Genomic DNA, 54971 nt, shown 5'->3' on the forward strand with positions numbered 1-54971 from the left:
GCGGACAGGCGCGGCACGGGGCCTCCTAGGCGGCCGTCGGATCGGCCACCACACAGCCGATGTTGTCGGGCCCGCCCGCCTCCCTGGCCAGGGCGATCAGGTCCCGTACGGCCTCTTCGGGCCCCGCCGCAGCCGCCAGGGCGTCCTGGAGCGCACCGGCCGGCAGCGCGCCGTACAGCCCGTCGGTGCACAGCAGGTACCGGTCGCCCGGTCGCGCGTCGACCACCTGGAGGTCGGGGGCGAAGGCCGCGCCGCCGTCCAGTGCGCGCACCAGAAGCGCACGCTGCGGATAGGCGGGCACCTCCTCGGGGGTGAGCCGCCCCTCGTCGACGAGCGACTGCACGAGGCTGTGGTCGTGGGTGATCCGCACCAGCCCGGAGTCCCGCAGGACGTAGGCGCGTGAGTCCCCGACGTGCAGCAGCCCGAAACGCGATCCGGAGCGGAGCAGCGCGGTGAGGGTGCAGCCCGCTTCACCGCCGCCCGGCTCGCCCGGTACGCGGTCAGCGCCGAGCCGCTGGACGGCGAGGTTGGCCCGCCGGGCCGCCGCCTCAAGGGAGTTGAGCAGTCCGGTGCCCTCCGGGTCCTGCTCGGGTACCAGGTCCTGGCCCTCCAGCGGCCTCAGGGCGTCGATCGCCGCGAGGCCGGCCGGGCCGCCGCCGGGGCCGTAGCCGTCCGCCACGGCCAGCAGCCGCGGCCCGGCGTACGCCGCGTCCTGGTTGACGGTCCTGACCAGACCGCCGTCGGTGCCGGCCGCGGCCCGCAGGGACAGCGGGGTGGGGGATGCGTTCATGGTGGTGTCCTTCCTGGACAACTGGTCGACGAGGAAGACGGCCAGGTCACGGCGGGCCGCGGTGTCGGCCTCGGCCTGCGCCCAGTAGGCGGCGACCGCGTCGGCAGCGGCGGGGTGCGGCAGTGCGCACACCTCCCGGATCCGGGCCAGCGGCATGCCGAGCCGGCGCAGCCAGGCGACCAGCCTGGCCGCATCCAACTGGGCCGGTGCGTAGCGGCGGTAGCCGTTGGCCGGGTCGACGCGGGCGGGCCGCAGCAGCCCCAGCTCGTCGTACAGGCGCAGCGCCTTGGGCGAGAGCCGGGACGCACGGGCGAACGCCCCGATCGTCAGCAGCTCCCGCGGCTCCGTGCACCCGCCGCCCGGCCCGCCCGTCCCGTCCACGCCCCGCCCCCGTCCGTCCTCCTCGTACCGGGCACCTCGCCCGGCCCGCCCGATGCTGCGGCTTCCCCCAAGGACAAGGTCAACCGCGCGCGGCGGTACGCCGGTTGCTCAGCGGGCGTCCGGCGCTTCCAGCCTGCTCAGCGCGGCCGTCGCCAGCGCCTGCACGCCCATGGTGAGCGTCGGGCGGACGACCGGCGCGAAGTGCGGCGAGTGGTTGGACGGAATGTCCTGCGCCAGCCGCCCGGCGGCCAGCGCGGTGCGGAACTCCTCGGGATCCCAGCCGCCGAGCCACCAGTAGTAGAGCGGCGCGTCCGCCGCGGTGGCCAGCAGCCCGGCGTCCTCGCTGCCCGATGCCGGGTCGTAGGCGAACAGCCGCTGCTCGCCGAAGAGTCCGGTGAGGGACTCGTTGACCTCCCGCAGGGTCAGCGGGTCGTTGTAGGTCACAGGGAAGGAGTCGAGGATCTTCGTCTCCGGTGCCAGGGCCGCACCCGACGCGTCCGCCTCGGCCCGCGCGATGCGGTCGATGGCGGCCAGCACCTGGGCCCGCACGGACTCGTCGAAGCTGCGGACGCTGAGCTTGACGACGGCGTGATCGGGGATGACGTTGGCGGAGTCGCCCGCCCGGAACGAGCCGACGGTGACCACCGCTTGGTCCTTGGGCGCCACCTCACGGGCCACGACGGACTGCACCCGCTGCACGAAGGACGCCGCCATCAGGATCGGGTCGACGGTGGTCTCAGGACGTGAGCCGTGGCCGCCGGTGCCGTGGAAGGTGATCTCCAGGTTGTCGGCAGCCGCCATGGCCGCGCCCGGACAGTAGGCGATAAGACCGGCGCCGAACGGGGCGACGTGCTGGGCCAGGACGACGTCGGGTACCGGCACCAGACGCTCGCTGTAGAGGCCCGCGTCGAGCATCGCGCGGGCGCCGCTGCCGACCTCCTCAGCGGGCTGGAACAGCACGACCAGGGTGCCCGACCAGTGGGCGCGCCCGGCGGCCAGCAGGTCGGCGGCGCCCAGCAGGCAGGTGACGTGCACGTCGTGCCCGCAGGCGTGCATCCGGCCGGGGACGGTGGAGGCGTAGTCGAGTCCGGTGCGCTCGGTGACCGGCAGCGCGTCCATGTCGGCGCGCAGCAGGACCACAGGGCCCGGTCCGTTGCGCAGCACCCCGGTGACGCCGGTGCCGGCGATGCCGGTGGTGACGTCGTAGCCCCAGTCGGTCAGCCGGCGGGCCGCGCCCTGTGCCGTACGGGTTTCCTCGAAGCCGAGTTCGGGGTGCCGGTGCAGGTCTTCGTAGAGCGCCACGAGACCGGCGATGCGGGTGTCGAGCGGGGCCAGCACGGCATCGCGCGCGGCATCCGGGGCGGGCGCTGAAGGGGAGGAGGCATCGGAGCCGGGGCGGGATCCGGGGCCCCGGACGGTGTCCGTTACGGGGGTGCCGGGGCGGGTGTGGTCACTGTCACGGTCGCTCATACGCGCATTCGACCACGGGACACGGCCCGCGCACCGCCCTTCGGACCGGATCACCACGGCACGGACGCGGTCCGCCCCTGGCCGGTACCTGGCCTGCATCTGGCCGGACTTCGCGGGTACCGCACGGCGTCTTCGTGACACCGGAGCCGGCTGCTGCGACCGTGGACCGACGTTCACGTCGATGACCGGAGGCGGACGTTGGCCACTTCATCCCCCCGACCGACCGGCGAACCCGCCGACATCGCCACGCACCTGATGGACCAGGCGATGGGCCACCTCTTCTCCGCTGCCCTGCGCACCGCGGCCCTCCACCGCGTCGCCGACCACCTCGCCCGGGGCCCGCGCACCCCCGAGCAGCTCGCCGAAGCCACCGGCACCCACCCGCCGCACCTGCGGCGGCTGCTGCGCTACCTCGCCGCCCGCGGCATCTTCCGCGAAGACGCGTCGGGCGCCTACCAGTTGACGCCGACCGCCCGGCTGCTGCGCACCGACATCCCCGAATCGCTGCACTCCGCCGTCCTGATGGCGACCGACGGCCTGTTCACACAGACCACGGCCGGTCTGGAGGAGGCCGTCCGGCAGGGCGGCACCCCCTTCGAGCGGCTCGTCGGCCGGCCGCTCTTCACCCACCTGGCATCCGATCAGGCCGCCCGCACGCAGTACGACGACGGCGTCTCCGCGCTGTCCTTGCCGGTCGACGAGGCCGTCGCGGAGAGCTACCCGTTCCCGTCGACCGGCACCGTCGTCGACATCGGCGGCGGGCGCGGCGGGCTGCTGCGCGCCGTCCTCGCCCGCCGCCCCGAGCTGACCGGCGTCCTCTTCGACCAGGCGCCGCCGCTCGCCCGGCACCTCCTGGACGGCGACGAGCTGAAGGGCCGCTGGCGCACCGAGGAGGGCGACTTCCTGACGGCGGTACCCACCGGCGGCGACGTCTACGTCCTCAAGCACGTGCTGCACGGCCTGCCGGACGACACCTGCCGGCACCTGCTGCGCACCTGCCGGTCGGCGATGGCGGCCGGCACCCGGCTGCTGATCGTCGACTGCGTGCTGCCCCCGGGCAACGCCCCGCACTTCGGCAAGACGATGGACGTCGCGATGCTGACGGTGACCGACGGGCGGGAGCGCAGCGCCGAGGAGTTCGCCACGCTCCTGGCGGCCGGCGGCTTCCGCCTCACCCGGGTCCTGCCGACCGCCGCCTTCCCCTCGATCGTGGAAGCCGTCGCCGAGTAGCCCCGCACGCCCGCCCGTCACTCGTGCGCACGCGACACGCCCGGCCGCACCCCCTCGCTCGATGGCGGCCCCGCCCGGCCCGCGCTGTACTGGAGAAGGCCCCGAGCGCCCCGCACGGGGCCGGGACCGCAAGGAGCCTCCATGACCCGCGCGCCCCGCCCGGCGGACCCGTCAGGCACGCCACTCCCGCCGCCCGTGCAGCGTGCGCTGTACCGGGCCAACGGCGGTGACGCGGACGGCTTCGCCGACTGCTTCGCCCACGACGGCACGGTCAACGACTGGGGCCGCGAGTTCCGCGGCCGTACCGAGATCCGCGGCTGGAGCGAAGCCGAGTTCACCGGAAAGCAGGTCACCCTGGAGGTCACAGGCGCCCGCACCGAAGGACCGACCACGACCGTCAGCGCCCGGGTGGGCGGCAACGGCTTCAACGGTCCTTCCGACTTCGCCTTCACCGTCGACGGCGACCGCATCACGCTGATGCGGATCACCGGCTGACGGGCGGCCACCGTGCCGGTCCGTATGCGGGCGCGCCGCCCCGACGAGGCCCACCGCGCCGCCACGCCCCTGGAGCTCTTCTTCGACCTGTGCTTCGTCGTGGGCATCGCCCAGGTGGGCCGTCAACTGGTGCACGCGCTGGCCGAAGGCCACCCCTGGCACGGCATCATCGGCTACCTCATGCTCTTCTTCGCCATCTGGTGGGCGTGGCTCAACTTCACCTGGTTCTCCTCGGCCTACGACACCGATGACACGCTCTACCGGGTCGTGACGCTGGTCCAGATCGCCGGGGTGCTGATCCTCGCGGCCGGTGTGCCGCGGGCGTTCAACGACAACCAGTTCACGGTGGTCTGGTTCGGTTACGTGGTCATGCGGTTCGCCATGGTCAGCCAGTGGCTGCGGGCCGCGCACGGCTGCCGCGGCGCGGAACGCCGCACCGCACTGCGCTACGCGGTCGGTGTGAGCCTGTGCCAGGTCGGCTGGCTGGCCCTGCTGTTCCTGCCGGAGACCGGAAGGCCGTGGGTGTTCCTGGTCATGGCGCTCCTGGAGATGTCCGTTCCGGCCTTCGCCGAGCGGGACCGGCCGACCGCCTGGCACCCGCACCACATCGCCGAGCGCTACGGCCTGTTCACCATCATCGTGCTGGGCGAGACGATCTCCGCCGCCACCGTCGCCGTGCAGTCGGCGCTGGACGAGAACGACGAGCTGGGCTCCCTGCTGCCGATCGCGGCGGGCGGCCTGCTGCTGGTCTTCGCCGCGTACTGGATCTACTTCGCGGTCCCCATCCACCTGCATCTGCGCTCCAGCCGCCAGGCGTTCACGTGGGGCTACGGCCACTACCTGGTGTACGGGTCGGCCGCCGCGGTCGGCGCGGGCATCGAGGTGGCGGTGGAGGAGTCGGTGGGCAAGGCCCACCTGTCGACCCTGGCGGCGTCCGCGTGCGTCACGGTGCCCGCCGCCCTGTTCCTGGTCACGGTCTGGCTGATCCACTCCCGCCACCAGAAGCGCGGCATCGCCCAGCAACTGGTCCTGCCGCTCGCCGCGGTCCTCATCCTGGCCTGCACCTTCGCCGGACACCTCGCGGTCCTCGCGGCGGGCCTGGTCGGTTCGGCCGCGGTCGCCGTCGGCGTGACCCTCACGACCCGTCAGGGCACAGCCCTGACGGAATAGCGCCGTCCGCACCCGGCACGGGCCGCCCGCCGCCATCCGGCCGGATCCGCGCTGCGCCGTTGCGGTGAACACGACGCCGAATTCGGGTCCTTCGCGGCACTCATTCCGCTTCGCCCGGAAGCGTGAAGAAAACGCCGTACCCGCCCCGGATGGCCCCCACCCTGCTCCCGCATCTGACACCCCGGCACCGGCCTCCGCACACACCCCCCGAAATCCGTTCGCCACGGCCCGCGGCCGACCGCCTGCCACCGTCAACTTTGGCCGTCCGTACCGGAATTTGCCGCGATATTCAGCCATGTTCGGCGGCCGTGAGCGCCCCGCTTGCCCCCATGCCGCACCGGGAACGAATGACGAAAATCCGCCGCGAAAGGGCTGGTTTCCCCGGGGATTCGACCGCTTGTTCCGGCCGTCCCCGCGGGGGTCGGCGCGGCACAGGGGCCTCCTCACGGTAGGGTGCAGATTGCCCTTTTTATGCCCACGGGCCGTCCACCCGTCCGTACCTGAGGAGACGCCAGCCATGGCCCCGCGCCACGCTCAGCCCCGCGAGCGCAAGAGCCTGTCCGGCCGCGGCAAGGCCGTGAGCTCTCTCGCACTGACCACGCTGGTGGGCACCGCCCTGTGGGCCTGGCCCGCATCGGGCGATGACCACGACGCGCAGCAGGCCAAGAACGGCACCACGAAGACGGTGTCGGGACCGGAGAAGCCGGCGCCCAACAAGCCGGTGCCGAACGCCGCTGCCGCCGCCCACCCGATCCCCGGCCTGAGCGACGCCGTCCGCAAGCGGATACCGTCCGACTCCCGTCAGGTGCTGGTCGTGACGGGCAAGGGATCCGATTCCTACAACTCCCGCGTGGTCCTCTACACCCGCGCCAAGGGGTCGGACGACTGGCGTCCCGGCATCAAGTGGGCCGCGCACAACGCCGCACGCGGCTGGACCGACGACCACCACTACGGCGACCTCCGCTCGCCCGAGGGCGTCTTCACGCTCACCGACGCCGGTGGCCGGCTGGCCCCGCCCGATGGCACCAAGCTCCCCTACAGCCACGACGAGAACTTCGTCGCCAACGGCACCGGCGTCGAGGGCGAGCCGCTGGAAGGCGCCTTCGACTACGTCATCGCCATCAACTACAACCGGGTGACCGGCACTTCACCGCTGGACGCGCAGCGGCCCGAGGGCGAGGACAAGGGCGGCGGCGTCTGGCTGCACGTCGACCACGACGGGCCCACCCAGGGCTGCGTGAGCCTCAAGCCCGAGGTGATGAAGGAACTGCTGCGGACCCTGGACCCGGCCGATCACCCGGTGATCGTGATGGGCCCGTCCGGCAGCTGACCGTCCGCCGGCCGGGCGCCGCAGCCCGGCCGGTGCCGCCTCATCCGCCGCTCAGGGCCCGCGCCCGCGCCGCCCGTGGTACCCATGACGCATGGCCGACGCAGCGCACCGCCAGCACGCCCTGACCGACGTCCCCGGCCTCCGGGTCGGCCACGCCCAGCGGGTCGGCGGCGGACATCTCACCGGCACCACCGTGGTCCTCGCCCCCGAGGGCGGCGCCGTCGCCGCCGTCGACGTACGCGGTGGCGGGCCCGGTACCCGCGAGACGGACGCGCTGGATCCGCGCAATCTGGTCCAGCGGGTCGAAGCGGTCGTGCTGACCGGCGGCAGCGCCTTCGGTCTGGACGCCGCGTCAGGAGTCGCCGGGTGGCTGGAGGACCAGGGCCGCGGCTTCCGCGTCGGGCCCCACCCGGCGCAGGTGGTGCCGGTCGTCCCGGCCGCGGCCCTCTTCGACCTGGGGCGCGGCGGCGACTGGCGGGCCAGGCCGGACGCGGCGCTCGGCCGGGCGGCGGCCGAGGCGGCGGCCGGTGCCTCGGGCGCGCCGTTCGCACGCGGCAGCGTCGGCGCCGGTACGGGCGCGGTGGCCGGCGGGCTCAAGGGCGGCATCGGCAGCGCGAGCGTCGTCCTGCCGTCCGGTGTCACCGTCGCGGCGCTGGCCGCCGTCAACGCCGCCGGCTCTCCGGTCGATCCGCGCACCGGCGCCCTGTACGGCCGGTGGTACGAGGACCAGCCGGCGGACGGCCTGCCCGTCGTCCCCGCACCCGCTGTGCACGCGGCGGCACTCCGGCGGCTGGCCGAAGCCCAGGAAGTGACGCGGGTCCGCTCGGCCGCCTCGGCGGGGCCGCCGCTGAACACCACGCTCGCGGTGGTCGCCACCGACGCCTCGCTCACCCGCGCCCAGGCTCAGAAGCTGGCAGGCACCGCGCACGACGGCCTGGCCCGCGCGGTCCGCCCGGTGCATCTGCTCTCCGACGGCGACACCGTCTTCGCACTGTCCACCGCGGTCCGCCCGCTCGCGCCCGAAGCGGCCGGCGCCGATCCGGCGTTCGGGGTGCACGCGGAGGCCGGGGCGCTCAACGACATCCTGGCCGCCGGGGCGGACGCGCTGACCGCGGCCGTCGTCGACGCGGTCCTGGCGGCCGACGGCGTCGACGGCCCCGGCGGCCACTTCCCGTCCTACCGCGAGCTGTACGGCGCCGCGGACACCCGCCCGTAGGCCCGCCCGGCTCAGCTGCCGGTGGCGCCCAGCAGCGTGCCCGCCACATAGGTCACCGCCATCGCCAGCGCGCCGCCCCCGGCGTTGCGCAGCACCGCGCGGCCGACCGGCGCCGCGCCGAGCCCGGCACTGGCCCAGCCGCACACCACGAGGGCGGCCAGCACGGCGGCCACCGTCACCGGCAGCCGCAGCGCGGCGGGCGGCAGCACGATGGCGAGCAGCGGCAGCAGCGCCCCGGCCGTGAAGGCGAGGAAGCTGGCGCCTGCCGCGTGCCAGGGGTTGGTCAGCTCGTCGGGGTCGATGCCCAGTTCCACCTCGGCGTGCGCGCGCAGCGCATCGTGCTCGGTGAGCTGTTCGGCGACCTCACGGGCCAGCTCAGGTGTCAGCCCCTTGCCCTCCAGCAGGCCGGTCAGTTCGACGAGTTCGGCCTGCGGTTCGCCCGCCAGCTCGCGTTTCTCCTGCACCAGCGCGGCCTTCTCGGAGTCGCGCTGCGTGGAGACCGATACGTATTCGCCGGCCGCCATCGACATCGATCCGGCCAGCAGTCCGGCGAGACCCGCGGTCAGCAGCGCGCTGCGGGAGCCGGTGGCGCCCGCGACGCCGACGACGAGGCCCGCGGTGGACACCACGCCGTCGTTGGCCCCGAGCACCGCGGCCCGCAGCCAGTTGAGGCGCCCGCCGAGCCCGGCGCCGTGCGCCTCCTCGTGCCCGGCGCCGTCCGCCGCGGTCCTTCCGGCGTCATCGGCGCCGCGTCCGGTGTCGCCCTCGCGCCCGGGGAAGTGATCGCTCATCCCGGCACGGTCTCACCCGCCCCGCCGCCTCCGCGTTCGACTCCCCCGCAGTTGCCCCCAAAACGCCGGTGGTAGAACGGCCGTATGTTCGTACCGCCACCTCCCCCCACACTCGTCCAGCCGCAGAGCCACCCGCCCGAGCGCCGTCGGCTGTGGTGGCACCGGCTGATACTCGGCCTCTGGTACCGGCCGGTGGAGGTGCTGGACGAGGCCAGGGACCGCAGCGCGTGGAGCGCGGCTCTCCTGCTGTCCCTGATCAGCGGATGCATCGGGGTGCTGTCGGCGGACGCGTTCCACGGGCAGTGGGCGGCCGACCACGGCGCGGCGCTCCAGCTCGTCGGGCTGGCCGTGGGCTGTGTGCTGCTGGCCAGCTTCGCGCTGGGCGCGGTCACCCACGCCATCGCCCGTACTCTCGGCGGCAACGGCCGCTTCGCGCCGACCGCGAGCCTGTTCATCGTGCTGTTCTGGGTGACCGATCTGCCGCGCCTGGCCATCGCGAGCTGGCTGCCGTCCGACTCCACCTTCATCCAGGCCGCGACCTACACGACCTGGGGCTTCGGGTACGTCCTCGCGGTGCTGCTGATACGCGGCCAGCACCACCTGCCGACGCACAAGGCGGCAGCGGCCATATCGGTCCAGATGCTGGCGGCCCTGGCACTCCTCAGGCTCGGCCCGGTGAACTGAACGGCCCGGGGAACTGAACGGCCCCGGGCGCGGGCGCCGTTCGGATGCGCGTCGGCCCGCCGTTCGGGCACGCGTCGGCCCTTCTGACGGTCCGGTGCACCGCTCCGGCGCGGCAGGGTACGGTCCGGCCCGTTGGACAACCCGGTGACTTCCCCGCGGGGAAGAGCGTCCCCGAGCATGGCGGCACACCGTCCGCGACGTGAGGAGTACGCACGTGCCGCAGCCGCCCCAGCAGTCGCCGCCGCCCTCCCCTCTCCCGCGGCCCGCGCCCCGTACGGCCGGTCCTTCCGCCACCGCCGGTGCCCTCGACGGCATCCTCGTCGCCGACTTCAGCCGGGTGCTGGCGGGCCCGCTGACCGCGGCGACCCTCGCCGACCTGGGTGCCGAGGTGATCAAGGTGGAGCGGCCGGGGGCAGGCGACGACACCCGCGCCTGGGGGCCACCGTTCGCCCCGGACGGCACCGCCGCGTACTTCGACGCCGCCAACCGGTCCAAGCGCGGCCTCGCCCTGGCCCTGGGCGATGCGGACGACGCGGCGGCGGCCCGCGAACTGGCCCGCCGCGCCGACGTGCTGATCGAGAACTTCCGGCCGGGCGCGCTCGCCAAGTACGGCCTCGACCAGGCGGCCACCCGCGCCGCCAACCCCGGTCTCGTGCACTGCTCGATCACCGGTTTCGGCTCGGGCGACGGCGCGGGTCTCGCCGGGTACGACTTCGTGGTGCAGGCGGTCGGCGGCCTGATGAGCCTCACCGGGGAGGCCGGCGGGCCGCCGCTGAAGGCCGGTGTCGCGCTGGTGGACGTGCTCACCGCCAAGGACGCCACCACCGGCATCCTCGCCGCGCTGCGCCACCGCGACCGCACGGGCCGGGGCCAGCTGGTGGAGGTCAACCTCCTGTCGTCGCTGCTCGGCTCGCTCGTCAACCAGGCGTCGGGACATCTGGCGACCGGCCGCGACCCCGGCCCGATGGGCAACCGCCACCCCAGCATCGCGCCGTACGAGACGCTGGCCTGCCGGGGCGGGCTGCTGGCCGTCGCGGCCGGGAACGACGGGCAGTTCCGGGCGCTGGTCCGGGCACTGGGCGCACCCCAACTCGCGGAAGATGCCCGCTTCCTCCGCAATCAGGACCGGGTGCAGCACCGGACAGACCTCATCAAATCCCTGGAAGATCTCCTGGCGTCCGACACCCCGCAGGGCTGGGCCCCGCGGCTGGCCGAGGCCGGGGTGCCCTGCGGCCCCGTCAACACCCTCTCCGAAGCCCTGGAGTTGGCGGACCGGCTGGGGCTCGATCCGGTAACGCCGGTGGGTGAGGGGCGGATTCCGCAGGTCAGCAGCCCGCTGCGGCTCTCCGAGACACCCGTCACAGCCCCTTACGCGCCACCGCGTCTGGACGAACACGGCGCCCCGCTGCGAACCTGGCTGTCGGGGCCACCCGACAGCCCATTGCCACCGCGCGTGTGACCTCGGCCACAAGAACGTCCAACCTGCAACCAAAATCACCCGTTGGTGCTGTTTACCAGCACGGAAACACAACACCCTTGTATGGAGCAGCTCGTGACATCGCCGGACACCACCGCGACCGCTCGGTCCCGTACCTCGCACCAGCTGCTCCAGCCGCCCGAGCAGGAGAGCGCAGCAGCCCCTCGCCGCAACCGCAGGATGCGCCGCACCTTCGCCGTGACCGCACTGCTCGCCGCGGGCGCGCTCACGCTGTCCGCCTGCGGGGGTGACGCCGAAGCCGGTTCGGGCGACGGCAAGAACGGCCAGGCGGGCGCGGACGCCGCGGCGGCCAAGGACGCATCGGACGCCAAGATCAAGGTCTCGTCGAAGGACGGCGCCACGGACGCCAGCATCAACGACACCGGAGTGAAGGTCAGCGGCGGCAAGCTGACCGACGTGAAGCTCACGGTCGCCGACTCCGGCGCCCCCGTCGAGGGCGCCATATCGGGCGACGGCCTCTCCTGGAAGCCCGGGGCTCAGCTGGAGCGCGGCACCAAGTACAAGCTGGTGGCGAACGCGAAGGACGCCAAGGGCCGTTCCGCCACCGAGAACGCCAGCTTCACCACCGTCTCGTCCGCCAACAGCTTCATCGGCACCTACACCCCCGACAACGGCAAGACCGTCGGCGTCGGCATGCCGGTCTCGTTCAACTTCGACAAGGTCATCGCCAACAAGAAGGACGTCCAGTCCCACATCACGGTGACGTCCAGCAGCGGCCAGAAGGTCGTCGGGCACTGGTTCGGCGCGCAGCGCCTCGACTTCAGGCCCGAGGAGTACTGGAAGGCCGGCTCCAAGGTCACCATGAAGATCGACCTGGACGGCGTGCAGGGCGGCGACGGCATCACCGGCGTCCAGTCCAAGACGGTCAACTTCACCATCGGGCGCTCCCAGGTCTCGACCGTCGACATGGACACCCAGACGATGACGATCAAGCGGGACGGCAAGACCTTCAAGACCATCCCGATCTCCGGCGGCAGCGCCGATCACCCCACCTACAACGGCCAGATGGTGATCTCGGAGAAGTTCAAGCAGACCCGGATGGACGGCTCGACGGTCGGCTTCGGCGGCGAGTACGACATCAAGGACGTCCCGCACGCCATGCGCCTGTCGTCATCCGGCACCTTCATCCACGGCAACTACTGGGGCTCCCCCTCGATCTTCGGCAAGTCCGGCACCAGCCACGGCTGCGTCGGCCTCCAGGACTCCAAGGGCGGCGGCGGTGACACCCCCGGCAAGTGGTTCTTCGACAACTCACTGATCGGCGACGTCGTGATCGTCAAGGGCTCCCCCGACAAGACCGTCCAGCCGGACAACGGCCTCAACGGCTGGAACCTGTCCTGGTCCCAGTGGCAGTCGGGCAGCGCGGCCTGACCCCTGACACCACGAAAGCGGCCGGTCCCCTGGAGGGGCCGGCCGCTTTCCTGTATTCCCGCGTCCAGGGCCTACAGGACGTCCTGGAGCAGGAGGCAGAGCGCGACGGCCAGCGGATAGCAGCCGACGCCCGCCCACACCAGAACCCGGCGCGACGTACGCCGCCCGTACCAGACCAGCCCGAGCCCCGCGTGCATCAGCAGCGCGGCGATGAACGGCAGGTCCTTGCGCAGGTCATAGGCGAATGCCAAATAGAGCCACATCCAGGGGATGAGCACCCCGAAAGCGACGGGAAGATACGACCACCCGCGCACCTGGCGCTGCATGTATTCATCCGCAGGACTGCTCGGGTCGAGCGACGGAAGTTCATTGCTGCCGCCATCGAATATCCTCATCACCGCCGCAAAATAACACCGGGTAATGATCGAGTCAATAGCTACCCAAAGGGGCAAGAGTGAGTTTTTCGGTTGATCCGGACGATGTGAAATCTTTTGGCGAGCAAATGAAAAGGGCAGCCGCCGACGTGGAGGATGCGCGGGACTACGTCAAAAAGTCGTGCGAAATGCTCGCCTCCGACGTCGGCCCCATTTCGACCGTAGCCCAACTGTGGGGCGGCGGGCACGAAGACGTCGTAGGTCGCGTCCAGAACACCATGAAAGCGTTGCACAGAATCCTGACCACCTCGTCGGCGGAATTGATTAGCTCGGCGAAGCACTATGACGTAACTGATCATGACGAGTCGCGAAAAATGGATGCGTCGTACCCAGCATCCAAGCGATAGCCCAAAGGTCAGGCCGTGAACTTCCGGGCCATGACGCGACGAAGGAACAGAAATATGGGATTCTCCGACGTGACGAGCCCGACCAAACGTCTGGTCGCTCCACAGGTGGACGCTGACAAGGAAGAGCCGGACGGTGGCATCGTAAAAGACTTGTTGTCGTTCGGCGATGTACTGAGTCCGTCCTAGATCATCAGCAAAGGGTTGGAGATCGCCTTCGATTTCAACCCGGTCGACGAGGCGAAGAAGCTGATCGCGGGCGACTGGGTCGAATATGCACAGTGCGCCAAGGCATGGAAGGCGCTCGGTGATTTCTGTGAAGACCTCTCGCAGAACATCAAGACCGGAAACAAGGCGTTGGACTCCAGCTGGAACGGGAACGCCGCGGACGCCGCATACATCTACTTCGACACCCTGGCCAAGGATCTCGCCGAGATGAAGGAATCCTTCGTCGCGCTGCAGAAGAACTACGAGAAGACCTACCAAGAGGTCTGGAACGCGGCCGAAGCATGCGGCGACCTGCTCAGCGGCATTCTGGACACCGCGGCCATGGTCGGTTTGACGGCGCTGGCCGGCGCATCGACCAGCTTCACCCTCTTCGGTCCCGCCATCGCCGCGGGCGCTGTGGCAGGGGAGGTCATTGCCATGATCAATATGTGGTCCAAGCTCACCACGACCATCAGTGCGCTCCAGACCGCCATCAACGGATCCGTGGGAATCGTCAGCGGGATCACCGCATCCATTGAGAGCAAGACCATCGCCTTCCCCCTGCCGGGGAGTGCCTACAACAGCCCGGTGGCTTAGGCCGTACACAAAGTCCCGCCATCCGGGCAGCAGGGCCGGAATGACGGCACCATGAACAGGTGCCGGACATGCTTCAGAGGAGAACAGGAAAACCGGTGCGAGAAGGCGACAGCAAGCGCGAAGTGGGCGACGAGGAATTCATGAGCCTGGCCAAGGACGAGGCCAAGGCGAGAATGCTCCGGAAGATGATGCAGAACCTGGCGGAGGGAGACACCAAAGACCCTCTGACCCAGTTGGCCAGGGACGTCATGTCCGGGCGGAGCAGCATCCAAGACGCCGTCAGGGACGCCCCGCAGGACGAATCTCTCGTCCTGCGGTTCGAGAGCTTTCAGGGGAGCTGGGACACAATGTCGGAGAACGACAAGTGGACGGCGGAACGCGCAGCGAACGCGTATCTCGATGAACAGCGCCGGGAAATCGTGGCGGAACGGGACACAGCCGCCCGGACAGGCACGACACCGCCCCGGCACAGCGCGCGGGGCTGACACCCCGACAGGGCCGTCCGCACACCGCCATCAGACCGCGGCAGGCGCCTCGTTCGTCCGGTCGGCGGGGCGTTCGGACGGGGCGGGACTGCGGGTGTCCGGCTTGCGGAGGCCCTTGAGGAGGATGACCAGGGCGGTGCTGACGCCGGTGCCCGCCGCGATGGCCAGCAGATAGAGGAGCGGCTGTCCGATCAGCGGGACGACGAAGATGCCGCCGTGCGGGGCGCGGAGGGTGCAGCCGAAGGCCATCGAGAGGGCGCCGGTGACCGCGCCGCCCGCCATCGCCGACGGGATGACGCGGAGCGGGTCGGCCGCTGCGAAGGGGATGGCGCCCTCGGTGATGAAGGAAGCGCCGAGCACCCACGCCGCCTTGCCGTTCTCCCGTTCGGTCGTGGTGAACAGCCGCCCGCGGACGGTGGTGGCCAGCGCCATCGCCAGCGGCGGGACCATACCTGCCGCCATCACCGCGGCCATCACCTTCAGGCTGCCCTCGTTGGGGTTGGCCAGGCCGCCGACGGCGAAGGCGTAGGCGACCTTGTTGAGCGGGCCCCCGAGGTCGAAGCACATCATCAGGCCGAGCAGGACGCCGAGGATGACCGCGTTGGCGCCCGACAGGCCCGACAGCCAGTCGGTCAGGCCCTTTTGGAGCGCCGCGACCGGCTTGCCGATCACCAGGAACATCAGGAACCCGACGATCGCCGACGAGAGGAGCGGAATGACGACGACGGGCATGATGCCGCGCAGCGGTGCCGGGACGCGGATCCGCTGGATCGCCCGCACCACGCCGCCCGCGAGCAGGCCCGCGATCAGGCCGCCGAGGAAGCCCGCGTCGACGGTGAGCGCGAGGGCGCCGCCGACGAAGCCGGGCACCAGGCCGGGCCGGTCCGCCATGCCGTACGCGATGAACCCGGCCAGGACCGGGACGAGGAAGCCGAACGCGGTGCTGCCTATCTGAAAGAGCAGCGCGGCCCAGCTGGCGGACTCGGTCCACAGGAAGTGGTCGGCGACGGACGGCGCCTTGTTGACGGTGTAGCCGCCGATCGCGAAGGCGAGGGCCATGAGGAGACCACCGGCTGCGACGAAGGGGACCATGTAACTGACGCCGGTCATCAGCCATTTGCGGAGGCGGGTCGCGAAGCCGTCCGTGCCGTCGCCGTCCCTGTCCATCGGTGCGGCGGGCCGCACCGGGGCGCCGGGCCCGCCGTGGGCCGCCTTCTCCCGTGCCTCGGCGATGAGTTCGGCGGGGCGGTTGATGCCCGCCTTCACGCCGACGTCGACGGCCGGCTTCCCGGCGAACCGCTCCCGGTCCCGCACCTCGACGTCGTGCGCGAAGATCACCGCGTCGGCATCCGCCACGACCTGCGGATCCAGCTTCACGAAGCCCGCCGAGCCCTGGGTCTCGACGGTCAGCTCGACGCCAGCCGCCGCACCTGCCTTCGCCAGCGATTCGGCGGCCATGTAGGTGTGCGCGATGCCGGTGGGGCAGGAGGTGACGGCGACGATACGGAAGGGGGTGGGGGAGGCGGGGGCCGGGCCCTCGGCAGCGGTCTCGGCCTCGGCCTCGGGTTCAGGGGCGGACTCCGGTGCGGGCGCGGGCAGTTGCGTCCCCTCCCCCGTCCCCTCCCCCGGCTCCTCGCCACGGATCAGGGCGGCGGCGCGCTCCGGTTCCGCCGTCGCGCGCAGGGCGCCGGTGAAGGACGCGTCCATCAGGTGGCGGGCGAGGGACGAGAGGATCGACAGGTGATCGGCGTCGCCGCCGGCCGGCGCGGCGATCAGGAAGACCAGGTCGGCGGGGCCGTCCGCGGCACCGAAGTCGATGCCTGCCGCGCTGCGTCCGAACGCCAGCGTCGGCTCCGTGACATGCGCGCTGCGGCAGTGCGGAATACCGATGCCGCCGTCGAGGCCGGTGGGCATCTGCGCCTCGCGCGCGGCCACGTCCGCGAGGAAGCCTTCCAGGTCGGTGACGCGTCCGGCCGCGGCCATCCGTTCGGCCAGCGAACGAGCGGCGGCGTCCTTCGTATCGGCGGACAGGTCGAGGTCGACCAGTTCCGCAGTGATCAGCTCACTCATCGCGGGCTCCCTTGCGCGCGGTACCGCCGGGCGGCGGTGAGGACGGAGGAGGGGAAGAGGCTGCGGCGCGTCCGTACGGGGCCGGGCCCGGGGCGCGGGTGGCAGGTCACGGCACGGGCTCCGTGAGCCGGCGGTCCAGGGGGACGTCGCCGGTCGTGGTGACCGCCGCCGGATCGAGGTCCGACGGCGCCGGCATCAGGCTGCCAGGCAGCTGCACGGCAGCCGCGCCGTGGGCCACCGCCGCCGCCAGGGCCGCCACGCCCGTGCCGCCCGCCCCGAGGAACCCGGCCAGCGAGGCGTCGCCCGCCCCGACATTGCTGCGGACGGCGGCGACCGGCGCGCTGCCGAAGTACGCGCCTCCGTCGTCGACCAGCAGCTGGCCGTCCGCGCCGAGCGAGGCCAGCACGGCGCGGGCACCCCGGGAGCGGAGTTCGGCCGCGGCATCGGCGGCGTCGCCGACCGTGGCCAGCGGGCGTCCCACGGCCTGCGCCAGCTCCTCGGCGTTCGGCTTGACGACGTCGGGACGCTCGCGCAGCGCCGCCGTCAGCGACGGGCCCGAGGTGTCCAGCGCGATCCGGGTGCCGGCCCGGTGGGCGCGGGCGACCAGTTCGGCGTACCACTCGGGTGCCAGGCCGCGCGGCAGGCTGCCGCAGCAGGCGATCCAGTCGGCGCCGGCGGAGCGTTCGCCGACCGCGGCGAGCAGCGCGTCGGACTCGGCGGCGGACAGCTCGGGCCCCGCCGCGTTGATCTTCGTCAGGGTGCCGTCGGGCTCCGCGACGGAGATGTTGGAGCGGGTCTGCCCGGCCACCGGGACACCCGCCACCTCGATGCCGTCGGCCTCCAGGAGCGCGGCGAGCGCGGCACCGGCGGCGCCGCCGACCGGCAGCAGCGCGAGGGTGCGCCGCCCGGCGGCTGCGACCGCGCGCGAGACGTTCACGCCCTTGCCGCCCGGGTCGATCCGGTCGGCGGTGGCCCGGAGCACGGCCCCGCGGTCCAGCGCCGGGATCTCGTACGTGCGGTCCAGGCTGGGGTTGGGGGTGACGGTGAGGATCATGCGCGCACCACTTCCGTGCCCGCGCGTTCGATGGCGTGGGCGTCGTCGGGGCTGAGCCCGGTGTCGGTGATCAGCAGGTCCACGTCCGACAGCGCGCCGAAGCGGGCGAACTGCTGCTGCCCGAACTTGGCGGAGTCGGCGAGCAGGACGACCCGGCGGGCGGCGGCGATCAGCGCCCGCTTCACGGCGGCTTCCGCGAGGTCGGGGGTGGTCAGGCCGCCGTCGAGCGAGAAGCCGTTGGTCGCGAGGAACAGCACGTCGGCGTTGATCTCGCGGTAGGCGCGCAGTGCCCAGTCGTCGACCGCGGCGCGGGTCCGCTGCCGGATCCGGCCGCCGACGAGATGCAGGGTCAGCCCCGGGTGGTCGGCGAGCCGGGCGGCGACCGGCAGGCCGTGCGTGACCACGGTCAGTTCGGCGTCCAGCGGGATCTCGGCGGCGAGCCGTGCCGCGGTCGTGCCGGCGTCGATGATGACGCTTCCGGAGCCGCCACCGGGCAGCTCGGCGAGTGCGGCCCGCGCGATGCGCACCTTCTCGTCGGCGGCCACCGCGTCCCGCTCGGCGAGGTCGGGCTCGAAATCCAGCCGGCCGGCCGGAATGGCGCCGCCGTGCACCCTGCGGACCAGACCGGCCCGGTCCAGGGCCTTCAGGTCGCGCCGTACGGTCTCGGCGGTGACCTGGAAATGCTCCGCGAGGGACAGCACGTCGACCCGCCCGGCCTCCCGGGCGAGGCGCAGGATCTCTTGCTGGCGCTCAGCTGCGTACATCTGCGTGCGTGTCCGTTCCCTGCCCGACTCTGTGGTTTCAGCGGCAGGCTACGCCCGCCCTTCAGTGAAGTAAACAGGAACGGGCAATGGGCGGACTCAAGTGGACATCGCGGGGCCGTCGGCGGGGCGTCACGGGCGCGAGTCGGTACGGCGCTGGGGGCGCGAATCGGCACGGTGTCGGGGCGCGGATCGGCAAGGCGCCGCGCAGGCACGAAGAAGCGCACGAAGAAGCGCACGAAGAAGCCCCGACACCTCTCGGCACCGGGGCTTGGGGAACGGGGGAACGGGGACCGGATCGAGGCCGGGTCGGGGCCGGCTCTGGGACGCGGGCCTCTACGGGGACTGCGGCCCCGGGGACTGCACGCCCCCAGGGATCAGGCCGCCGCGTCGAATCCGGTGTCGCGCGCCATCCGCTTCAGCTCCAGCAGCGCGTGCTTCTCGATCTGACGGATCCGCTCGCGGGTCAGGCCGTGCTGCTTGCCGACCTCGGTCAGCGTGCGCTCGCGGCCGTCCTCGATGCCGTAACGGGCCTTGATGATCGAGGCGGTGCGGTGGTCGAGGCGGTCGATGAGGTCCTCCAGTTCCTCACTGCGCAACAGCGAGAGCACGGACTGCTCGGGCGAAGCCGCGGAGGTGTCCTCCAGGAGGTCACCGAACTGGGTGTCGCCGTCGTCGTCCACCGACATGTTCAGGCTGACCGGGTCGCGCGCCCAGTCCAGCACGTCGGTGACGCGCGCGGGGGTGGAGCCCAGCTCGGCGGCGACCTCCGCCGGCTCCGGGTCACGGCCGTTCTCGCGGTTGAACTCGCGCTGGACCCTGCGGATGCGCCCCAGCTCCTCGACGAGGTGCACGGGCAGCCGGATCGTGCGCGACTGGTCGGCGATGGAGCGCGTGATGGCCTGACGGATCCACCACGTCGCGTACGTCGAGAACTTGAAACCCTTGGCGTAGTCGAACTTCTCCACGGCACGCACCAGACCGGCGTTGCCCTCCTGGATCAGGTCCAGAAGCGGGAGCCCGGCACGCGGGTAGCGGCGGGCCACCGCGACGACGAGCCGCAGGTTGGACCGGATGAAGACGTCCTTGGCCTTCTCGCTCTCCGCGACCAGCGCCGCCAGCTCCTCGCGGTCCGCGCCCGCGGCATTGCCGTCGGCGACGACCCCGTCGAGGATCTGCCGGGCGTACACACCGGCCTCGATGGTCTGGGACAGCTCGACTTCCTTGGCGGCGTCGAGCAGGGGCGTACGCGCGATTTCATCGAGGTACATGCCGACCAGGTCGCGGTCGGCGATCTCCCCGCCTACAGCGCGAACACTGCTGGCCCCGTCAGCGCCACTCTTGGTGGTCTGACGGCGGGCGACGGCACGGGTTGCCATGCGTATGCTCCCTTTGCGATGAGTCGGTAATGAGTCGTTCGCGGGACGTGGACGCAGCGAGCCCGGCCGCGGCCGAGTACCTCCATCCGAAGGAAACAACGGCTGGAATCCGGACAGAATTCCCATGCCGTGCCTCTTTTTTCTGATCATGCAGTACCCTGCGCCCCCACCCAGGGAGGCCGAATGCTGCCGATAAGCAGGGAAGTGCAGGTCAGGGCCGGTGCCGAGGCGGACATCACCGCCCTCACCGAGCTGTACAACCACTACGTACGTGAGACGGCCCTCACATTCGACACGGAGCCGTTCACCCCGGAGCAGCGCCGCCCGTGGCTGCTCTCCCACCCCGAAGACGGCCCGCACCGGCTCCTGGTTGCCCAGCAGGAGCCGGATACGACAGATCGGTGGAAATTCCGGCACACCGGGGCGGACGGAGCGGGGGATGGGACGGCGACGGCCGGGGCAGACGGCGCGGCGGCGGGCGCGGCGCGGGGCGCCCTGCTCGGGTATGCGACCAGCAGCCCGTTCCGCCCGAAGGCCGCGTACGCCACCTCCGTCGAGGTCACGGTCTACTGCGCGCCGCACGCGGCGGGCCGCGGCATCGGCACCCTGCTCTACCGGGCGCTGTTCGCGGCGCTGGCCGATGAGGACGTCCATCGCGCGTACGCCGGGATCGCGCAGCCCAACGCGGCGTCGACCCGCCTGCACACCCGGTTCGGCTTCCGTCACATCGGTACGTACACCGAGGTCGGCCGCAAATTCGGCCGCTACTGGGACGTCGCCTGGTATCAGAAGGACCTGGGGAGGGCGCGGGGTTGAGGGGGTGACGTGACAGGTCCTGCCGTCGGTGGGCGGTGCGCAGGGCGGGCGATTCGCCCTCCGGGCGCTCCGGTTGACGCGGGCGGTGTGCGGGTGTCGCCTGGACAGAGGGCAAGCGAGAGGAGCCCGTCATGGACAAGCACGCTCTGCGCCACGGGGCGCGGGCCGTCCGTTCACACGGCGTGGTCGAAGCGGAACACGGCGCCACCTCGTCGGCGCCACCGGCGCGTTCCGGAACGGCGCGGCGTATCCCGGCAACCGTGGCGCTTCCCGTGATCGCCGCGCTCGGGTTCGGCTGCTACACGATCTGGATCGACCACACCAGCGGCGCGAAGGGCGGCCAGGCGGCCCTGCTCGGGCTGATCGCGGCCGTGGTCTCCGGGGCGCTGGGGCTGCTGCTCGTGCACTTCCAGTCCTCCATGATCACCGACACCAGGGCGCTGGCCTACGGCGCGCTGTTCGGCGTCTCGATGGGCTGGCTCTACAGCCTCAGCGGCCCTTCGGTCCTCAAATCGAGCGCCTGGGGCCTCGTCATGGGCATCATCATGGGCCTCGTCTCCCTCTACGTCTTCCGCACCCATCGCGTACGCGAGCCCCACGGCCTGCACCGGCCGCGCACGCACCACAGACCCCACGGCGCGCACTGACACGCACTGGCACGCACCGAGCGGGGCGTCCACCGCGTCCCGCTCGGTGGAGCGCGCCCGGCACGGTCGGTCAGGTGCTCAGACGGTCTCCGGCGACGCATCGGTGCTCGTCCGCCGCACGGTGCGCAACGGGCCTCCTGGCCGCCAGCTCTCCAGCACCAGATACGGATCCGCGACGAAGGTCCGCACCACCTCGGTCACCGCTGCGCTGAAGAGCAGAAACGGCTCCGGTGGCCGCACCGCGTCGGCATAGCGCCTGAGCACCTCCGCCTCGCGCACCTCCACCGCCCGTCCCGACACCCGTACGTCGCCGCCCGCCAGGTCCGTGCCGGGACCGGGGTTGGTGTGCAGCGCGAACCGCGGGTCGCGGCGCAGGTCGAGGGCCTTGCGCGAACCGGTCATCATGCCGAGCCACAGTTCACCGTGGCGGAAGTCGGCCTCCAGTCCACTCAGCCGTGGCGATCCGTCCGCACGCAGCGTCCCGAGGACGTGGTGGGTGTACGCGCCGAACCTCTCCTGCACCCGAGCGGCGAACTCCGGCTCCGCCGCCACCACTTGCGCCCAGCCGACACCGGCCGTCCCCCTCTCCCCCGCGCCGTCCTTCTTCGCCCCGTCCCTCTCCGTCCCGCCCGCTGCCATGCCCGCTGCCGCGCTCGCCGCGCTCTCGCTTCTCGTCACCATGGCCCCACCGTCGCGCCCTTACCCGACACCCCCTGTCCGGATTTCCCCACGGATTCCACGGATTCCACGGATTCCCACGGACCCCGCCCCGGCCGACCGCCCTACCCCTCCGTCAGCGGCAGCCCCGCCGTGGCGCACACCCAGGCGTCCGCGCCGGTCAGCGTGGCGTCACCGGAGTTGACCGTGCCCTGCGGCTCGAAGAGGAGTATGCGGGTGCCCGGTTCGGCCACCGGGCGGTGCGACAGCCCGCGCGGCACCGTGAACACCTGCTGCGGGCCCAGCACGACCGGATCGCGGTCCGCCAGCTCCAGCGTCAGCCGGCCCGCGAGGACCAGGAAGAACTCGTCGGTGTCCGCGTGCGCGTGCCAGACATAGGCGCCCTCGACCTTGGCGATCTTGACGTCGTAGTCGTTGACCACGGCCGCGATCCGGGGCGCCCAGGTATCGGTGAAGGAGTCATAGGCCCGGCCCAGGTCCGTCGCCCCGGCGGGCCGGGCGCCGCCGTCGGCCGCCCCGTCAACTGCCCTGTCTTCATTCATGACTTCAGCGTGCCACGCACCACTGACAACGCCCCCCGGCCGCCGTCTTCCGCACCACCGATCCCCGCCTTCCGGCCCCCGCCCTTGCGACCAGCGGAGTAGGGCCGCAGCCCGTTACGCACCGCTTGTGCCCGGCCTAGCCTCGCGGCATGGACACACAGAACGGCACCCTCGACGAGGCCCTGGAGCGACTGCACGCGACCGGGCCCGAATTCCGCGGCTATCTGAGCAACCACGGCCCCATGGCGGTCGAGGCACTGGTCAGGCACGGGCAGTCCCGCACCGTCCACCGCTGGCTCGACCTGTATTCCGCCAAGCTGGAGGACGTACCGAGCGCCAGGGAACGCATCACCGAAGCCAACTGGCAGGAGGCGCTGGGCGATCCACAGCGGGTCACCGACTGGACCACGTACTTCACCCACGCCGTCGCCGAGCGCCCCTGGCGTGAGGTGCTCGCCGCGTGGTGGCCCCGGCTGCTGCCCGGCATCGCGGGCGCGGCCACCCATCCCGTCATCCGGGTCGGCCACGCCGTGCGCACCCTCCTGGAGGAGGGCGAGGAGGAGCCGCGCATCGCCGAACTCGCGCACGCGATCGGCTACTGGGCGGCCCGGCACACCACCTTGCCCGTGGCGGTCGAGCCGAGCGGCGCCGCCTCCCCGGCCGACGCGCTCGACGCCCTCCCGCACATCGCCGACCAGCAGGTCAGCCCGCTCCAGGGCCTCGCCCAGCTACCGGGCACCCCGGGCTGGGCGGCAGCCGCCGAGGCCGTCGCGGCGCCGCAGGACCCGGAGGCGGCCCGGGATCAACTCGCCGCCGTGGTCCGGGCGTCGACCCATCGCTACGTCGATTACGCCCACGGCGACGCGGTCCTGCTCGTGCACGCGGCGACCGCGCCGAACGCCGTCCTGCGCACCCTGCCGGCGCTGCCGCGCCCCCTGTGGGCGCCATCGCTGCGCGCAGCCTGGGCGGCGTCCGCGGCCCTGACCTCCCTCTACTCCCCCGACGATGCGCTGCCGCCGCTGCGGGCCGGGTCGCTGACCCCTGACGAGGTCTTCGCGCGGGCCACGGCGCACGGCGACGAGCACGCGATCAAGCTGGCCGACACCGCCCTGGACGTGGCCTCCTGGACACCCGAAGGGGACGACCGCGCCCTGGCAGCCGCCCTCCGCGCCCTGGCCCTGATCCCGCCGGAAGGCTGACCCCGCCCCGCCACCGGTCCGCACCGGCTCCCCCGAAGGGCGTCCCGCCCCCTCAGCCGAACTGCAGCGACCGCTTCGCGAGCCCCATCCAGAACCCGTCGATCACGCTCCTGCCGTCGCCCAGCTGCCCCCGGGCGTCCGCGGCGCCGAGCGTGACGAACAGCGGCGCGAAGTGTTCGGCGCGCGGGTGCGCCAGCCGTCCGGCCGGCGCCTTGTGCGGGAAGTCGAAGAGCGCGTCGAGGTCACGCGCCTCCAGGGCCCGCCGCCCCCAGTCGTCGAACTCCGCCGACCAGGACGGCACGCCGGGCCCCTGATGCCGCAGGGCGGCCAGATTGTGCGTGAAGAAGCCGCTGCCGACGATGAGGACGCCCTCGTCGCGCAGCGGGGCCAGCTTGCGGCCGATCTCGAAGAGGCGGTGCGGGTCGAGGGTGGGCATCGAGAGCTGCAGGACCGGGACGTCGGCCCGCGGGAACATCTCGACGAGCGGGACGTACGCGCCGTGGTCGAGGCCGCGGTCGGGGACGTCCTGCACCGGGGTGCCCGCGGTCCGCAGCAAGGCGCGGATCCGTGCGGCGAGCTGCGGTGCGCCCGGGGCGGCGTAGCGCACCCGGTAGTAGTGCTCGGGGAAGCCCCAGAAGTCGTGGACCAGCGGCACCGTTTCCGTGGCACCGAGGGCGAGCGGGGCCTCCTCCCAGTGGGCGGAGACGATCAGCACGGCGGTGGGGCGCGGCAGTTGCGCGGACCAGGCCGCCAGTTGGCCGGGCCAGAGCGCGTCGTCGGCCAGCGGCGGTGCGCCGTGGCTGAGGTAGAGGGCCGGCATCACGGACATCGCCACTCCCGGACGTATCTCAGATCTCACTGGTGTCACTGTGGGAAGATCAGCAGAGACACTTACTTGAAGATTCAAGTGATAGTTTTCAGCCTATCTCCGCATTGTTAAAACTTCAAGAACAGTGGGGCCGATGCGAGAATGGATGGCATGAGCACCGAACCCGCAGCCGAGCCGCGCTGGCTCAACGACGAGGAGCAATACGCCTGGCAGTCGTACCTCCACGCGACCACGCTGCTGGAGGATCACCTCGACCGCCAGCTCCAGCGCGACGCCGGGATGCCGCACGTCTACTACGGCCTGCTCGTTCAGCTGTCCCGTGCGCCACGGCGCCGGATGCGGATGACCGAGCTGGCCCAGAACGCGAAGATCACCCGCTCCCGCCTCTCCCACGCGGTCGCCCGCCTGGAGAAGAACGGCTGGGTACGGCGCGAGAACTGCCCGTCGGACAAGCGCGGCCAGCTCGCCCTCCTCACGGACGAGGGCCTGCGGGTCCTGGAAAAGGCCGCCCCCGGCCACGTCGCCGCCGTACGCGGGGCGATCTTCGACCGCCTCTCGCCCGAGCAGGTCGGCCAACTGGCCGAGATCTGCCGGGTCATGGCGGACGGACTCCAGCCGAAAGGCGCCGACCTCCCCTGGCTCCGCTGAGGAGCGAGGGGAGGCCGGCGCCTTTCGGTGGCACAGCGCCCGGTCGCCGCGTCACGGCCACCGGGCGCCCGGCCCGTACGGTCAGGCGTCAGTGCACCATGACCGGGATCTGGAGGTCGTCGCCCTCGCCTTCGTGCGCGCCGGCGGACTCCTTCGCGCCCTCACCGCCGCCGGAAGCGGCAGGTGAAGCGCCACCCTGGTGGCCGGTGGTGACGAAGGTGAAGGCGATCAGCGCCGCCAGGACGAGGATGCCGACCGCCCACCAGATGGCGGCGGCGTAGCCGTGCACCATCGACTGGAGCTTCAGCACCTCAAGGGAGCGCGCCCCGGCCGCGTGTGAGGCGGCGTACGTGGTGGTGGCGCTGGCCGCGATGGTGTTGAGCAGCGCCGTACCGATCGCGCCGCCCACCTGCTGCGAGGTGTTGACCATCGCGGACGCCACACCGGCGTCCCGCGGCTGCACGCCGTGGGTGGCCAGCGACATGGCCGGCATGAACGCCGTACCCATGCCAAGGCCCAGCATCAGGAAGGCGGGCAGGATCAGCGTCGCGTAGGACGTGCCGAGGTCGATCCGGGTGAGCAGCAGCATGCCGGCGGCGGCGAGCGTGAAGCCCGGCGCCATCAGGAGCCGCGGGCGCACCCGGGTCATCAGACGGGCGCCGATCTGCGTCGAGCCGGTGATCATGCCCACGATCATCGGGAGGAACGCCAGGCCGGTCATGACCGGCGTGTAGCCCTTCACGATCTGCAGGTAGTACGTCAGGAACAGGAAGAGCCCGAACATCCCGATCACGGCCAGGCCGAGCGAGGCGTAGACACCGGCGCGGTTGCGTTCGGCGACCACCCGCAGCGGCAGCAGCGGGGCCTTCACCTTGGATTCGACCAGCACGAAGACCAGCAGCAGCACGGCGGCGGCGACGAACAGGCCGAGCGTCGGGGCGGCCAGCCAGCCGTCGGACTCGGCGCGGGTGAAGCCGTAGACCAGCGAGACCAGGCCGAGGGTTGCCAGGAGGACGCCGGGCACGTCCAGCCGGGACGGGTTGCGGCTGCCCGCGGGCTCACGGATCACCAGGATGGCGCCGGCCGCCGCGATCACCGCGAACGGGATGTTGACGAAGAAGGTCCAGCGCCAGTTCATGTACTCGGTGAGGACGCCGCCGAGGATCAGGCCCACGGCGCCGCCGCCACCGGCGATCGCACCGAAGATGCCGAACGCCTTGGCGCGCTCCTTGGCCTCGGTGAAGGTCACCGCGAGCAGGGACAGCGCGGCCGGCGCCAGCAGCGCGCCGAAGACGCCCTGGAGCGCCCGTGCACCCATCAGCATGCCCTGGTTGGCCGCGGCCCCGCCGAGCGCGGAGGCGATGGCGAAGCCGATCAGCCCGATGGTGAAGGTCCGCTTGCGGCCCCACAGGTCGGCGAGACGGCCACCGAAGAGCAGCAGCCCGCCGAAGGCGAGTGCGTAGGCGGTGATGACCCACTGGCGGTTGGCGTCGGATATGCCCAGGTCGGACTGTGCCGAGGGCAGCGCGATGTTCACGATCGTCGCGTCGAGGACGACCATCAGCTGCGCGAGGGCGATGAATATCAGCGCTTTCCAGCGCCGCGGATCGACGTAAGAGGAATTTTCGGGCATGACGGGATCCACCTAGTGGTGCAGTGAGCGAATGAAGCTGATCAGGGATGGCGGCGGCACAGGGCAGCGGGACCACTGCGCTGCGGCACCGGTGGTGCGGAGGGGGTTGCGAGGGCGGACGCGGGCGCCGTTGCCGGTGCGCCGCCCGGGTTTACGACCGGCGCCTGAGATCGTCCAACGTGGCGGCGGTACCGGGGAGTTCGGAGCGTGCGGGCGCCAGCAGTCCGTCAAGGAACAGCTGGAGGTGCCGGTGCACGAAGCGGTCGAAGTGGGTGCAGACGCTGCCCGGCAGCGGACGCGTCAGCTGGGTGAGGGCGACCATCAGGTCACCGACGGCGATGTCGGTGCGCAGCCGGCCGCTGTCGCGCGCGGCGGCCATGAGCGCCTCGACGGCAGCCTCCAGCCGCTCGCGCGCCGCTATCAGGTCGGGATGGGAGACGTCCACGCCGTCCGAGAGCAGCGGACACAGGGCGCCTATGCGCTCCTCGACCGCCGCGTGGACGAAGCACCGCAGCGCCTGGAAGGGATCGTCGGACTCCTCCGCGAGAGCGCCTTCGGCGGCCTGTGCGGTGCGGTACATGACGGAGAGCGTGACGTGGTGGATCAACTCCAGGCGGTCCGCGAAGTGGCGGTAGAGCGTCGCGTTGCCGACACCCGCCCGGCGGGCCACTTCGTCGAGCGGGACCTCGGCCCCGAACTCGACCATCGCCTCGCGGGCCGCTGCGATGATCCGCTCGCGGTTGCGCTGCGCGTCGGCGCGCAGCCGGGGCTGCCCGGCCGCATCGGCCCTCTCGGGCTGTCCGGCCGCCACGGACCGCGCGGCCCGTACGCTCCGCCGGAGCTTCGCCTTGGTTCCGGTCGCGGTCACAGCGGCCCTCCTCCCGTTACTCGTCGCCCGCCGGCCTCGTCCCGCCGGCCGGCCGCGTCGTGGTCGCTTCGTGTCACGTGACGTCGTGCGGCGTTCCACCGGGCGGGGAGCCGTTCCCCACGCGACGGGGGCTCGCCCCCACGAAGCGGGGATCCGCTCCCCGTTTTGCGTCAACGTACTTCCAAACGGGGAAGATGTCCCCGGATATTTCCCGCCCGAATGTGACCCGGGTCACATTCACTCACGCCCTTCATCCGGCCTCACCCACCCCCTCTTGATAATTTGTCGGCTATGCGCCGATGGCCCCGATTCACCGTCTTCCGGGCCCGCTTCCTGCCGCACCCCAGGCCCCGCGCACTCCGTCGCGCCGCCGGCCGCCTCCGGACGTATCTCCGCCGGGCTCCCGGCACCTTCGTCTGGCTCACCGTCCTGCTGGTGACGTCGGTGATCATGCACCGCTTCACCCCCGCCGTCCTCACGCACGTCCTCCAGCACCGCTCGACCAACATCCACAACCTGGTGCACTCCCCCGTCCGGGTCCTGCTCACCAGCGCTCTATGGCTCGACGGCGGCGGCTGGCCGCTGTACTTCGTCGTCTACAACCTCGTCCACGTGCCCGCCGAACGCTGGCTCGGCACCGGCCGCTGGCTCGCCGTCCTGGCCACCGCGCACATCGGCGCGACCTACCTGAGCGAGGCCGCGCTGGCCCTCGCCATCCGCACCGGCGCCGCACCACGCTCGGCCGTCAATACCCTTGATGTGGGCGTCAGTTACGCCCTGGCCGGCGTCATCGCCGTCCTCACCTACCGCCTCGCCGCCCCCTGGAGCTACGTCTACGTGCTGGGCGTCCTGGTCTTCCACGGCGCCCCGCTGCTCACCGGCCGCACCTTCACCGACATCGGCCATCTCGCCTCCGTACTCATCGGCCTCGCCTGCTACCCCCTGGTGCGCGGGCGCCCCGACCCCGCGCCGCCGCCGAGGCCCGCGCAGGCCCTCCATGACGCCGTATGACGTAACCCCCCGCGCGCCCGGCCACCGCCCGCCGCAGGGTGATCCATATGAAGCAGGGCATATCCGCGGCGCTGGCCGTCGGCGCGGCCACGGCGACCGCCGCCATAGCGCTGTGCGGCCCGCCCGCCACCACCACGGCACCGCCGACGACCGGCCCGCAGGCCCCGGACGGCCCCACGTCCCCGTCGGCGGCCGAGCGGCCGAGCGGTCCGTGCGCCCTGGACGGCATCACCGACAACGTGGCCGAGACCGCCGCCACCCCCGACGGCTACGCCCGCGCACAGGGCACCGTCAGGGCGCTCACCCTCTTCATCGACTTCCCCGACGCCCGCGCCACGATCACCCCGCGCGCCCGCTTCGCCGAGTTCTTCCCCGCAGCGGCCGAGTACTTCCACACCAGTTCGTACGGCCGGCTCGTCTACCGCCCCGCCCCGCTCCTGAAGTGGCTCCACATGACGCGGCCACTCGCCGCGTACGGCATACGGCGCGGTGCCGCCTTCGACCCGGCGTCGGACGACGGCTACCACGCGCTCTCCCAGGAGGTCGTCCGGGCCGTCGACGCCTCCGTCGACTTCCGCGACTACGACGTCGTCAACGTCATCGCCGCGCCCAACGCGGGCCCGGCCGCGACCCGTACCGTCCTGTCCGTCACCTTCAGCGGCAGCGATCTGGGCCTGCGTACCGGCGACGGCGTGCCGTTCCGCAACGCGTCGTTCATCTGGAGCCGGCAGCCGGGGCCGAGCCCCTTCCGCGTCATCAACCACGAGAACGCGCACTCCTTCGGCCTGCCCGACCTCTACTACACCGACGGCCGCGGCGCCCCGCCGGCGGCAGGACACTGGGATCCGATGGACGAGGACTGGGGCCCCGCCAACGACTTCACCGGCTGGCACAAATGGAAGCTCGGCTGGCTGGGCGGCAACCAGGTGGTGTGCGCGCCACCTGGCGGCCCGGCCGCCGAGCACACCCTCACGCCGCTGCCGTCACCGGGCGGCACCAAGATCGTCGTCATGCCGACGTCCGCCCGCACCGCCCTGGTCGCCGAGGCGCGCACCCGCGGCCCGCTCGATCCCGCGCTCTGCCGCCCCGGCGTCCTCGTCTACCGCGTCGCCACCGACGTCGCATCGGGCAGCGGCCCGCTCCGCGTCATGGACGCCACCCCGCACAGCGGCGGCTGCCTCACCGGAAACCGTTACGTACACGCCGAGTTGACCGACGCCGCCTTCCGCCCCGGCGCCACCTACACCGACCCCCGGAGCCACGCCGCCGTCAGCGTCATCACCAGGAACCGGAACGGCACCTACCGCATACGCGTACGGCCACCCGCCGCCTGACCCACTAGGCCGCGCCCCCACCGTCCTTCTCCTCGTCCTTCCAGTGCTGCCGCCCGATGCTGATCAGCCGCAGCTGCCGGCGCGCCATCCGCACCGCGCGCTCCCGCTCGCCCTCCGCGCTCCCGGCGTCCTCCGCGTCCAGGATCACCGCGGCCGTGGTCACCAGCCGGTCGACGTACAGCTCGGCGAGCATCCGTACGTCGTCATCGCTCCAACCCCGGGAAACCGGCTGCGTCTTGAGCGCGTCGGCGACCTCGGTGCCGAAGCGTTCCAGCTCCCCGGCGATGGCCTGCCGCACGGCCCGTACGCCGCCGTGCCGCTCGCGGGCCACGAACCGTACGTGCGCGGGGTGTTCGCGTACGTGCCGCTCGACCACCGCCACCGTACGGTCGATCCGCTCCTCGGCCGCGGCCTGTTCGGCGAGGATCGCCCGCACCATGGAATGCAGGCTGCCCAGCGCCTCCTCGACCAGCGCGACGCCCAGTTCGCCCAGGTCACGGAAGTGCCGGTAGAAGGCGGTCGGGGCGATGCCGACCACCCGCGTCACCTCGCGCAGGCCCAAGCTGCTCAGACTCTGCTCCGCCAGCAGGCCGAGCGCCGCATCGAGCAGCGCCTGACGGGTCTTCTGCTTCTGGGCCTGACGGACTCCCACGGTGTGACTCATGTCATCCAGTAAACAACCGTTCTCCGAACTTCTCCACTCACGGGAGCCCTACACTGGAGGAACTGAGTGAACAACTGTCCTCCGAGTGGGAAAGGCAGCTCATGCTCCTCCTCGTCGCAGCCCTCCTCCTGATGGGGGTCCTGCTGGGCACCGCGGCACATCTCCCGGTCCCGGTCACCCTCATCGCCGCCGCCGTCATCACCGGCTGGCTGCTCGTCTTCTACCTCCGTGAACGCCGCAACCCGGCCGAGGGGACGTCCCGATGACCACCACCACGCTCCACAGGACCACGACCGAAACCCCCAACTCCGCTTCCGCGCCCCAGGATTCCGCCATTCGGCCCGACGCCACCCGGCCCGACGCCACCCGGCCCGCCTCCCGCGCGCACGCCGACAGCATGGCCGTGGCCTCCTTCGTCCTCGGCCTCCTCGGCACCCTGGTGTTCAACGTCGTCCTGGGCCCCTGCGCCCTGGTACTCGGCGCCCTCGCCCTGGCCCGCCGCACCACCCGCCGCGGACGCGCCCTCCTCGGCCTCGCCCTCGGCGCGGCCGACCTCGTCATCCTCGCCGTCCTCGTCACCACCGACGGCACCGTCAGCTGGCACCTCACGGGCTGACACCGCGCCCCGGACCGGAACCGCCCCGCTCCGAAGGCGGCACGCACCGGACGGCACGTACGCCCCTGGGGCCCCGCCCCTCCCCCAACCGGCCCAATCCGCCCGAGATGCCCCGACGGGACAGGGAAGCATCACCAGAGCCTTCCCCCGAGACGTCCGGCGCGGCCACCCGCCGCTGCCGTCATCCGATGCGCATGGCGAGGTCCCCATGTCCGAATCCCCCTACGCCGACTACCTCCGCCTCGACGCGCTGCTCGCGCTCCAGCACCCCCGCACCCCGGCGGCCGAGGCACAACAGTGGGCGGACGAGCGGCTGTTCATCGTCGTGCACCAGTCGGCCGAACTCCTCGCCGGGCAGACGCTGACCGAGCTGCGGCTCGCCGCACGCCAGGCGGGAGCACCGGGTGCGGGCGGCGCCGCGCTCGCATCCGTCCGGCGCGCACACGCGCTGCTCGCCCTGCTGACCGGCCATCTGAGCATCCTCGACCACCTCGAAACGGCAGGCTTCGCCGCCTTCCGCGACCTCCTGGGAGAGGCGAGCGGCTGCCAGTCCACCCAGTTCTCCCACCTGTTCGCACAGATCTGCGCGCCGGACGCGGGCCTGCCGCTCCACGACGGGACACCGGCGGACGGTGAAGCCGACGAGCTGCGCGTGGCAGTGCGGTCGGTCCAGGAAGCCGTCGCACAGTGGCGCGCACAGCATCTGCTGCTGGTCGAGCGGATGATCGGCGACGACGCCGGCACCGCGGGCAGCTCCGGCCTCGCCCACCTCCGCTCCCGCGCCGAGCCGTCCGGCTGAGCCGGATCCCGCCCCGGCCGCGCGGCACGGCGCGGCCCGCGGCCCGGTCCCATGATGAAGCCATGAGCGACGAGCCGACCCCCGCACCGGTCTTCGACGACGGCGATCCGGGATCCGCGCAGCTCCACCCGAGCCTGAGCGACCCGGCCTACCGGAGGCGGCGCGACCGCATCGCGGCCCTCGCCGAAGGGCACCCTCCCGGCCGCCCCGCGCCCTTCGTCACGTATACCGAAGCCGAGCACGCGACCTGGCGCCACGTGCACACGGCCCTGCGGACGGCCGGTGCGGACCGGATCTGCACGGCGGTACGCGAGGCCCGGGAGGCCACGCCGTTCCCGGACGACGGAGTGCCGCAGCACGCACAGGTCGCGGACCGGCTGCACGCCCTGACCGGGTTCGGCCTGACACCGGCGGGCGGGTTCGTGCCGACCAAGCGGTTCCTCGGCCTGATGGCCGACGACAGCTTCTACGCGGTGCAGTACGTACGGCACCCCGCCATGCCGCGCTACACCCCGGAGCCGGACATCATCCACGACGTCCTGGGCCACGGCACCCACCTCGCGTCCCCCTTCTTCGCCGCCCTCTACCGCGTCATCGGCCGGGCCGCCGCCAGGCTCGAAGGCGCCGACGCGCTCGACCTGCTCAACCGCGTCTACTTCTTCTCCCTGGAGTGCGGGGTCGTCAGGGAACACAAGGGCACCACGGCGTACGGCGCCGCGCTGCTGTCCTCCCCGAGCGAACTCGGCAGACTGCCCACCGCCCCCGTCCACGACTGGGACCTCGCCGCGATGACGCGCACCCCCTGCCAGGCCGTCGGCTACCAGCCCGGCTACTTCGCCGTCCGCTCCCTCCAGCACCTCGCGGACAGCCTGCACGCCTTCTGCGAAACCCTCGACGAGGACACCGGCCGCCGCCTGAACCTGCCCCCGCTGCACGCCCGCGGCAGCCTCCCGCCGCGCGTATAGCCCCTCCCGCGGCGGCGTAACTCAGGGAACGGCCGTGCCGTTGTTCCGCGTGGCGAAGCCCTTCCGGCGACGAGGACAGGAAAAACGAGTGGACATCACGCAGCAGGTCAGCACGCTCCTGACGACGAAAATGGGCGTCCCGCGGCAGGCCGTCAGCCCCGAAGCCGCCCTGCGGGACCTCGGCGTCGACTCCTTGGCACTGGAGGAACTGCGGTTGCTGATCGAGGAAGATCTGGACGTCGACCTGGAGAACGCCGTGCTGACCCCACGGAACAACGTCGGCGAACTGCTCGCGGCCGTGCACTCGGCCGCAGCCTGAGCACCCGCACCCCACCCGCTCCTCCGGTACGGAATCGACCGGCCCGGTACAGGAGCTGCCGCACGCGCAACCGGCCCACGCGGTGACCACATCGCCGACTTCCGACGGACACCACACAACGCCGCTCCCCACCCCTCTCCCCACCCGTGGGGGAAAGCCGCCGCACCGGTCCACGCGAAACCGACCAAGGAGAGCCATGACCGAAGAAGTGATCCGCAGCCTGAGCGCGCACGGCCTGTCGTACAGCTACCGGTTCCTGCGGCAACCGGACGCCCGGACGGAACCCGTGCTCGTTCTCGGCGGCGCCCTTCAGGACAAGTACGGCTGGCAGAACCTCGACTCCCCCGTACTGGCCGTGGCGAGCCTGATCAGCATCGACCTGCCCGGCTCCGGCGACGCCGACCCGCTGCGCAGCGATCAGGGCTGGGAGGTCATGCACGACGCGCTGGAACAGGTCATCGACGACCTCGGCATCACCCGGATCAACCTCTTCGGCTACTCATTCGGCTCGGTCCTCGCCTTCAACTTCGCCCAGCACCGCCCGGACCGCATCGCGCGGCTGCTGCTGGGCGCCGTACCCGCCTCCACCACGGACGACAAGCTGGCACTGTGGCGCCAGGCCGCAGCCAAAATGGCGGCCGGCGAACTGGACGGGTTCCTCGACCACATGCTCCAGCTCATGCTCTGCCACGACGAAACCCGCACCGTACGGCACCGCAAGCTGGTGCACCGCTACGTCAAGCGCCTCCTGGCCCGCGCGATCACCCGCACCCCGCACGCCTTCGAGGCCCTGGACCGCTCGACCGAAGCCATCAATCCGTCCGGTGCCCTGCGCGGCGTCCCCACCCTCGTCTTCTGCGGCGAACACGACACCGTCTCCACCCCCGACCGCCAGCGAGCCTTCGCCGACGCCATCGAAGACAGCCGCTTCGTCTGCTTCACGGAATCGGACCACTGGGTAGCCCTGGAGCGCGCCCAGGAAATGACCGACCTCCTCCTCCGCTTCTTCACCGACCAACCCCTGGAATCCGCCGACTTCACACCCGACACGACCCCCCACCCCGGCCACCCGGAACCGGCGTCCGCTTGAGGCGCACGACCCCCGGGGGCACCGGCGAGGAACAACCGGCCACCTTGCCCGCCTCCCCCTCTCCCCCGGGACAGATCCAGCCCCCCGCCAGGCCGCACCGAAACACGGCAACAGAGAGCCGGACGCAACGGGGGCGATCTGCCCGTGACGCATCCGCTACCCTGTCAGGGGTCGGTCGGCTTCCCCACCGCTGCCTTCGCCGAGCACACCAGGCGATCGCCGCACCAACCGTCCGACCACGGGTTTGCCCAACCGGGCCAAGGCTCACCCACTGAGCCCTCGACCAGGTTTCCTGCAAACCCCGGCCTCCGTAGCTCAGGGGATAGAGCACCGCTCTCCTAAAGCGGGTGTCGCAGGTTCGAATCCTGCCGGGGGCACGCTTAAGTAGCAGGTCAGAGGCCCTGTCACCCCTTGGGGCGACAGGGCCTCTGGCTTCCGGCACGGATTTGGCACACATGGGGTGTGCGCCAAGGGGGAGCTGTACCGCGATGCCCGCCAAGGACGAACTGGCCAAGCGCCGCTACGACAACCTGGTCGACCGCCTGGAGAGCCTCATGGAGGCTGCGCTGAAGCCCGACTACCAGGGCTACTACGGGCAGCTGATCCTGAGCAGCAGCGACCTCGAAGAGATGGGCGAGCTCAAGGACGTACGGCGTGCCGCCCGCGAAGCGGGCCGCCGCCTCGGCTGGCAGCCGAAGACCCAGCTCGTCGACGGACGTCTCTTCGTCTACGACGACCGCAAGGTCCCCGAAGAGATCAGTCGAGTGGCAATGCGCAACGCTGCCGAGGCAGTGGATGCCCTCATGCGACCGCACATGAACCAGAGGCCGAGTAACAGCTGAGCGGCACCCTGGCGCCAGATGCCGCCCGCTGCTCTGTCGGGCAGTTCCTTGCGTACCTCGGCACGGATCGGGCAGTCGTCACACTGCGACGCCCTCCAGGACTGCCACCACACCTGCGGCCTCACGCGCCTTCCTTTCCGCCTTCTCCAGCTTGGCCTTCGCCTTGGCCAGTTGCTTGGCGCGGCGCTTGTGCATCTTCTTCGAGACCTCGTCGAGGCGGTCGGGGAAGAGGTGGCCGTAGGTGTCCAGCGTCAGGGTCGCGGACTTGTGGCCGAGCATGGTCTGGACGACGTTGACGTCCGCGCCACTGGCGATGGCGAGCGAGGCCGCCGTGTGCCGCAGCTTGTGCGGGGTGAGCTTGAGGTGGCCGAGGTCCGCCTTGGTGACCGCCGGCGCGAAGAACCGCTGACGGAAGTTGCGCGCACGCAGCGGTCCGCCCTGTGGCGCGGTAAACAGCAGCTCGCCCTCGCCCCGCCCCTCGACGTGGGGCTCCAACTCCTCGACGAGGAACCGCGGGATCGGCACGGACCGGCGCTCGTGGTTCTTGGGGCTGTCGAGGTAGAGCTTGCCGTTGTCCTCGACGTACGCCTCGACGATGTGCGCACGGCACGCGTCGAGGTCGACGCGGCCCACCTTCAGCGCGGACGCCTCGCCCCAGCGCAAGCCCGTGTAGGCAAGCAGCAGGATGAAAACGCGGTACGCACCTGCGGCGTTGGCCAGCGCCTCGGCCTGCATGTCGTCGAGATAGACGTGGTCGGCCGGCACCGGCTTGGGCAGGGGTACGCCAGCGGCCGGGTTGAAGGCCAGGCGGCGGGACTTGACCGCGAAGCCGAGCACGCGGCTGAGGACGACGTACGCCTTGCGGACCGAGCGGGGGCTGAGCTTCCTGCCGCCCGCCGCGTCGCCGGACAGCATCTCGGCGAGCCACTCGGAGACGTCTTCGAAGCGGATGCGGTCCAACGGGGTGGAGCCCCATTTCGGGATCACGTGGACGTCGAGAACACCCCGGTAGCGGTTACGGGTTGAGCGCTTGAGGTGGACCTGCGCCGCCAGCCAGGACTCCGCCACCTCCGCGAGCTTCACGCGCGCCGCGGACGGATCACGGTAGGTGCCATCGCCGAGGCGGGATTCCACCCTCGTTCGCTCGGCCTCTGCGTCGACCTTGCGGGCCAGGGTCTTCATCTTCGGTTTGCCGTCCGGGGCGTACCAGCGCACGCGGTAGCGGCCGGGAGGGGTGCGCCCGGCCCGCTTGGCCTTCGCCACGGCCTGTGTGTACGCCGTGTGCCCATTGCGGTCCTCGATCCAGACTCGTGCCATCAGCCACGCCCCTGGAGGGCATTGGCGTCCGCAGGCTCCGTGACCGCAAGCGGCGGCAGGAGCGGGGAGCCCGGGGCGGCGGCGAGGGGGACGAGGTCGTCGCCGGCGATCTGGTGCCGGGAGAAGCTGCGCGTCGGGCGTGGGTGTTCGATATTGCGGGTGGCCTGGTTTCTCGTGGGGCCTATTTCGGTGGATCGTGTTGCCATGACAGATAGCTGTAACTTCCATTGCCGGGATATGGCAAGAGTTAGCTCAAGAACTCTCCACAACTTATCGGTGCCCGGTGATCCGCGACGCGGGGTAAGCGATTCGGGGAGGCTGAAATTCTGTGCTATGTTCCGCGCCGCTTCCAGCGGTGGCTACATCCGGACGTCCGCAGTACACCGCTGACCTTGCGATTTACCCTCAGGAGGATGGGTCAGCGCGGCAGGGATTTTTCGGCAAGAATCGGACGAGTTCACTGCCTCCCTCTCGGCGATGAAGATCAACAGCGGATCTGCGTTTACTGTTTTATTCCAGTCGGCGATATGTCGATTGACGGGGCCACGGGATACCCGAAAATGCCGCTGAGCGCGGCAGGGAAACCGTGGCCACCGTATCCATTCCCTATTTCCGTGAAGGAGACCCATGCCTCGAACCTCTCACCTTGCAGCTGCCTCCAGCGGTACGGGCCGCACCCCGCTGGCCACGCCGGAGGACGTTGCCGCCTACCTCGGCGTGCCCGTGAAAACCCTCTACCAGTGGCGGCACCGCCGCATCGGCCCGAACGCCCTCAAGGTCGGCCGCCATCTGCGCTACCGCTGGCCGGAGGTGGACGAATGGCTCGCCGCCCAGTCCGCGTACGACCTGACGGCGTGACCTGCGCGCAAACAGTGCGGCCCCCGGCGCGCCAACGCCGAGAGCCGGAGATCCCCCAATTCGCCGCCCCTGCCTGAACGAACGAACCGGTGAGGGTCAGGGCCTTGCCCGCCCTGCCCCTCACCAGAGAGGAGCGCCTATGGACGACTCTGCATCCCCCGCTGTTTCCAGCCCGTCCCCGAAGGCCGTGTGGCCCACGGCCGCGGTCCCCGGCCAGGGCATCCCCTGGCACCGCGCGGACCAGACAGACACGCGGTCCCCTGCGGCGCGGAGCGGGGACCGACCGCACCACGGCCTTGGCCCGCAACCGACCGAAGGCGGGGACCGGCCCGCAGGCGAGGCGCGGACCGAGGAACCGACTGGGGACCAGATTGCCGCAGGCGGGGAAGAGCGGCAGGTTAGCGGTGTGGGGACCGAACCGCATGCTGCGGATCATGCTGGGTCGCGGGGACCGGAACCCTCCCTGAGAGGGGACCGGAGCGCTGGTCCCCATCCGTCGGTCCCGGTCTTGGGGACCGGTCCCCAAGACGCGAGCGTTTCACCCGGGGACCACGGTCCCCACCAGACGCTGGGGACCGACGGCCTGGTGGAGGGGACCGCGCAGGACGGGAGTACGGTCCCCGAGAGCGGATCGGGGACCGGGGACCGCGACGGGACCGGCGTCGAGACGGCCGGTGACGGGGCGGCACTCCTGGATGACCTGCGTGCGGCGATCGGCCGTTATGTAGTGCTGCCGAGCGACGAGGCGCTGACCGCGGTCACGCTGTGGGTGGCGGCCAGCCACATCCAGTCCCGTGTCCTGGACGTGCTCCACGAGACGGTGCACCAGCCGATGATGACGGTGAACACCTCCCCGGCCGTCGTCTTCCGCGTCATCGGCAAGACCCCGCCCACGCTGCTGGTCGACGAGGCCGACACCATCTTCGGACCCAAGGCCGGAGACAAGGAGGACCTGCGCGGCCTGCTGAACGCCGGGCACCAGCGCAACCGGCCTGCCTGGCGGATCTCCGGACCCGAGCACAAGCCGACCGCGTTCCCCACCTTCGCCATGGCCGCACTGGCCGGGATCGGCGACCTGCCGGACACGATCATGGACCGGGCGGTCGTACTCCGGATGCAGAAGCGCAAGCCGGGCGAGCGGATCGCCCCGTTCCGCTCGCGGTACTCCGTGCCCGAACTGAACGCCCTCCGCGACCGGCTGACCGCGTGGCTGGCCCCACTGCGGGGTGCCGCTGCCCGCCTGGTGCCGCAGATGCCGGTCGAGGACCGCGCCGCGGACACCTGGGAGCCGCTGGTCATCGTCGCCGACCTGGCCGGCGGCCACTGGTCTACCCAGGCCCGCGCCGCCTGCCTGGCGATGACGCACAACGAGGTGGCCCAGGACGAGCAGACCACCCTGAAGACCCGCCTGCTGCGTGACATCCGCCGCGTCTTCGAACAGAACGGCAACAAGGAGGCTTTGCGCAGCCAGGACCTGCTGGCCGCCTTGATCCAGGATGCCGAGGCGCCGTGGGCCGAGTACGGGACCAAGGGCCTGAACGCCTACCACCTGGCCAACCTGCTGCGGGACTTCGGCATCAGCCCTGCCAATCACCGCTTCGAGGAGGGCAGGCAGGCCAAGGCATACGCCCGCAATCAGTTCCTCGACGCCTGGGCCCGCTACTGCCCCGACCCCACCCAACCGGCACCCACCCCCGGGCATGAATCCGCGCCCGGGGGCCCAGCTCAGGGCAAGCCTCCCGCCCCTCCGGCCGGAACGCGCCCCGTCGGCCCGCCCAGCGGCACCACCGGCCCCAAGCGCACTCGCTAACCACCCTCCCCGGCGCCACATCACTCCGTCGCATCCGTCCCCGCGCAGGTCAGTGCGGGGACGGATCGCCCCGCCAAGACGGATCACTCCGTACCTGCGGCCCTGTCCGTACCTGCTCTCACCAGCTATGCAACGGATGCGACGGACGTGACGACGCCCCACCCACACCCCGGAGCACCACCATGCACAACCCACCCCACGAGCCCGACAACGGCCAGCAGAAGATGCCCACCACCCCCACCCCAGACCGAGCAAGTTGGAGGTTCGGACACTCCCCCACAGGGGGAGTGTCCGAACCCGCGCCCGCCCCGAGAATGGCGGGCAGCCTCCCGTGCCAGGGGGCACGGGAGGAAGGGGCTGCGACCGGGGGCGGTCCGAAGCCGGTACGGCGCCGAGGCAAGCCCCGCCTGCGTGCCCGCACGCAGCGCCGTGCGCACAGCGTCCGCCTCAGCAAAACCGAGCACACGATCATCGCCGCGGGCGCCGAAGCCGTCGGCATGAGCATCGCTGGCTTCCTCGCCCACAGTGGGCTCGGCGCCGCCCGCGATCTCGACCGCACCGCCGCCGCCATCGCCACCCGTCAGGACACCCTGACCGCCCTATTCGCGATCCGGCGCCAGCTCGGTCACGCCAACAACAACCTCAACCAGGCTGCCTGTGCCCTCAATAGCGGCGCCTACCCCGACGGCCTGCAGGACACCATCGCCGCTGTCCACCGTGCCGCCGAAGACATCCGCCACACCACCACCCGCATGACCGCCCCGAACGCCGAAGGCACCGCCGCTTGATCCCTTCCATCCACAAGCAGGGCGGCAACACCGCTCGCCTCCTCGCCTACCTCTACGGCCCCGGCCGCCGCGAGGAACACACCGACCCTCACCTCGTCGCTTCCTTCGACGGCCTCGCCCACGACCCCGGCCGCGACCCGAACACCACCCTCGACGACCTCGCCCGCCTCCTGAACGAACCCCTGCACCTCCTCACCGACGACACACGCCCCGCCAAGCACGTGTGGCACGCCTCCGTCCGCGCCGCCCCCGGCGACCGCACCCTGGCCGACACCGAATGGGCCGACATCGCCCGCCGCGTCATCGCCGCCACCGGCATCGACCCCGGCAACGGCTCAGGGTGCCGCTGGGCCGCCGTCCGCCACGCCGACGACCACATCCACCTCATCGCCACCCTCGTCCGCGAAGACGGCCGCCGTCCCAACCACCACCGCTCCGCCAAACGCGCCCAGACCGAGTGCCGCCACATCGAAGCCGACTACGACTTGCGCCGAGTGGCGGCTGGCGACGGCACCGCCGCCAAGCGCCCCACCAGCGCCGAACGCCACAATGCCCAACGCCACAACCGGCAACGCACCCCGCGCGAAGAACTCCGCGAGGCGGTCCGCCGCTCGGTGGCCGGTGCGGCGAGCGAGGAGGAATTCTTCGACCGCCTCTCAGCAGCCGGTCTACTCATCCGGCGCCGCATCGCACCATCAGGCGACGCCCTCGGCTATACCATCGCCCTCCCCGACGACCGCAACGCCAAAGGCGAGCCCGTCTTCTACGCCGGATCCAAGCTCGCCCCGGACCTGTCCTTGCCCCGCATCCGCGAACGCTGGACACAGCCCTCGGACGAAGGCACCCCGCAACGGGTCCTGCCGTCACTGACCGGGCCCGCAGCCGCGCGCCGGAGCACCACCACCGCTGCCTGGCAGGCACTGCTCGTCATCGACCACGGCGACGACGGGACCATTGCCGCCCAGATTACCGCCACCGGGGAAGTCCTCGATGCCCTCGCCAAGACCTCCGCAGCCCACACTCGCCACGAACTACAGGCAGCCGCCGCCGCGTTCGAACGCGCCTCCCGCTCCCACATCCGCGCCACACGCGGCCACGACCGCGCCCTGCGCCAAGCCGCCCGCGACCTCGTCCACAGCGGTCCTGCCGCTGTCCAAGGCGAGGGCGGCGCCACCACGGCAATGGCCATCGACATGCTGTTCTTCCTCGCCATCGCCGCCGCGCACTGGCACGCCAGGAAACAGCACGCCCAACAGGCCGAGGCCGCCCACCGGGCAGCCGAACATCTGCGCGTGGCCTACCAGGCTGCCGCCGAGCAGCCCATGACCGTGCTCCACCAGCGAGGTCGCCGCCTGGCCCCATCCCTGCAACAGCATCACTCCGCCGTCGTGCGCCACGCCCTGCCCGAGCTGGCCGACCGAACCCTCGCCGAGCCCGGTTGGCCCGCCCTCTCAGCCACCCTCGCCGACGCCCAGACCGCCGACCGCAGTCCCACTGCACTGCTCACCCAGGCAGCCTCGCGAAGGGAGTTGGGCACGGCGGAGCGGATCAGCGACGTGCTCGTATGGCGACTGCGGCGGATGGCCGGCCTTCCCGAAGACCCCGGCATACGCGGGACCAGCACGCACGAGGCAACCCGATTACGGCCCCGCCGGCACGCCCCGCACAAACGGGGACCAGCCCCGCGAACGGCACTCTGCGACGGCGCTGAACCACGGAACCACGGCCGTCGTTTGCGGATCGAAGATCTCCGCCGTCCTCAGCACACCGTGCCGGCATGCATTTCAGCCCCTGGCAAGCAGATCCCTGGCCGCGTAGTACGCATGCAGCGCGGCCTCACTGCCGGAGCCCAGGGCGGTCATGATCCGTTGGAAGCGGGCGGAGCGCAGGTCACCGGCGACGATGAGGCGGGGGTGCTGGTCGGCGGGAAGGCAGTAGCCGTCGGCGCTGCGGATCAGGTCGCCGGGCGGGGCGGTCGGCGCGTTTCCGATGCTGAGGTATGCGGCGTCCGCCGTGACCGTCTGCCGTTCGCCGTCCTGGCCCACTGCTTCCGCTGTGATCGCTGTGCCGTCCCGGCGGGCGAGCGTCAGGTGCTCGACGGGCAACAGCCTGACGCGGGAGTCGTCGCGGACCTCCTCGACCTTGTACGCATCCGCTTCCGGGTACGCCACGAGCAGCCGGGTATCGATGGTCGGGTGGGCGCGCAGGAACGTGCCGATCGGGCGGTCACCGCCGAGGACGAGGAGGGTGCGGCCCTCGGCGTCGTCCGCCTCGGCCTGCCAGAGCGGGGGCAGGGTGAGGCCGTCGGGGGCGGTGATCCATGCGACGTCGCATGGCTGGAGAGGCCCGACGCCGGTGGCGACGACGGCGTACGGGGCGGTGATGCGGTCGGCGCTGTCGACCACGACGGTCACGTGGGCTTCATCGGCGCGAAGTTCGGTGACGTGTCGGCCGAGTTCGAGGCGGCACAGCTCCGTGCGGTGTAGTTCCGTGGTGATGGAGTCGGCGAGCTGGGGGCCGCTGGTGTAGCCACCGAGGACGTTGTTCAACGCCGGGATGCGGTAGAGGTTCCGACACAGGACATCCGGCTCGATCAGGACCGAGCGCATGCCGACGCTGGCGGCCATGCGGGCGGCGGCGCAGCCTGCCGGTCCGCCGCCGATGACGACGACGTCGGTGTCGTAGGTGGCGGGAGTACCGGTACGGGACGATGTGTCGACCATGGGGCTATTCCAGCACCGGCGCCCCGGCGTGCGCAGTGAGCTGCCCCACCACGTGGGCTGCGGTGACGAGTTGGCCTGTTCCGATCAGGCGGCGGGCCACGAGGAGACCGGCGTCGTGGACATCGGGGCCGGCGTCGCTCGCGCAGGCGTCGGTGACGATCCAGGGTGCGTAGCCGTGCTCGAACGCGTCGGCGGCGGACTTCAGCACACAGCTCTCGGTGGCGATTCCGCAGAAGACCAGGTCGGTCCAGCCCGTCCGGCGGATCAGCTCGGTGGCTTCAGTGGTGAGGAGCGTGTACCCGGTCTTGTCGACGACCGCGTGTGCGCGATCGGCGGCTGCGGCGAGTTCGGAAACGATGTCGGTCTCGGGTGGCTTCTGGAGGCGGTGCCACTGGTGGAAGCGCTCGTAGGGGCTGCCGGGATAGTTGAAGTAGCGGGTGAAGATCACGGGGCGGCCGACGGCGGTCCACCGTTCGACCAGGTCGGATACCGCGGGCACGGCGTGGCGGCTGTGGTGGTTCACGAAGCCGTTCTGCATGTCGATCACGACCAGTGCGGCGCTGCCGATGTCCATCCGCTCTCTCCTGCCCCGGGTTGTCAGCCGACGCTCGAACGCAGAGCGTCCTGTGCGGCGCGCAGCCGTTCGGCCAGTCCGCTGGTCTTCATGATGGCCTCCCGCATCAGGACGTGCTGAGCGGTCTCCTGGGCGCGTGCCGTGGTGAGCCGCGAGTAGGCGGCGCGCAGGAAGCGCCAGCCGTACTGCTCGGGCATGGAGGGGTCCTGCCCGTCCTCGATCATCTGCTGGATCTGGTGGGTGAAGCACCACAGGGCCTGGACGGTCAGTTCACAGGTGACCAACTCGTCGATGGTGAGGCTGCGCTCGCGGGAGTGGGAGGCGTAGGCGACGCCGGACCAGCCCGCGTAGCCGGTGGAGACGCCTCGTACGCCGAAGGACACGATGTCCGGGTGGTCGAAGCCGGTGGCGAGGAGCGACGCCTCGACCGAACCGTCCAGGGGAGCGGGCCCGCCCGGGGTGCCGCGGTCGACCAGGACCGAGGGCGTGGACAGCAGGCGCAGGGCGGTGTCGTAGGTGTCCCCGGCCCAGGGGCCGGCGGTGAGCCAGTACAGGGAGAGGACGTACTCGGGGCCGGGGACGCGGGCGTGCTCCTCGTCCAGGAGGGCACGGAGCGTGTCTCGTGCCCAGGGCAGGTCGGAGGCGTACGAGCGGTAGCGCCACACGGCGAGTTCGGTGAGCGAGGGCGGCTCGTGCGACTGGACGAGGCGGAAGACGGCGACTCCGCACGCGAAGACGTGCAGGACGCACTTCTGCGCCTCGGGGTGGTCCACCCGGGCCGATGAGAACTCCAGCCAGTCCGCACCCCTGTCCGGTGGCATGTGCGCACGGAGTCGACGGGCACGCTCGACCCCGATGAAGACGGGCAGGAACTTGTGGGAGTCGACTCCGATCCTGCCTGCGACGGGCGCAACGGAGCCGTTCGCGCCGAGCGCTGCCGCGAACCGGGCCTTCGCGTCGTCGGACGCGTGGCCGAGCGCGGTGTCGAGGACAGCTTGCGATTCGGCACGTGGCTGGTAACTCGCCCCGCCGCCTTCCCAGTTCGACACGGTCCGGTCGCTGACGCCCAGGTATGCGGCGAAGTCCCGCAGGCTCATGCGCAAGGCATCGCGTAGCAGCCGGGCTTCCCGGCCGGACCATCGCTGCACCGTGACCACCGTCGTACCCCCCGTCCGTCGTCCGGTGAAACACCGAAGTGCCCAGCGTAGCCAAGCGTGTTCAGCAGCGGTGCGGCGTTGCTGCAGCGCTTCTCCCTCACGCACTGCCGCCGCTCTCCACCATGCTGAGTCCGCCGGGCCGGAGAGCACCGCCACCACCAGGCGGCCCTCCGCCCGTTCTCTCCCTTGCCACCCTCAGAAGGAGCCAACGGCATGACCGACATCGTCAAGCGCAACGCCCGCGCCATCCTCCTCGACGGCGACGAACTGGTCCTGATCAAGCGCACCAAGCCGGGCCGGGAGCCGTACTGGGTGACGGTCGGCGGAGGGGTCGAGGAGGACGACGCGACCATCGAAGCGGCCCTGCACCGCGAGGTGTTCGAGGAGTTGGGCGGCAAGCTGGAGCGCGCCGAGCTCGTGCACCTGATCACCGACGAGCTGGAGGGCGGCATCGGCGTCCAGCACCTCTTCGCCGCGCGTCTGGAGTCGATGGACCTGGCCGCGCGTACGGGGACGGAGTTCGCCAAGCCGGAGCGCGGCGGGTACGAGGTGGTCCGCGTGCCGTTCACCGCCGAGGCCGTCCGTGAGCTGAACCTGATGCCGCCGGAGCTGGCCGACTTCATCGCCACGAACACGGACGCGATCGTCTCCGTCCTCAACACCCCGATCCGCGAGGCATGAGCGATGACGCAGATGCCGGACTTCGTCAGCCTCAACGGCCCTGACAACGCGGGCAAGACGACCCAGCTCGTGCGACTGGCCGAGCGGTGGGCCGGATTTCAGCCGCTGGGCGCCGTCCATGAGCACGACCCCGAGCCGTGGGCGCGTGTGGCGGCCGGCGATTACGCCCGATGGTGGTTCGAGACATCGACGACTGTCGAGCTGACCGAGATGCTGCTTGCCGGCCACGCCAAACGGGCCGCCGCCCGTCAGGCCGGGAGTACGGGTCTGCTCGACCGGGGCCTTCCCATGCTCCTCGCCGTGGCCACCGCGACGTACGTGGTCAAGGACGGGCTGACGGTCGGCGAGGCGTCCAAGACCGTGACGGCCATCGCCGGTTCGCGCGCCGGAGCGCCGGAGACCTCGCTTCTCCTGCTGCCGTCCCTGGATGCCGAACGCAGCTATGCCCTGACCAGCGCCCGCGAGGGCCGCCCCTGGACCGGGATCTACCCGGCCTACCAGAAGGCGCTGCACGCCGTCCTGCTCCACCAGGCCGACCACGGCGCGTACACCGCGGTTGTGGACTGCGAGGGCTGCTCCGTGGACGAGGTCCACGCCCAGGTGCTCGACCACGTCGGTCCCGCCCTGCTCACCGAGGAGAGTCCACGATGACCCAGCCCCCGCCCCTGGTCGTACCTCCGGGCCTGCTCCAGGCAGTGGCCACGCTCCAGGACAAGGACCGATGGCGCCTGGACGACACCCTCACCCGGCTCCACACCGTCAACGGACGCTTGTGGGACACCGAGGACCGGGTGCGCGGTGCGTTGCTCTCCGCCGCCCAGGTCGCTGATTGCAAGCGCGAGATCGACCAGCTGAATGCCGAACGCAACGCGCTCGCCGAGCGGGCCGACGAGGTTCTCGGCTCCCTGGCGGACGCGGGCCGTGCCGACGCGCCGCTGCACACCGAGACACTCGCCTCTGTCGTCGACCGCCTGTCGGTGCTGACCCTGCGGATCTGGCACAGCGAGCGGGCCGGGGCTCGCGACGAGCTGGCCCGCCGCCGCGTCCCGGTGCTCCACGGCCAGCGGGAAGAGCTGTGTGCCGCCCTCGACTCGCTGGTATCCGACGTGGTCGCCGGTCGCCGTCGGCTCCCCGTACCCGCCCGATTCAAGCTGTACGGGCGGGACGACACCGCCCCGGCGGAGATCAGGCCGAGCCGTCACCTGCACCGGGTCATCGCCTTCGGCGGACTGAGCGAGTGCGGCAAGAGCACGAGCGCGGAGTTCGTACGGCACACGTGCGGTGCCCAGCGCCTCAAGATGGGCTTCCTGCTGCGGCAGGCTGCCCACCGGGAAGGGCTCGCGGATCCGTACGCGCTCTCGGCCCGGCGCCAGGCCGAGCTGCTGCTCGGCGAGCTGAACCGCTTCGCGGACGCCCACGTCGACGCGCGGCTGTTCACGATCGAGTCGGTCCACGACGACGCCTCGATCGCCGAACTCAAGCAGCTCATGGGCGACCTGCTCCAGATCGTCTACCTGGACGCCTCCTTCGCGGTGCGCGTCGAACGGTCCGGTACGCCGCCCCCGGCCGTCGCCGCGAAGGACGAGATCAAGATGAGCCGTGGCGCCCATCAGGTCGCCGCGCTCGCCGACCACGTGATCGACAACTCCGGCAGCATCGCCGCCCTCCGCGCACGGCTCCGTCGCATCGCCGCCCCGCCCGCGGCCATGGCGCTGCGCGTAGCCACGCCATACGGGCTGGGTCTCCCGGCCGCCGTCGCCTCGGCAACGGCCGACTTCACCGACGAGGTACGGGCATCTGGCCCCGGCGTACGCCTCGCCGCCCTGACCGGCAGCCCAGGCGAGGGCACGTGGATCGCCGACTGGTCCGACCTGGACCTGCTCGTCATCGCCGAACACGAGGTCACCGGCCGGGTTCACGAGGCCCTGGAGCAATACCGGACGGCTCTGAACGGTGCGGCCTCCCTCGGCCTCACCCTCGTCACTCCCGGCGAACTGACCGCCCGGCGCCTCACCCCGCGCCTGGCCTTCGCCCTCCACCAGCTCCAGCAGGGCCGCTCTGTCCTGCACACCGCCCCCGGCATCGAACTGCCGACGATCAGCCGCGACGAGCTCGCACTCGCCGCCGTCCGCGAACTCCCCCAGGTCATCCTCACCATGCGCCGCCTGCGTGCCGAGGCGGGACCGGCCACCCTTCGGCAGCTCTACAAGCACCTCGTGCTGGCCTGCCGTCTCCTCCTCCGCGAGCACGACTGGTGGGAGCCCGGCCCGGATCTGACCCTCGCCGCGGCCTCCCGCATGCCGGGCCTGACCGCCCTCGCCGTACCCTCCCTGGCCGAGACCTCCAGCGCCTGGCGCGACGGAAACACCGAGCCCGTCCTCAAGCCCGTCACCGCGGCCGTCGACCAGCTCCTCGCCTGGTACGCCGCCCAGCTCGCTGCCTGAACAGCCTCTCCCCTTTCCTCCTTCTCCACCCGACAGGAGCTTCGCCATGCCCGAAACCCTCGCCACCCCGTCCTTCTCCGCCCGGATCGTCGAACGCCTCAGCGTCGGAGCCACGAGCCGCCGCGAACGCGTCATCCACTCCCTGGACGGCTTGGAGGCCCCTGTACACCCCGACACCCTGGCCACCACGGGGGCACACCTGTGGTGCCTGCTCCAGGAGCAGGCGCCAGACGGGCTCGACTCCGTCGACTTCCTCCTCGGCCTGGACGCCGGCGGCATCCTGCCGACCATCTCCCTCGCGGGGGCCGCCCACCTGCCGTACAAGATCGCCTGGAAGCTGCACCTGCCCCTCGACGGCGCGGTCCGCTTCAGCGAACCCCACGCGATGCGCACCGACGTCTTCGCGTACGGCATCGCCACCGGCCAGCGCATCGTCATCGTGGACGACGAAATCACTACCGGCCGGACCCTGGCCGATCTCACCCGCCGCCTCCGCGAAGCCGGTGCCGTCCCGCTGGCGGCGGCCTGCCTCGTGGAGGACACCACACGCGGAGCACGCGACCTGCTCACCGGCCTCGCTCTGCCGCTCGTCTCGCTCACCACGATCGAGGCCACGGCGTGACCGCGGTCGCCCCGGCAGCAATCCGGTTCCACCATGGCTCGCAGGCCGTTCCCGCCGGGGCCGTCCACACCACCCCGCTCGGGTACGACCGGGACGGTGTCCCCGTCGGCGCACCGCTCCCGCTTCCCGCTTCCACCGAGCTCGTCCGCCGCCTGAGCGGCTGCGGCGAGATCGAGGTGGCCTTCGAGGGCAAGCTCGGCGACACCCTCCTCGCCCTTTCCGGAGTCCGCGCGGCCCTCGACTGGCTGCGGCTGCGCTCGGTTCGCGTGGTCGTTCGGGCGGTGGGCCCGTACGCGGGGCTCATCGCCCGCGCCGGTCTGCTCACCCACTCCCAGGCCACCACGCCCAGCGGCTGGCGCGCCGTGATCGGCTCCCTGCTGGTCGAGCGACGGCCGCGCCCACCCCGACCTGCCCGCCCGCCATTACCTAGCGCTGGAGCGTCGTCTCGGCATCCGCCTTCCCGACATGGCACCCTTCGCTCCCACCCTCGCGGCCAGGCCGAACGAACTCGTGGCGGAGCTGCGCTCGGTGGGCTGGCTGAACGAGCTGACCATCGCCGCCATCACCGCCACCAGCTGGCCGGAGCGCAAGGACTACACCGACCGGCGCTACATCGAGCTCGCCGAACACGTCGGCGAGAACCAGCAGGCCCAGGCCCGACTGCTCCTCATCGGCGGCAACCCGGCCGACGGCCTCCGCATCACCGCAGCGGCCCCTCGCCGCCACGTACAGGTCCTCCGTCTCGACGGGGTGCCGACCACCGACCTCGCCGACCTCTTCCCCCACTGCCAGCTGATCGTCGGCAACGACACCGGGCTCACCCACCTCGCCGCGATGGCCCACGGCAGGGATGGCGGCTGCCCGCCCGTCGTCGGCCTGTACGCGCGTCACAGCCACAGCAAGTGGCGCACCGGTCTGCCGCACCACCACGCTGTCGCCACCGACCTGTCCGACCGCATGCACCAGGGCGACCTCTGCCCCGTCCGCGACGCCATCCCCCCGGACACGGACCTCCACATGGACGCCTTCCCGCCCGCCGCACTGGCCCGGGTCTGCCTCGACTTGCTGACCGGGGAAGGCCAATGACCGCCCGGCCACGCCTGCGAGTCGGTCCGGTACGGCGTTTCACCCGCAACCTGCTCTGCCCTGTCGACCTCCCCGACCGCCCGCTGCTCCTGAAGTACACCCGCGACCCGGCCGAGGCACGCGCGGAGATCCGCGGCCACGCTCGCCTGGCCCGGCACTACCGCGTCCCCTCCCTCCACGCCCACCTGCGCGTACCCGGCGGTCACCTCCTCACGTACGAGCGCCTTCCCAGCGGCACCGACCAAGGGCTCCTGCTCGACCTCCTCAACGCCCACGAACCGAGCAACACCCTCCACACCTACCTGGACCAACTCACGACCACGTACCGCGAGGTCATCCTCGCGACAGCACGGCCGACCGACCCGTCCCATGTCATCCGCAAGCTGTACTGGGACCGCGCGGCCCCCGGCGGCAGGCTCGACGCGTACTACGCCAGGAGGGACTTCCTCATCGCCGACGGCCTCATCGACATCCCGGTCTCCCGCCTCGCCGCGTACACCCTGCACATCAACGGCCGCCGACACCACCTGGATTGGGCCGCTACCCTCCGCTGGCTGCGCGCCCACTTCGCCACGCGGGAACCGGTCTGGGCAGCCCTCACCCAGGGCGACCCCACCGACGTCAACCTCGCCCACCCGCTCGCCTGGTTCGACTACGACACCGCCGGGATGAACAGCATCCCGGGCGAGTTCGCTAACTTCCTCTGGTACGCCTCCGCCCTCGGCGGCTGGCTCGTCCCCACGTACAACCCAGCCGCCTTCGCCGACCACCCCGCCACCTTCGCGCACGTGCCGGCCAACAGGCCCGAGGTCCGGCGAGCGGACGTGGACAACACCACAGGCACCCTCCACATCGACTACGCCCCTCGCCTCTCGGCGCCCCGCCGAGCCGCCGTAACCGCGTACTGGAACCAGCTCGTGCAGCCGGTCACGGACCTTCTCTGGCCCGGCGCCGACCTCGCCAACCTGCTCCGCCCCTACCTCGCCCTGCGCATCCTCGGCGTCTACAACCTGGCCGAACTCGCTCCCGAGGACCGGCTCGTCCTCCTCGCCCGCCTCGCCGAGGCCATGAGCCCCGCCTTCGACCCGACCGCCTACTTCTGCCCCCTGGAGTCGCCATGCCCGGCCCCTTGAACGGCCGCACCGCCATGGTCACCGGAGCCACCGGCGGCATCGGCTCGGCCATCGCCCACCGCCTCGCCGCCGACGGAGCCACCGTCGCCCTCGCCCACCTCGACGACGACCGGGCCGCAGCCGAACTCGCCGCCCACATCGCCGGCAGGGGCGGAACTGCCCTTCCCCTGGCAGCCGATCTCCGCGACGCCGCAGCCGTACGCACCCTCTGCCACCAGGCCCAGGACACACTCGGTCGGATCGACATCCTGGTCAGCAACGCCGGTGCCTACCCCCGCCGACCGTGGACGGAGACGACACCCGCCCACTGGGACGACACTCTGGCCACCAACCTGACCAGCCACTACCTCCTCGCCCACGAACTGACCCCCTCCATGACCACCGGCGCCTGGGGCCGGATCATCACCATCGGCTCCGTCCTCGCCACCGCGGGCCGTCACGACCTCACCGGCTACATCAGCGCCAAGGCCGGCCTCGAAGGACTCACCCGCGCCCTCGCCCGCGAGCTCGGCCCCGCCGGCATCACCGCCAACTGCGTCGCCCCCGGCTCCATCCGCGTACCCGCCGAGGACACGGTCGTCGACGACCCGGACGCCATGACCACCAGGCAACTCGCCCGCCAGTGCGTCCAACGTCGGGGCCACCCGGACGACGTCGCAGCGACCGTCGCCTTCCTCGCCACCGAAGCGGCCGGCTTCATCACCGGCCAGACCCTGCGCGTCGACGGAGGCTGGATCCTTGGCTGACATCTGGCTCATGCGCCACGGTGCCTACGAAGGCCACCGCCCCGGATACCACGCCCCGCACCAAGCCGCCCTCACCCTCGAAGGCCGCGACCAGGTGCGTCGCTCCCTGCCGCTCCCCGAGGGCATCGCCGCCCTCGTCACCAGCCCGATCCCCCGAGCCCGCCAGACCGCGTCCCTCGTCTCGCACCTCACGGGCCTGCCGATCGTCGCGACCTCCGGCCTCCTCGCAGAATGGCGCGCCCCGAGCATCGTCCTCGGCCGGAGTGCCGAGACACACCCACCGGCCTACCGAGCCTGGCGCGCCCGCCGCCTCGCCCAACCCTCCCTACGCTGCGAAGACGGCGAAAGCCTCACCGACCTCCACACCCGCGCCCGCCACTGCGCCACCTTCCTCCACCACACCGCCCAACGCCACGGCCCCCTCCTGGCCGTCTCCCACACCCTTCTTCTGGGCGTCCTCACCCGCCTCTCGGAGGGGCCCGCTGCGTTCGCCGCTGCGGCGAGGAACCCCTGGCAGTTCGCCGAACTTCGGCTACTAGCCGCCTAGCCACGCATGGAGCCTGGTCTTCAGCGACCTGCCCAATGAAAAGCAGGCTGCATGAGGCCAGCTGGCCCTTCTCAGCACCACGGTTGCACCCCTGAAGCTAGGGTGCCTGCCAGGCGCTTCAAGCTGCGGGAGGCTCCGAGGCTGCATCTTTAGCCGCAGTCTTCTGATCTCCCGCTACCACCATCGCTTCGATTAGCGTGGCCAGCATTTCGCCGCGCTGCTCCTCGCTCAACTCTGCTTCGGCGATGAGCCGTTCTGCAGCGAGATAGCGGGAGAACTCCAAGGGTTGATCGAAGTAGGCCCTCAAGTGCCCCGCCGCGGCTTCTTGGGAGCGGATGAATGTCCGACTGACGTATCCGGCCAGGGTGGCTGCGACGGCACCCAAGCCGCCAGCCACCACACTTCCCGCCGTCGTGCTGGCGCGCAGCGCCATGAAGAGGAAGGCGACGAGAAGGAAGAAGCCAAGTCCCATGGCGATCTGGGCATTGCGAAACGAGCGCGAAGCCTGGCTGAGGGCAATCTCGTGATACAGGTCGAGACGCCGGTGAGTCACTGCCCAGAGTTCGGAAAGCGGGAGCCTGCCCTTCCTTTCGGCAGTGGGGACGCTTGCCACTCCATCGGCGACCTCGTCCTCCACCCGATCAACTGACTCTGGAGCCAAGGGGTCGCCGGAGCCGTCCGTGCCTGGGTAATGGATGCTCACGCCGCCGTGCACGGAGCCCTGCACCACCAGAGCATCGGTGACAAGGTGTGGCTGCAGCGCACGTTCGAGCCCCTGTTCCGCGTCGCGTACGCGCTCACGCCCATCCGCAAAGCGGTCCGCATCAGCGGCCATTCTGCGACGAACGAACCAAACCATGCCGGTGATACTGAGCCCGATACCGATGAACCCGGCGATTCCTTGGATGATCCCCGGCGACGCCTTGGCGCCGCTCAGGAACCAACCGACGAACCACAGCAGAGCGAAGGATGCCAAGGCGACGAATCCCTCAAGGAGCCATCGGCGTGCCCTAGAAGGGGTGGTCTCACGACTGGCGAGCTCGGCCACGCTGTCCATGAGAGGTGATCGTGCAGCTCTGGGGACCTGCCTGTCCAGCAGATGCCGAGATCCGCCAGAGCCAGGCGCTCATGCCAGCCGCTCCACAACACAAGGGTGAGATCTCCGATCCCCGCCCCCATCAAGTGTCTTCTCACTACCCGCCGCTGTCGCAGACGACCCGTCGCCTGCGTGGCCTCGCTGCCTGAATCACTTGCGGCTTTGACCACGCATGACGTCAATAAGATCCGTACTCACGAGGCGGGCTCCGTACAGCACACCACCCATCACAACAGTCACGACACCGGTAAGTGGCCCGGTCGCCGAGTCAGGCACCCCTAACAGGCTCGCTGCCAACGCCGTACCCACCACCACACCGCCCAGGGTTGCCAGGCGCACCCATTCTCGGTTCACCGCCGGGGTGATACCGCTCAAGTCCTCGGAATCCAACAAGGCCAGCGTGCGGCCCTCGCCATACCTCTGGGCAATCTTCAGCAGCATGCGTGCCATGTCTTCAAAAACCTGTCCGGTATCCGCCTCGGTGTCCTGCCTAGCCTCCACCGCCCGCAAAGCTCCGACCACCAGTGCGGCGTGTTCCTTCAACTCGCGCCGGCGCGTGCGCCGTATATGGGTGTGCCGAGTCCGCCACGCCGACCAAACCGCCCGCTCAGCAGCAGCCAGGCTCACCCGCGGGGCCAACAGAGGGCCGCCTGTATCCCACTGCTTGTAGGCTCGCCCGACGCTCCCGCAGGCGGCTAGGAGCACCACCACCGGCCGCCACTGGGCCGTCTCTCCGCCACGTATGCGGAAAGTCTCCCCCGATCGCCCCCCTGGGATCAGCTGCGGCCAGTTCGCTTGCCGATTCCGCCCCTGCGGGTTGTCCATCCGGGCAAAGACAGTCGCGGCCGTCCGCAAGGCAAGCAGGAACACGACCAGCAACGCCATCGCAGCTCCCGTCGTAGCCGTGGCCACGGGATCAGCCCAAGGCTGCGCGATCGCAGATACCCCCGCTCCCACTCTGCGCACCATCCACCCGGCCCCGTCCCGGATCCAGTGCTCCAGGGCTGCATACGGAGCGGCGCCTTCATCGACCAGGTGGTTTCCCGTCAGGTGGCGCGGTCGCTCCGAACTCTGGGGCATGCTCCAGATGCGCCAGGCTATTTTCACGATCGTGCGGGCCTTGAGCAGCGCGCCCGCCAGAAACACCAGCGCGAAGGCATGCGAAACGGCTGCCCATGGGGCGACGGCGCACCACCGCCTCACCGACGTATCAACGTAGCGCCACTCATGCCACGGCACGCCCGGAAAGGTCGGTGGAAGATTCCGGCACGCATTCGCCAACCTCCGATACGCCCGCCGATCGGTCCACGCTACATAGCGGTTGACTACGGGATCCACCACGTTGCGACGCACCCAGCGTGACGGTCGCGACTGAGGGTGCGTCCAGAGCCACCAAACGCTGACAGGGCCGCCTAACAGGATCAGGGTGGATAGCAACGCGAGTAGGCGTCTTAGGAGTTCGTCCACCGAAGCAGTCTCACCGAAGCCGCTTGGCGCAGCAGGGACTTGGCGCAATCGGCGAGGTGTCGTCCACCCACCACTCCGCACGAACAGGCTCTGACCCGAATCGCCCCGGACAGGCTGTCCGGATCCCGCACACTCCGAGACCGCGCGGACTCGCCGTCGATGGCCTGACTTGCGCTACCAGAAAGCCACAGGCCAGATGCCCCGCCACCCTTCTGGGTACGCGCCACCGTGGGAGCAACCGCTGACACGAGGAACCAGAACGGATTCACTGATGCGGGCCGCCTCAAGTCCCAGTACGAGAGGTATCACGGACAGCTGATCCTGAGCCGTGACGCTCTTGCCGGGTCGGCTGAGCTATCAGAGGTCCGGCGTGCAACCGCACCGCCACCGCCCCACCCGGCGAGCAGGACCTGGCGTCGTACAAACTCTACAGCCGTCGCACCCATGCCAGCGTCGTCGGCCACCTCGGCGAGATCCACCTGCGCCAAGGCGACTTCGACGGTGCCCTCGAAGCGTGGGAAGAATTCCTCGACTGCGCGGGCACCCAGTCCGTACACGTCCGCGACGCCTCAGAAGACATGCAGAAGTGTCTGGCCCGCTACCCGGACGACACACATGCCCGCGAGCTGCCAGCGCGAGCCGAGCGGCTCCTCGACCGCACTTAA

The 54971-nt window shown here is 71.2% G+C and carries 57 protein-coding genes, 1 tRNA gene and 1 pseudogene; 38 read left to right on the plus strand and 21 right to left on the minus strand.

Features of this window, described 5'->3' with window-relative positions:
• Positions 1–25 precede the first annotated feature (25 nt).
• Together ACGFNI_RS13160 and ACGFNI_RS13165 are read right to left on the minus strand one after the other, a co-directional pair.
• Positions 26–1171 carry a MerR family transcriptional regulator gene (locus ACGFNI_RS13160; RefSeq protein ID WP_393683305.1) on the minus strand — a complete coding sequence of 382 codons (1146 nt, stop codon included), beginning with the start codon at positions 1169–1171 and terminating at the stop codon, positions 26–28.
• A gap of 108 nt (positions 1172–1279) precedes the next feature.
• Positions 1280–2641: an amidohydrolase gene (locus tag ACGFNI_RS13165; protein WP_393683307.1), complete on the minus strand. Its 1362-nt coding sequence runs from the start codon at positions 2639–2641 to the stop codon at positions 1280–1282.
• 198 nt (positions 2642–2839) lie between these two features.
• On the opposite strand from ACGFNI_RS13165, the gene ACGFNI_RS13170 reads away from it, so the two are divergent.
• From ACGFNI_RS13170 to ACGFNI_RS13190, 5 genes are all read left to right on the plus strand, one after another.
• Positions 2840–3871, plus strand: a complete 1032-nt coding sequence (locus ACGFNI_RS13170; RefSeq protein WP_393683308.1) for a methyltransferase — start codon at positions 2840–2842, stop codon at positions 3869–3871.
• 141 nt (positions 3872–4012) lie between these two features.
• Positions 4013–4366, plus strand: coding sequence for a nuclear transport factor 2 family protein (locus ACGFNI_RS13175; RefSeq protein ID WP_393683310.1), 354 nt, complete (start codon positions 4013–4015; stop codon positions 4364–4366).
• A gap of 12 nt (positions 4367–4378) precedes the next feature.
• Positions 4379–5536: a low temperature requirement protein A gene (locus ACGFNI_RS13180; protein WP_393683312.1), complete on the plus strand. Its 1158-nt coding sequence runs from the start codon at positions 4379–4381 to the stop codon at positions 5534–5536.
• 517 nt (positions 5537–6053) lie between these two features.
• Positions 6054–6866: a L,D-transpeptidase family protein gene (locus tag ACGFNI_RS13185; protein WP_393683313.1), complete on the plus strand. Its 813-nt coding sequence runs from the start codon at positions 6054–6056 to the stop codon at positions 6864–6866.
• Positions 6867–6957: 91 nt separating this feature from the next.
• Positions 6958–8082, plus strand: a complete 1125-nt coding sequence (locus ACGFNI_RS13190) for a P1 family peptidase (protein WP_393683315.1) — start codon at positions 6958–6960, stop codon at positions 8080–8082.
• An 11-nt stretch (positions 8083–8093) separates the two neighbouring features.
• On the opposite strand, the gene ACGFNI_RS13195 is transcribed toward ACGFNI_RS13190, so the two are convergent.
• On the minus strand, positions 8094–8873 hold the full coding sequence (locus ACGFNI_RS13195) for a VIT family protein (protein WP_393683317.1): 780 nt from the start codon (positions 8871–8873) through the stop codon (positions 8094–8096).
• Between the two features lie 84 nt (positions 8874–8957).
• On the opposite strand from ACGFNI_RS13195, the gene ACGFNI_RS13200 reads away from it, so the two are divergent.
• The 3 genes from ACGFNI_RS13200 (at position 8958) to ACGFNI_RS13210 (ending at position 12426) form a co-directional block, all read left to right on the plus strand.
• A complete protein-coding gene (locus ACGFNI_RS13200; protein ID WP_393683318.1) occupies positions 8958–9557 on the plus strand; it encodes a YIP1 family protein in 600 nt (199 codons plus the stop codon).
• A 214-nt stretch (positions 9558–9771) separates the two neighbouring features.
• Positions 9772–11016: a CaiB/BaiF CoA transferase family protein gene (locus ACGFNI_RS13205; protein WP_393683320.1), complete on the plus strand. Its 1245-nt coding sequence runs from the start codon at positions 9772–9774 to the stop codon at positions 11014–11016.
• 81 nt (positions 11017–11097) lie between these two features.
• Positions 11098–12426, plus strand: a complete 1329-nt coding sequence (locus ACGFNI_RS13210) for an Ig-like domain-containing protein (protein ID WP_393683322.1) — start codon at positions 11098–11100, stop codon at positions 12424–12426.
• A 71-nt stretch (positions 12427–12497) separates the two neighbouring features.
• Here the strand turns inward: ACGFNI_RS13210 and ACGFNI_RS13215 are convergent, their stop codons facing one another.
• Positions 12498–12821: a hypothetical protein gene (locus ACGFNI_RS13215; RefSeq protein ID WP_393683324.1), complete on the minus strand. Its 324-nt coding sequence runs from the start codon at positions 12819–12821 to the stop codon at positions 12498–12500.
• Between the two features lie 59 nt (positions 12822–12880).
• Between ACGFNI_RS13215 and ACGFNI_RS13220 the strand changes: the two genes are divergently transcribed.
• The 4 genes from ACGFNI_RS13220 to ACGFNI_RS13235 are packed head-to-tail and all read left to right on the plus strand — an operon-like array spanning position 12881 to position 14493.
• Positions 12881–13207 carry a type VII secretion target gene (locus tag ACGFNI_RS13220; RefSeq protein ID WP_393683326.1) on the plus strand — a complete coding sequence of 109 codons (327 nt, stop codon included), beginning with the start codon at positions 12881–12883 and terminating at the stop codon, positions 13205–13207.
• A gap of 54 nt (positions 13208–13261) precedes the next feature.
• Positions 13262–13393 (plus strand): hypothetical protein, encoded by a 132-nt coding sequence (locus tag ACGFNI_RS13225; RefSeq protein WP_393683328.1) that lies wholly within the window; start codon positions 13262–13264, stop codon positions 13391–13393.
• Positions 13394–13408: 15 nt separating this feature from the next.
• Entirely contained in the window at positions 13409–14008 is a 600-nt protein-coding gene (locus ACGFNI_RS13230) for a hypothetical protein (RefSeq protein WP_393683329.1), read from the plus strand.
• Between the two features lie 59 nt (positions 14009–14067).
• Positions 14068–14493, plus strand: coding sequence for a hypothetical protein (locus tag ACGFNI_RS13235; RefSeq protein WP_393683331.1), 426 nt, complete (start codon positions 14068–14070; stop codon positions 14491–14493).
• Positions 14494–14523: 30 nt separating this feature from the next.
• Here the strand turns inward: ACGFNI_RS13235 and ACGFNI_RS13240 are convergent, their stop codons facing one another.
• The 4 genes from ACGFNI_RS13240 to ACGFNI_RS13255 all read right to left on the minus strand — a co-directional run bounded on the left by ACGFNI_RS13240 (position 14524) and on the right by ACGFNI_RS13255 (position 19757).
• Positions 14524–16563 carry a fructose-specific PTS transporter subunit EIIC gene (locus ACGFNI_RS13240; protein WP_393683332.1) on the minus strand — a complete coding sequence of 680 codons (2040 nt, stop codon included), beginning with the start codon at positions 16561–16563 and terminating at the stop codon, positions 14524–14526.
• Between the two features lie 106 nt (positions 16564–16669).
• Complete coding sequence (gene pfkB, locus ACGFNI_RS13245) at positions 16670–17617, minus strand: 1-phosphofructokinase (protein ID WP_393683334.1); 948 nt, start codon at positions 17615–17617, stop codon at positions 16670–16672.
• Positions 17614–18381: a DeoR/GlpR family DNA-binding transcription regulator gene (locus tag ACGFNI_RS13250; RefSeq protein ID WP_393683336.1), complete on the minus strand. Its 768-nt coding sequence runs from the start codon at positions 18379–18381 to the stop codon at positions 17614–17616. Before ACGFNI_RS13250 ends, pfkB begins: the two co-directional genes overlap by 4 nt.
• Positions 18382–18755: 374 nt before the next feature.
• Positions 18756–19757 (minus strand): RNA polymerase sigma factor RpoD/SigA, encoded by a 1002-nt coding sequence (locus ACGFNI_RS13255; RefSeq protein WP_393683337.1) that lies wholly within the window; start codon positions 19755–19757, stop codon positions 18756–18758.
• Positions 19758–19940: 183 nt separating this feature from the next.
• Here ACGFNI_RS13255 and ACGFNI_RS13260 point away from each other — a divergent pair, with 183 nt between their 5' ends.
• Both ACGFNI_RS13260 and ACGFNI_RS13265 read left to right on the plus strand, forming a co-directional pair.
• Entirely contained in the window at positions 19941–20573 is a 633-nt protein-coding gene (locus ACGFNI_RS13260; RefSeq protein ID WP_393683338.1) for a GNAT family N-acetyltransferase, read from the plus strand.
• Between the two features lie 131 nt (positions 20574–20704).
• Positions 20705–21220 (plus strand): hypothetical protein, encoded by a 516-nt coding sequence (locus ACGFNI_RS13265; protein ID WP_393683339.1) that lies wholly within the window; start codon positions 20705–20707, stop codon positions 21218–21220.
• Positions 21221–21298: 78 nt separating this feature from the next.
• Here ACGFNI_RS13265 and ACGFNI_RS13270 read toward each other — a convergent pair whose 3' ends face one another.
• Positions 21299–21901, minus strand: coding sequence for a pyridoxamine 5'-phosphate oxidase family protein (locus ACGFNI_RS13270; RefSeq protein WP_393683340.1), 603 nt, complete (start codon positions 21899–21901; stop codon positions 21299–21301).
• 101 nt (positions 21902–22002) lie between these two features.
• Positions 22003–22440 carry a cupin domain-containing protein gene (locus tag ACGFNI_RS13275; protein ID WP_393683342.1) on the minus strand — a complete coding sequence of 146 codons (438 nt, stop codon included), beginning with the start codon at positions 22438–22440 and terminating at the stop codon, positions 22003–22005.
• 149 nt (positions 22441–22589) lie between these two features.
• On the opposite strand from ACGFNI_RS13275, the gene ACGFNI_RS13280 reads away from it, so the two are divergent.
• Complete coding sequence (locus ACGFNI_RS13280; protein WP_393683344.1) at positions 22590–23639, plus strand: questin oxidase family protein; 1050 nt, start codon at positions 22590–22592, stop codon at positions 23637–23639.
• 52 nt (positions 23640–23691) lie between these two features.
• Here ACGFNI_RS13280 and ACGFNI_RS13285 read toward each other — a convergent pair whose 3' ends face one another.
• Positions 23692–24468, minus strand: coding sequence for a dioxygenase (locus tag ACGFNI_RS13285; protein ID WP_393683345.1), 777 nt, complete (start codon positions 24466–24468; stop codon positions 23692–23694).
• 141 nt (positions 24469–24609) lie between these two features.
• Here ACGFNI_RS13285 and ACGFNI_RS13290 point away from each other — a divergent pair, with 141 nt between their 5' ends.
• Complete coding sequence (locus tag ACGFNI_RS13290; protein ID WP_393683347.1) at positions 24610–25116, plus strand: MarR family winged helix-turn-helix transcriptional regulator; 507 nt, start codon at positions 24610–24612, stop codon at positions 25114–25116.
• Between the two features lie 88 nt (positions 25117–25204).
• Here ACGFNI_RS13290 and ACGFNI_RS13295 read toward each other — a convergent pair whose 3' ends face one another.
• Both ACGFNI_RS13295 and ACGFNI_RS13300 read right to left on the minus strand, forming a co-directional pair.
• A complete protein-coding gene (locus tag ACGFNI_RS13295) occupies positions 25205–26749 on the minus strand; it encodes an MFS transporter (protein WP_393683349.1) in 1545 nt (514 codons plus the stop codon).
• Between the two features lie 151 nt (positions 26750–26900).
• Positions 26901–27560: a TetR/AcrR family transcriptional regulator gene (locus tag ACGFNI_RS13300; RefSeq protein WP_393683863.1), complete on the minus strand. Its 660-nt coding sequence runs from the start codon at positions 27558–27560 to the stop codon at positions 26901–26903.
• Positions 27561–27908: 348 nt separating this feature from the next.
• On the opposite strand from ACGFNI_RS13300, the gene ACGFNI_RS13305 reads away from it, so the two are divergent.
• Together ACGFNI_RS13305 and ACGFNI_RS13310 are read left to right on the plus strand one after the other, a co-directional pair.
• Entirely contained in the window at positions 27909–28628 is a 720-nt protein-coding gene (locus ACGFNI_RS13305) for a rhomboid-like protein (protein WP_393683351.1), read from the plus strand.
• 47 nt (positions 28629–28675) lie between these two features.
• A complete protein-coding gene (locus ACGFNI_RS13310) occupies positions 28676–29962 on the plus strand; it encodes a M6 family metalloprotease domain-containing protein (protein ID WP_393683353.1) in 1287 nt (428 codons plus the stop codon).
• A gap of 4 nt (positions 29963–29966) precedes the next feature.
• Here ACGFNI_RS13310 and ACGFNI_RS13315 read toward each other — a convergent pair whose 3' ends face one another.
• Positions 29967–30626: a TetR family transcriptional regulator gene (locus ACGFNI_RS13315; protein ID WP_393683355.1), complete on the minus strand. Its 660-nt coding sequence runs from the start codon at positions 30624–30626 to the stop codon at positions 29967–29969.
• 101 nt (positions 30627–30727) lie between these two features.
• On the opposite strand from ACGFNI_RS13315, the gene ACGFNI_RS13320 reads away from it, so the two are divergent.
• From ACGFNI_RS13320 to ACGFNI_RS13355, 8 genes are all read left to right on the plus strand, one after another.
• Entirely contained in the window at positions 30728–30892 is a 165-nt protein-coding gene (locus tag ACGFNI_RS13320; protein ID WP_393683357.1) for a hypothetical protein, read from the plus strand.
• A complete protein-coding gene (locus ACGFNI_RS13325) occupies positions 30889–31242 on the plus strand; it encodes a hypothetical protein (RefSeq protein WP_393683358.1) in 354 nt (117 codons plus the stop codon). The genes ACGFNI_RS13320 and ACGFNI_RS13325 overlap by 4 nt, the downstream gene beginning before the upstream one ends.
• Positions 31243–31417: 175 nt before the next feature.
• Positions 31418–32041: a tryptophan 2,3-dioxygenase family protein gene (locus ACGFNI_RS13330; RefSeq protein ID WP_393683865.1), complete on the plus strand. Its 624-nt coding sequence runs from the start codon at positions 31418–31420 to the stop codon at positions 32039–32041.
• A 62-nt stretch (positions 32042–32103) separates the two neighbouring features.
• Positions 32104–33006: a phenylalanine 4-monooxygenase gene (locus tag ACGFNI_RS13335; protein WP_393683360.1), complete on the plus strand. Its 903-nt coding sequence runs from the start codon at positions 32104–32106 to the stop codon at positions 33004–33006.
• Between the two features lie 88 nt (positions 33007–33094).
• Entirely contained in the window at positions 33095–33325 is a 231-nt protein-coding gene (locus ACGFNI_RS13340) for a phosphopantetheine-binding protein (RefSeq protein ID WP_393683361.1), read from the plus strand.
• A 196-nt stretch (positions 33326–33521) separates the two neighbouring features.
• Entirely contained in the window at positions 33522–34415 is an 894-nt protein-coding gene (locus ACGFNI_RS13345; RefSeq protein ID WP_393683363.1) for an alpha/beta fold hydrolase, read from the plus strand.
• 304 nt (positions 34416–34719) lie between these two features.
• Positions 34720–34792: transfer RNA gene (locus tag ACGFNI_RS13350), tRNA-Arg, on the plus strand.
• Positions 34793–34870: 78 nt separating this feature from the next.
• Positions 34871–35257, plus strand: a complete 387-nt coding sequence (locus ACGFNI_RS13355; RefSeq protein ID WP_393683364.1) for a hypothetical protein — start codon at positions 34871–34873, stop codon at positions 35255–35257.
• 78 nt (positions 35258–35335) lie between these two features.
• Here the strand turns inward: ACGFNI_RS13355 and ACGFNI_RS13360 are convergent, their stop codons facing one another.
• Together ACGFNI_RS13360 and ACGFNI_RS13365 are read right to left on the minus strand one after the other, a co-directional pair.
• On the minus strand, positions 35336–36574 hold the full coding sequence (locus tag ACGFNI_RS13360; protein ID WP_393683366.1) for a tyrosine-type recombinase/integrase: 1239 nt from the start codon (positions 36572–36574) through the stop codon (positions 35336–35338).
• Complete coding sequence (locus tag ACGFNI_RS13365) at positions 36574–36780, minus strand: hypothetical protein (protein WP_393683367.1); 207 nt, start codon at positions 36778–36780, stop codon at positions 36574–36576. The genes ACGFNI_RS13360 and ACGFNI_RS13365 overlap by 1 nt, the downstream gene beginning before the upstream one ends.
• Before the next feature lie 421 nt (positions 36781–37201).
• On the opposite strand from ACGFNI_RS13365, the gene ACGFNI_RS13370 reads away from it, so the two are divergent.
• From ACGFNI_RS13370 to ACGFNI_RS13385, 4 genes and pseudogenes are all read left to right on the plus strand, one after another.
• On the plus strand, positions 37202–37432 hold the full coding sequence (locus ACGFNI_RS13370; protein WP_393683369.1) for a helix-turn-helix transcriptional regulator: 231 nt from the start codon (positions 37202–37204) through the stop codon (positions 37430–37432).
• 586 nt (positions 37433–38018) lie between these two features.
• Positions 38019–39242, plus strand: coding sequence for a DUF3631 domain-containing protein (locus ACGFNI_RS13375; protein ID WP_393683370.1), 1224 nt, complete (start codon positions 38019–38021; stop codon positions 39240–39242).
• A gap of 314 nt (positions 39243–39556) precedes the next feature.
• Positions 39557–40030: a plasmid mobilization protein gene (locus tag ACGFNI_RS13380; RefSeq protein WP_393683371.1), complete on the plus strand. Its 474-nt coding sequence runs from the start codon at positions 39557–39559 to the stop codon at positions 40028–40030.
• Positions 40027–41721: pseudogene (locus ACGFNI_RS13385) on the plus strand (mobilization protein); the annotation flags it as partial. The gene ACGFNI_RS13380 and the pseudogene ACGFNI_RS13385, both read left to right, overlap by 4 nt.
• A 93-nt stretch (positions 41722–41814) precedes the next feature.
• Here the strand turns inward: ACGFNI_RS13385 and ACGFNI_RS13390 are convergent.
• The 3 genes from ACGFNI_RS13390 to ACGFNI_RS13400 are packed head-to-tail and all read right to left on the minus strand — an operon-like array spanning position 41815 to position 44424.
• On the minus strand, positions 41815–42753 hold the full coding sequence (locus ACGFNI_RS13390) for an FAD-dependent oxidoreductase (RefSeq protein ID WP_393683866.1): 939 nt from the start codon (positions 42751–42753) through the stop codon (positions 41815–41817).
• A gap of 4 nt (positions 42754–42757) precedes the next feature.
• Positions 42758–43327 carry an isochorismatase family cysteine hydrolase gene (locus ACGFNI_RS13395; protein WP_393683373.1) on the minus strand — a complete coding sequence of 190 codons (570 nt, stop codon included), beginning with the start codon at positions 43325–43327 and terminating at the stop codon, positions 42758–42760.
• Between the two features lie 23 nt (positions 43328–43350).
• Complete coding sequence (locus ACGFNI_RS13400) at positions 43351–44424, minus strand: helix-turn-helix domain-containing protein (protein WP_393683374.1); 1074 nt, start codon at positions 44422–44424, stop codon at positions 43351–43353.
• Between the two features lie 273 nt (positions 44425–44697).
• Between ACGFNI_RS13400 and ACGFNI_RS13405 the strand changes: the two genes are divergently transcribed.
• The 8 genes from ACGFNI_RS13405 (at position 44698) to ACGFNI_RS13440 (ending at position 51743) form a co-directional block, all read left to right on the plus strand.
• Complete coding sequence (locus ACGFNI_RS13405; RefSeq protein ID WP_393683376.1) at positions 44698–45165, plus strand: NUDIX domain-containing protein; 468 nt, start codon at positions 44698–44700, stop codon at positions 45163–45165.
• Positions 45166–45168: 3 nt separating this feature from the next.
• Positions 45169–45816 carry a hypothetical protein gene (locus ACGFNI_RS13410; protein ID WP_393683378.1) on the plus strand — a complete coding sequence of 216 codons (648 nt, stop codon included), beginning with the start codon at positions 45169–45171 and terminating at the stop codon, positions 45814–45816.
• Positions 45813–47609, plus strand: a complete 1797-nt coding sequence (locus ACGFNI_RS13415) for a DUF4254 domain-containing protein (protein ID WP_393683379.1) — start codon at positions 45813–45815, stop codon at positions 47607–47609. Before ACGFNI_RS13410 ends, ACGFNI_RS13415 begins: the two co-directional genes overlap by 4 nt.
• A 46-nt stretch (positions 47610–47655) precedes the next feature.
• Positions 47656–48231 carry a phosphoribosyltransferase gene (locus tag ACGFNI_RS13420; RefSeq protein ID WP_393683381.1) on the plus strand — a complete coding sequence of 192 codons (576 nt, stop codon included), beginning with the start codon at positions 47656–47658 and terminating at the stop codon, positions 48229–48231.
• A gap of 465 nt (positions 48232–48696) precedes the next feature.
• Positions 48697–49317, plus strand: coding sequence for a glycosyltransferase family 9 protein (locus ACGFNI_RS13425; RefSeq protein WP_393683383.1), 621 nt, complete (start codon positions 48697–48699; stop codon positions 49315–49317).
• The gene (locus tag ACGFNI_RS13430; RefSeq protein WP_393683385.1) at positions 49314–50450 is read left to right on the plus strand and encodes a hypothetical protein; all 1137 of its coding nucleotides are present in this window, start codon (positions 49314–49316) and stop codon (positions 50448–50450) included. Before ACGFNI_RS13425 ends, ACGFNI_RS13430 begins: the two co-directional genes overlap by 4 nt.
• The gene (locus ACGFNI_RS13435; protein ID WP_393683386.1) at positions 50435–51196 is read left to right on the plus strand and encodes an SDR family NAD(P)-dependent oxidoreductase; all 762 of its coding nucleotides are present in this window, start codon (positions 50435–50437) and stop codon (positions 51194–51196) included. The genes ACGFNI_RS13430 and ACGFNI_RS13435 overlap by 16 nt, the downstream gene beginning before the upstream one ends.
• Entirely contained in the window at positions 51189–51743 is a 555-nt protein-coding gene (locus tag ACGFNI_RS13440) for a histidine phosphatase family protein (protein WP_393683388.1), read from the plus strand. Before ACGFNI_RS13435 ends, ACGFNI_RS13440 begins: the two co-directional genes overlap by 8 nt.
• 118 nt (positions 51744–51861) lie before the next feature.
• Here ACGFNI_RS13440 and ACGFNI_RS13445 read toward each other — a convergent pair whose 3' ends face one another.
• Together ACGFNI_RS13445 and ACGFNI_RS13450 are read right to left on the minus strand one after the other, a co-directional pair.
• Entirely contained in the window at positions 51862–52800 is a 939-nt protein-coding gene (locus ACGFNI_RS13445) for a hypothetical protein (RefSeq protein ID WP_393683389.1), read from the minus strand.
• Between the two features lie 189 nt (positions 52801–52989).
• A complete protein-coding gene (locus tag ACGFNI_RS13450) occupies positions 52990–54078 on the minus strand; it encodes a hypothetical protein (RefSeq protein ID WP_393683391.1) in 1089 nt (362 codons plus the stop codon).
• Positions 54079–54971 lie beyond the last annotated feature (893 nt).

The organism is Streptomyces sp. NPDC048644 (assembly GCF_043199105.1).
GTDB lineage: Bacteria > Actinomycetota > Actinomycetes > Streptomycetales > Streptomycetaceae > Streptomyces.

What these genes read in the sequence shown, in the direction of transcription:
- ACGFNI_RS13165 (WP_393683307.1), bottom strand. Translation starts at nt 2,641, where the DNA reads ATGAGCGACCGTGACAGTGACCACACCCGCCCCGGCACCCCCGTAACG.
- ACGFNI_RS13175 (WP_393683310.1), top strand. Translation starts at nt 4,013, where the DNA reads ATGACCCGCGCGCCCCGCCCGGCGGACCCGTCAGGCACGCCACTCCCG.
- ACGFNI_RS13185 (WP_393683313.1), top strand. Translation starts at nt 6,054, where the DNA reads ATGGCCCCGCGCCACGCTCAGCCCCGCGAGCGCAAGAGCCTGTCCGGC.
- ACGFNI_RS13190 (WP_393683315.1), top strand. Translation starts at nt 6,958, where the DNA reads ATGGCCGACGCAGCGCACCGCCAGCACGCCCTGACCGACGTCCCCGGC.
- ACGFNI_RS13195 (WP_393683317.1), bottom strand. Translation starts at nt 8,873, where the DNA reads ATGAGCGATCACTTCCCCGGGCGCGAGGGCGACACCGGACGCGGCGCC.
- ACGFNI_RS13200 (WP_393683318.1), top strand. Translation starts at nt 8,958, where the DNA reads ATGTTCGTACCGCCACCTCCCCCCACACTCGTCCAGCCGCAGAGCCAC.
- ACGFNI_RS13210 (WP_393683322.1), top strand. Translation starts at nt 11,098, where the DNA reads ATGGAGCAGCTCGTGACATCGCCGGACACCACCGCGACCGCTCGGTCC.
- ACGFNI_RS13215 (WP_393683324.1), bottom strand. Translation starts at nt 12,821, where the DNA reads ATGAGGATATTCGATGGCGGCAGCAATGAACTTCCGTCGCTCGACCCG.
- ACGFNI_RS13225 (WP_393683328.1), top strand. Translation starts at nt 13,262, where the DNA reads ATGGGATTCTCCGACGTGACGAGCCCGACCAAACGTCTGGTCGCTCCA.
- ACGFNI_RS13240 (WP_393683332.1), bottom strand. Translation starts at nt 16,563, where the DNA reads ATGAGTGAGCTGATCACTGCGGAACTGGTCGACCTCGACCTGTCCGCC.
- pfkB (WP_393683334.1), bottom strand. Translation starts at nt 17,617, where the DNA reads ATGATCCTCACCGTCACCCCCAACCCCAGCCTGGACCGCACGTACGAG.
- ACGFNI_RS13250 (WP_393683336.1), bottom strand. Translation starts at nt 18,381, where the DNA reads ATGTACGCAGCTGAGCGCCAGCAAGAGATCCTGCGCCTCGCCCGGGAG.
- ACGFNI_RS13255 (WP_393683337.1), bottom strand. Translation starts at nt 19,757, where the DNA reads ATGGCAACCCGTGCCGTCGCCCGCCGTCAGACCACCAAGAGTGGCGCT.
- ACGFNI_RS13260 (WP_393683338.1), top strand. Translation starts at nt 19,941, where the DNA reads ATGCTGCCGATAAGCAGGGAAGTGCAGGTCAGGGCCGGTGCCGAGGCG.
- ACGFNI_RS13265 (WP_393683339.1), top strand. Translation starts at nt 20,705, where the DNA reads ATGGACAAGCACGCTCTGCGCCACGGGGCGCGGGCCGTCCGTTCACAC.
- ACGFNI_RS13270 (WP_393683340.1), bottom strand. Translation starts at nt 21,901, where the DNA reads ATGGTGACGAGAAGCGAGAGCGCGGCGAGCGCGGCAGCGGGCATGGCA.
- ACGFNI_RS13275 (WP_393683342.1), bottom strand. Translation starts at nt 22,440, where the DNA reads ATGAATGAAGACAGGGCAGTTGACGGGGCGGCCGACGGCGGCGCCCGG.
- ACGFNI_RS13280 (WP_393683344.1), top strand. Translation starts at nt 22,590, where the DNA reads ATGGACACACAGAACGGCACCCTCGACGAGGCCCTGGAGCGACTGCAC.
- ACGFNI_RS13285 (WP_393683345.1), bottom strand. Translation starts at nt 24,468, where the DNA reads ATGTCCGTGATGCCGGCCCTCTACCTCAGCCACGGCGCACCGCCGCTG.
- ACGFNI_RS13290 (WP_393683347.1), top strand. Translation starts at nt 24,610, where the DNA reads ATGGATGGCATGAGCACCGAACCCGCAGCCGAGCCGCGCTGGCTCAAC.
- ACGFNI_RS13295 (WP_393683349.1), bottom strand. Translation starts at nt 26,749, where the DNA reads ATGCCCGAAAATTCCTCTTACGTCGATCCGCGGCGCTGGAAAGCGCTG.
- ACGFNI_RS13305 (WP_393683351.1), top strand. Translation starts at nt 27,909, where the DNA reads ATGCGCCGATGGCCCCGATTCACCGTCTTCCGGGCCCGCTTCCTGCCG.
- ACGFNI_RS13310 (WP_393683353.1), top strand. Translation starts at nt 28,676, where the DNA reads ATGAAGCAGGGCATATCCGCGGCGCTGGCCGTCGGCGCGGCCACGGCG.
- ACGFNI_RS13315 (WP_393683355.1), bottom strand. Translation starts at nt 30,626, where the DNA reads ATGAGTCACACCGTGGGAGTCCGTCAGGCCCAGAAGCAGAAGACCCGT.
- ACGFNI_RS13320 (WP_393683357.1), top strand. Translation starts at nt 30,728, where the DNA reads ATGCTCCTCCTCGTCGCAGCCCTCCTCCTGATGGGGGTCCTGCTGGGC.
- ACGFNI_RS13325 (WP_393683358.1), top strand. Translation starts at nt 30,889, where the DNA reads ATGACCACCACCACGCTCCACAGGACCACGACCGAAACCCCCAACTCC.
- ACGFNI_RS13335 (WP_393683360.1), top strand. Translation starts at nt 32,104, where the DNA reads ATGAGCGACGAGCCGACCCCCGCACCGGTCTTCGACGACGGCGATCCG.
- ACGFNI_RS13345 (WP_393683363.1), top strand. Translation starts at nt 33,522, where the DNA reads ATGACCGAAGAAGTGATCCGCAGCCTGAGCGCGCACGGCCTGTCGTAC.
- ACGFNI_RS13355 (WP_393683364.1), top strand. Translation starts at nt 34,871, where the DNA reads ATGGGGTGTGCGCCAAGGGGGAGCTGTACCGCGATGCCCGCCAAGGAC.
- ACGFNI_RS13360 (WP_393683366.1), bottom strand. Translation starts at nt 36,574, where the DNA reads ATGGCACGAGTCTGGATCGAGGACCGCAATGGGCACACGGCGTACACA.
- ACGFNI_RS13365 (WP_393683367.1), bottom strand. Translation starts at nt 36,780, where the DNA reads ATGGCAACACGATCCACCGAAATAGGCCCCACGAGAAACCAGGCCACC.
- ACGFNI_RS13370 (WP_393683369.1), top strand. Translation starts at nt 37,202, where the DNA reads ATGCCTCGAACCTCTCACCTTGCAGCTGCCTCCAGCGGTACGGGCCGC.
- ACGFNI_RS13380 (WP_393683371.1), top strand. Translation starts at nt 39,557, where the DNA reads ATGGCGGGCAGCCTCCCGTGCCAGGGGGCACGGGAGGAAGGGGCTGCG.
- ACGFNI_RS13390 (WP_393683866.1), bottom strand. Translation starts at nt 42,753, where the DNA reads ATGGTCGACACATCGTCCCGTACCGGTACTCCCGCCACCTACGACACC.
- ACGFNI_RS13395 (WP_393683373.1), bottom strand. Translation starts at nt 43,327, where the DNA reads ATGGACATCGGCAGCGCCGCACTGGTCGTGATCGACATGCAGAACGGC.
- ACGFNI_RS13400 (WP_393683374.1), bottom strand. Translation starts at nt 44,424, where the DNA reads ATGAGCCTGCGGGACTTCGCCGCATACCTGGGCGTCAGCGACCGGACC.
- ACGFNI_RS13405 (WP_393683376.1), top strand. Translation starts at nt 44,698, where the DNA reads ATGACCGACATCGTCAAGCGCAACGCCCGCGCCATCCTCCTCGACGGC.
- ACGFNI_RS13410 (WP_393683378.1), top strand. Translation starts at nt 45,169, where the DNA reads ATGACGCAGATGCCGGACTTCGTCAGCCTCAACGGCCCTGACAACGCG.
- ACGFNI_RS13415 (WP_393683379.1), top strand. Translation starts at nt 45,813, where the DNA reads ATGACCCAGCCCCCGCCCCTGGTCGTACCTCCGGGCCTGCTCCAGGCA.
- ACGFNI_RS13420 (WP_393683381.1), top strand. Translation starts at nt 47,656, where the DNA reads ATGCCCGAAACCCTCGCCACCCCGTCCTTCTCCGCCCGGATCGTCGAA.
- ACGFNI_RS13425 (WP_393683383.1), top strand. Translation starts at nt 48,697, where the DNA reads ATGGCACCCTTCGCTCCCACCCTCGCGGCCAGGCCGAACGAACTCGTG.
- ACGFNI_RS13430 (WP_393683385.1), top strand. Translation starts at nt 49,314, where the DNA reads ATGACCGCCCGGCCACGCCTGCGAGTCGGTCCGGTACGGCGTTTCACC.
- ACGFNI_RS13435 (WP_393683386.1), top strand. Translation starts at nt 50,435, where the DNA reads ATGCCCGGCCCCTTGAACGGCCGCACCGCCATGGTCACCGGAGCCACC.
- ACGFNI_RS13445 (WP_393683389.1), bottom strand. Translation starts at nt 52,800, where the DNA reads ATGGACAGCGTGGCCGAGCTCGCCAGTCGTGAGACCACCCCTTCTAGG.